The organism is Paraburkholderia sp. XV (assembly GCF_020177535.1).
GTDB lineage: Bacteria > Pseudomonadota > Gammaproteobacteria > Burkholderiales > Burkholderiaceae > Paraburkholderia > Paraburkholderia caribensis.
Genome location: NZ_JAGUUD010000011.1, coordinates 1 through 57,671, shown reverse-complemented (window position 1 = coordinate 57,671; position 57,671 = coordinate 1). Strand labels below are relative to the sequence as shown.

The window sequence follows — 57,671 nt, the reverse complement described above, 5'->3', positions numbered from 1 at the left end:
CGCTGCCGGACTTCGCCTACCGAACCTGCGTCGCCGATGCCGCGAGCGATCATCCGCTCAAAGGCTACGTGACGGCGCACGTCGATCCCGCGTGGCTCAATGGCGGCGACGTCGACGTCTATCTGTGCGGCCCCGTTGCGATGGTCGATGCAGTGCGCGGCTGGCTTCGCGAAATCGGCGTCACGCCCGCGAGCTTCCACTACGAAAAATTCTCTGCCACCAACGCGGCCTGACCATCATGAATCAACGTTTCGAAGGAAAAGTGGTCGTCGTGACGGGCGCGGCGCAAGGCATCGGACGCGGCGTCGCGATTGCGGCCGCGCGGCAAGGCGCGACGGTCGTGCTATGCGACCGGTCGGATTTCGTCCATGAGGTCGCAGCCGAAGTCTCCGCACCGGGCGCACGCTGCATCGCCGTGACCGCCGATCTGGAGACCTATGCAGGCGCATGCAAGCTGGCCGATGCCGCGCTCGGCGCGTTTGGCCGTATCGATGTGCTGATCAACAATGTCGGCGGGACCATCTGGGCCAAGCCCTATCAGGAATACGAGGAAGCGCAGATCGAAGCCGAAGTGCGCCGCTCATTGTTTCCGACGCTATGGTGCTGCCGCGCCGTGCTGCCTTCGATGATCGAGCGTCGGCATGGCGTCATCGTCAACGTGTCGTCGATTGCGACGCGCAGCATCTATCGCGTGCCGTATGCGGCTTCGAAGGGCGGCGTCAATGCGTTGACGGCGAGCCTCGCATTCGAGCATGCCGCCGACGGCATCCGCGTCAATGCCGTCGCAACGGGCGGCACGGAAGCGCCGGCGCGGCGCGTCCCGCGCAACACGGAACAGCAAACGGAACAGGAAGCGCGCTGGTATCAAAGCATTGTCGATCAGACGAAGGCAACGAGCCTGATGCATCGCTATGGAACGATCGATGAACAGGTTGGCGCGATTCTCTTTCTCGCTTCCGACGAAGCCTCGTACATCACGGGCACCGTGCTGCCCGTAGGCGGCGGCGATCAGGGCTGACGTGGTCAATGCAAATCGACACGCGAAAAAAAACGCGGCACGAGGCCGCGTTCAAGCGTGTTGTCCGCTGCGTGCAGACAGGATGAAACGCTGCAAAGTCTAACGCATTGCGCGAAACGATAAAGCCCGCAATAGACAATTATTTATCATTGTTTCTGCAATATTGCCGCACGCACCGTATTGCCGCGAAATATTTGCGGCAATACGCGGTAATTTTCGTTTGGTAAAAACAATCTGCTCGGGCATGCCTGAAGAAAGGCGATCGCGGCAATACTGTTTGTATGAAGCTGCAATAATTGCGCTATTGCGTGTTGTGAATTTCACTAACGCCGCTTTTTGGCTTTTTTACATTTTTTGTGTGCGCCTTTAGTCTCTCGCTCATTCAACGCTTTACCACACGCAGGAGAAGAGAAGAATGAAGCGCACCGCCCTCTCGATGATCTCACTGGCCGCACTGGCCACGGCCACCAGCGCCGCTCACGCACAGACCAGCGTCACGCTGTACGGCACGATCGACACGGGGATCACTTACGTTCACAACGCATCGGGCAATAACAGCCTGTGGTCGCTCGGCAATACCAGCGCAGGCAATCTGTCAGGCACGCGTTGGGGCCTCAAAGGCAGTGAAGATCTGGGCGCAGGCCTGAAGGCGATCTTCCAGCTCGAAAGCGGCTTCGACCCGAGCACGGGCAAGATGGGCCAGGGCAGCCGCCTGTTCGGCCGTCAGGCATTCGTCGGCCTTTCGCAAGATCAATACGGTTCCATTACGCTCGGCCGTCAATACGATCCGCTGATCGACCTCGTGCAAGGCATCACCGCCGACAACTACTTCGGCAGCGCATTCGCCACGGCAGGCGATGTCGACAACTACGACAACAGCTTCCGCGTGAACAATGCAGTGAAGTACACGTCACCCGTTTTCGCGGGACTGCAATTCGAAGCGATGTACTCGCTAGGCGGCGTGGCGGGCAGCACGGGCTCGGAGCAGTCGTATTCGGGCGCAGTCGCCTATAACAACGGCCCGATCGGCCTTGCGGCGGGTTACTACTACACGTCCAACAGCCCGGCATCGGAAGGCATTCGCACCACCTGGAACAGCACCTCCGACGGCACGTTCGACGGTCCCGTCAATCTCGGCTATCAGACGGCGCATTCGATCGGCATTGCACGCGTAGCGGGCCAATATACGGCCGGTTCGTTCACCTTCGGCCTCGGCTACAGCAATGCGCAGTATCGCCGCGACGACAGCTCGGTGTTCGGCACGAACGAACGCTATAACACGGGCCAGGGCTTCGTGAACTATCAGGCCACGCCTGCGATGCTGCTGGGCGTCGGCTACAGCTACACGCATTCGAACGGCGACACGTCGGCGACATATCATCAGGTGTCGCTGGGCGCGGACTACAACCTCTCCAAGCGTACCGACCTCTACATGACGGCCGCGTATCAGCACGCGAGCGGCCAAACCCGTGACGCGAACACCAATACGATCACCGACGCGCAGGCATCGATCGGCTCGTATGGCTATGCGGGCACGAGCCATCAGGAGATGGTGAATCTCGGCATTCGTCACAAGTTCTAAAACGCTTCGCTAATCGTCACCGACGGCGGTTTGGTTCCGGCACGCGGATGTTGCCGGAACGGAGCCGCCGTTTTTCTATTTCCATCGCCTGCCGATAATGGCCTAATCGTTCTTTCGATAATGGATCTTTGTGTGGTCCATTATCCGCCTTACTCTGCGTACAGGGGCGCAAGGGCCCGGAATACACGGAGATCATCGGATGGAAACGAAAGTCTTTCTGGCAGGCGCAGCGGGCGCGATCGGCAGCGCACTGGTGCCGCTGCTGGTCGATGCGGGATACACCGTGTACGGCAGCACGCGGCGCGCCGGGCGCGCATCCCAGATCGAACACGCGGGCGCAACGCCCGTCATCGTCGACGTGTTCGACGCACGCGCGTTGACGCAAGCGCTGCAGCGCATCGAACCCGCCTGCGTGATCCATCAGCTGACCGACCTGCCGCCCGCGCTCGATCCCGCGAGAATGCAACAAGCCGTTGCAGCGAACGCGCGCATCCGCGACGAAGGCACGCGCAACCTGATCGCCGCGGCGCGCGCGGCAGGCAGCAAGCGCTTCGTTGCGCAAAGCATCGCGTGGGCGTATCGCGAAGGCGCGCAACCCTACGACGAGACACAGCCGCTCGATACGGAAGCCCAAGGTAATCGCCTCGTCACCGTGCGCGGCGTCGTATCGCTCGAAACGCAGGTCCTGCGGGCGCCGCTGATCGGCACGGTGTTGCGTTATGGACAACTGTACGGCCCCGGCACGGGCAGCGATGTTGCCAAAGGGGCAAGCCCGGTTCATGTCGAAGCGGCTGCGCACGCCGCCGTGCTCGCGCTGCGGCAGGCGCGAGCGGGCGCGTTCAACATCGCCGAGGACAATCCCGTCGTGTCGACGGAAAAGGCAAAGCGCCAGCTCGGCTGGTCGCCCGACTGGCGGCGCAGCATGGCGAGCGCACTGCGCGAGGCGCAATGAGCCCCGCCCGCCTGTTCACGAGCGCGAGCGAACGCGACGGACATCAGGTCTTGTAGAGCATCTTCTGCAGAACCCGCGCGAGCGTCCGGGCGCCTGCGTCGATCTCGTCCACGCCGACGCCCGCAAAGCCCAGCACCAGGCCGGCGGGCGCCGCGCGCTCGACCGCGTACGACGACAACGGCCGCGTTTCGATGCCCGCTTCGGCGGCCAGACGCGCGGCCAGCGCATCGTCGGCACCCGCGGGCAAGAACGCGGGTGCATCCAGTCCGGCGACAATCGGCGGCAACGCGAGCAGCCCTGTCCAATGGCGGTGCGCCGCGTCGCGCAGCGCTTCGGCGCGCTCGCCGTACAGCTCGCGCATGCGCCGCACGTGACGGCCCGCATGCCCTTGCGCGATGAACGCGTGCAGCGTCGACTGCTGATCGAGCGGCACGTGCCGGCCCGTCAGCGACCATGCGGCGACGAACGGGTCGACGAGGCGCTCCGGCAACACCGCATACGCAATGCGCAGCGCGGGAAACAGCAGCTTGCTGAACGTGCCGCAATAGATCACATGGCCCGCACTGTCGAGACTCTTCAGCGCGGCAAGCGGTCTTCCTTCGAAGCGGTACTCGCTGTCATAGTCGTCCTCGATCACCAGCGCGCCGCGCGCGTGCGCCCAGTCGAGTAACGCGAGCCGCCGTTCAAGCGACAGCGCGGGACCGAGCGGCGCCTGCCGCCCGGCCGTCACGTACGCGAGCCGCGCATCGGGCGCGAGCGCGCGGCCCGCCGCCACGTCGATGCCGCTGGTATCGACGGGCACGGCGGCAATGCGCGCGCCTGCCGCTTCGAGCACGAGGCGCGCGCCCTGATAGCCGGGGTCCTCCATCCACGCGGCGTCGCCGGGGTCGAGCCACAGACGCGCGGCCAGATCGATCACCTGCTGCGCGCTGCCGACGATCGCCACGTGATCCGCCGTGCACGCGATGCCGCGCGCCATGCGCACATGCTCCGCGATCGCTTCGCGCAACGGACGGTAGCCTTGCGCTTCGCCGTCGGCGAGCATCGAGCGGTTCGACAGACGCGAGCGGCGCGCCGCGACGCGCGCCCACAATGCGAACGGAAAGCACTGCAAATCGGGCTGGCTCGGACGAAATGCGCGGGTCGGAAACGAGCGGCCTTCCAGGGCGAACGCGCTGCGCGCCAGCAGGCGGCCACGCGCGGACAAAGCGATGCCTGCGTTGCCGCCCGTGTCCGCCTTCTTGCGTGCACGCCGTGCCGTATCGGATACGGGTGCGGACTCGAAGCGCGCGTCCGGCAATTCGCTTGCAACAAAACTGCCGCGCCCGACCGCGCCCGCCAGATAGCCTTCCGCCGCGAGTTGCGCGAACACGCCCAGCACTGTGCCGCGCGATACGCCGTGACGCGCGGCTAAATCGCGCGTGGCGGGCAGGCGCGCGCCCGGGCCGAGCCGCCCTTGAAGAATCGCCGCGCGCAGTTCGCCGTAGAGCCAGCGCTGTAGCGGCATCCCGTCGGGCCGTGCATTCAATGCCAGGTCGATTTCCGTTGCGCGCCGCATGCCGTTTCCCTGTAATTGGATCAATGCCCGAAGCGATAAGCAAAACCACGACCAGGCCAATTTGAAGATTATGCCCGCCGCGCCGCCTCGCCGCCTTCATGCAAATGCGCGCGATGCAGTTGATACACTGAACTGAACCCGGCTGGAGGTGGCCAGAACTGACATGGGCCGCTCGTCCTGCGCCCGGGTCTGCGTCTTGCTTACAATAGCTGCCCTCGTATCGATCCCACGGTCAACCGGCACACGCCATGAAAGTTCCGCTCACCCCGCACCGCCCATCGACCAACCGCGTGTATCCGCCGGGATCGCCGGGGCTGCACGGCCTCGCGTCGGTGATTACCTTCGTCGTCGTGGTCAGCGGCTTGTACTTTGCGCGCGAGGTGCTGATTCCGATCACGCTCGCCGTGCTGCTGAGTTTCCTGCTCGCGCCGCTCGTCAGCCTGTTGCGGCGTCTTCATTTCGGCCAGCTGCCGTCGATCTTCGTCGCGGTGCTCCTTGCCGTCATCACCCTGCTCGCCGTCAGCACGCTGATCGGCGCGCAGATCGCGCAGCTTGCGGGCTCGCTGCCGCAATATCAGGCGGCCATCGAGCGCAAGGTCGAGACCGTGCAGGAGAAAACGGTGGGACGCGCCGATGCGCTGCTGTCGCGCGCCGCGACTGCGCTGGCGCGCGTCGCGCCCGATCGCGCCGCAGTGCCCCACGAAGCGGGCCGCTCGCAGAAGCCGACCGTCGCGGCACCGCTGCCCGTCGAAGTGCACGAACCCATCCCCTCGCCACTGCAACTCGCGCAGCGGGTGTTCTCGCCCGTTGTCGGGCCGCTCGAAACGATGTTCATCGTGCTGGTCGTGACGATCTTCATCCTGCTGCAGCGCGAAGACCTGCGCGACAGGCTGATACGCCTGTTCGGCGCGCGCGACCTGCACCGCACGACCACCGCGATCAACGACGCGGCGAGCCGCCTGTCGCGCTACTTCGTCGCGCAGCTCGGCGTGAACCTCGGCGCGGGCGCGACGATCGCGATCGGCCTCGCGATCATCGGCGTGCCGGGGGCGCTGCTGTTCGGCGTGCTGACGGCACTGCTGCGCTTCGTGCCGTATATCGGCACGTGGATCGCGGCACTGCTGGCCGTGATACTCGCGGCCGCGATCCAGCCGCAATGGACGATGGCCGTGTGGACGATCGTGCTGTTCGTGAGCATCGACGTCGTCGCGGGCCAGGTGGTCGAGCCGCTGCTGTATGGACATAGCTCTGGCCTGTCGCCGCTCGCCGTGGTCGTCGCGGCGATTTTCTGGAGCTGGCTGTGGGGGCCGATCGGCCTCGTGCTGTCGACGCCGCTCACGCTGTGCCTCGTCACGCTGGGCCGTTACGCGGAGCGCCTGAAGTTCCTGACCGTGCTGCTCGGCGATCAGCCCGCGCTCACGCCTGCGCAGAACTTCTATCAACGGCTGCTCGCCGACGATCCACACGAAGCCATCGTGCAGGCCGACCGGTTCCTCAAGGAAATGTCGCTTACCCGGTATTACGACGACGTCGCGCGCGAAGGCTTGCGGCTCGCGCGCAACGACACGCTGCGCGGCGTATTCGCGCCCGAGCAACTGGCGCGCATGAACGAAACCTTGCTCGATATCATCGAGAACCTCGAGCAATTCGACGGCATGCCCGAAGAGAAGCCCGATCCGAATGCGCCCGATGCGCCGCCTGCCGTGCTGCCGGAAGACGCCGCGCAGTTGCGCCTCGTGTGCGTCGCGGGCCGCGGCGCCTTCGACGAAGTGACGACGGCGATCGCCGTGCAATTGCTGGCGCGCCGCGGCTTCGCGCCCGTCACGGCGAACTACGCGCAGTTCCGCCGTGGTCATACGGATACGCACGGTATCGACGGCGCGGCCATCGTCTGCGTGGTCACGCTCGACGCCCCCGAAGCACCGCCCTATCTGCGCAATCTGCTGCGGCGCATCCGCGAGCGCGCGCCCGGCGCGCAACTGATCGTCGGGATCGGCGGGCAATCGGAACGGGTGGACGAAGTCGGCGCATTGAGCGACACGCAAAACGCCAACGGCTTCAGCGATCTCGTCAATCAGTGCGTGCAGGCAGCAGCGAACGCGGTGTCCACGCCACTCGTCGAAAAGGCGCCGCGTAGCGTCGGCGCCTGAAATGCGCGCGAATGCCCGCTGTTGGGTTGCACGCGAGTACACCATGCACTTCATACGTTCGACGGACCTGCGCAACTGACGCGTCGTTTGTCCGCACCTTCGTGCGGCAAAGCACTCACGCGGTGATAAGCTGAATGAAAGCGCGCGTCATGCGGCCCGCAAGCTGACGCGCGCTTCTTTCATCGCCGCCGGGAGGCTCATGTCCGCGACCGCCCCGAAGTGCAGGCAGCAAATCCGGCTGTGCACGGCGCACGACGGCGCCCGCATCGCCTACGCGACCTGCGGCAGCGGGCCGCCCATCGTCAAGGCAGCAAACTGGCTGAGCCATCTGGAGTTCGATCTCGCGAGCCCGGTATGGAGTCACATGATCGCCGAGATGTGCCGCGACCATACGCTGATCCGCTACGATCAGCGCGGCTGCGGCCTGTCCGATCACGACGTCGCCGATATTTCATTCGACGCCTGGAAGCAGGATCTGATCGCCGTCATCGATGCGAGCGGTGTCGACCGCTTTGCGCTGCTCGGCATTTCGCAGGGGGCGTCGATTGCCGTCAGCTATGCCGTCGCATTTCCGGAGCGCGTCTCGCATCTGATCCTGCACGGCGGCTACGCGCGCGGCCGGCTGGTCCGCTCGCGCACCGAGCAGGCGCGCGATGAAGCCGAAACGCTCGCGAAGCTCGCCGAGATCGGCTGGGGCCAGCACAACCCCGCCTTCCGCCAGTTCTTCACGACGCAGTTCATTCCGGGCGGCACGCCCGACCAGCACCGCTGGTTCAACGAGCTGGAACGCATTTCGACCACGCCTCGGAACGCAGCGCGCATCATGCGTGTCTTCAACTGCATCGACGTGGTCGATCTGCTGCCGCATGTGCAATGTCCGACGCTCGTGCTGCACGCCGTGCGCGACGCACGCGTGCCGTTCGAGGAAAGCCGCCTGCTGGCGAGCCTGATTCCCAATGCGCGCTTCGTGCCGCTCGAAAGCGAGAATCATCTGACGCTCGAATGCGAGGACGCATGGCAGCGCTGGCGCGACGAAGTACGCGCCTTCCTGCCGCCCGCGAGCCACGCCAACCCCGTGTTCTCTTCGCTCACGCGGCGCGAGCGCGAGATCGTCGAACTGATCGCGGGCGGCCGCGACAACGCGCAGATCGCCGCGCGGCTCGGTCTATCGGAGAAGACCGTGCGCAATCACATCACGAGCATCTTCGCGAAGCTCGAAGTGGAAAGCCGCGCGCAGGCCATCGTGATGGCGCGCAAGGCGGGCTTCGACGCGCCCGCCGCCTGATTGTCTGCTCGACGCGTTGCATCACGGGGCGCCTGTCCCGGCTTGTCCCGGATTTTCCGGCTTTGTTGCAGTGCTCACCGCGAGCACCGGGACTCGCGTCTCATTTCTGATCCGATGCCGATCCGCACAATGCGTATCAGCGTTTCGCTACGGCATGCAACACACCACGGCGCAGCGCTTTGAGTCGGCGCCGTCTCTCTTCGTTCTTCTTTCGGCGCCACCCCACTGCAATCCCGCCGAACTGGAGTTCTCAGATGCAAGCTGTAGAGTATCAACTGCCTTCCCATCGCTACGCCAAATGCGTCGAAGTGTCCAAGCGAATCCGCTGGGATATCGACAACGACGTGATCCGCGGGCGTACGTTCGATATCAATCAGAAGTTTCTGCCCGATGGGCTGTCACAGGTGTATCGCCTGCCGTTTCTGAACGACGCAGAACGCCGCTTCTATTCGCAGGTTCAAGGCCGCACGTACGCGAACATGTTCAAGCTCGTCGAACGCTTCATCGGCGCGAAGATGCTCGAACTCGGACGCGACCATGCACTCGGCGACCAGATCGCACTCGAAGCCGTCGTGCGTCTGACCGACGAAGAACTGAAGCACCAGGAGCTGTTCCGCCGCATCGAGTTGCTCGCGGGCGCGGACATGCCGGCAGGCTATCGCTTCCTGCCCGACGCCGACGACATCGCCATGTTCGTGCTGGGCAAATCGACGTGGGGGATTCTCGCGCTGACGTGTTTCATCGAGATCTTCTCGCAGGTGCATTATCGTCAGAGCATCGAAGCGGACGACACGCTCTCGCCGCTATTTAAAGACGTGTTTATGTACCACTGGAAGGAAGAATCGCAGCACGCGATCATCGACGAACTCGAATGGATGCGCGAGGACGCGAAGCTCGACAAGCCCGCGCGCGATGCTGCCGTCGACGATCTGATCGCGCTGGTGGCGGGCGTGGACGGCGTGGTGCAGATGCAGGCGAAGGAAGATGCCGCGTACTTCTGCCAGCATATGGAGCGTACGCTGCAGCACGCCGAGGTCGCGGAGGTGCAGGCGGCGATGCTCGACGCGTATCGCTGGCAGTACATTGTTTCCGGTGTCGAAGAGCCGCGCTTTCGCTCGCTGCTCACGAGCGTGATCGACGAGGAGCAAGGCCAACGCATTTTCGCGGCGCTGGCGCCGATCATGAAACCGACGCTTGATCGACCGACGTTGCCGCTTGTCTGAGCGGGCATCGGTTGCAATACGCGTGACACGCAAACGGCGGGCGCCTCAGGGTGCCCGCCGTTTTTCATGTGTTGTCGCCGCGAGCGCCAGACGGATTTTCCCACCCTCGCCGATATGCGACACTACGCACGCAAACCTAGGGCACCGCTAGCGCAGAGGACGTATGAAGGTTCCATACCGATACCTGTCCGCAATGGTCGTCAATCTCGCGCTGCCGTGGCTCGCGTACCGGCTGGCGCTGCCGCATTGGGGCACGACGGGTGCGCTCGCCGCATCGGCTGCGCCGTTGATTGCGTGGATCGCATGGGACCTGTACCACTCGCGGCATTTCGATGCATTGAGCGCCATCGTGCTAGCCGGCATCCTGCCGCTGCTGGCATGGGCGCTGATCGACCGCGGCGAGCACCGGCGCGCGCTCGAAGACCCGATGGTCGCGGCCGTCATCGGCGTCACGTTTCTGCTGTCGCTGCTGCTGCGCAAGCCGTTGGTTTACTATCTCGCGCGTTCGACGGCGTCGCGTGAGTCGCGCGAAGGTGTCGAAGCGTTCGAGCGCCACTATCGCGAGCGTCCCGCGCTCGTCGCACAGATCCGCCGGATGACGCTGGTATGGGGCATCGGTCTGACGGCCGAGAACGCCGCGCGTTACTGGGTCGTGACGAACCTGAGCGACGCCCAGCTGGCGTTGCAAATTTCAACGGCGCTGCGCTGGAGCGTCTATGGCTCGCTCACGCTATGGACCCTCTGGACGCGACGCCGCCTCAAACGCATTGACGCTGAGAGAAAAATGGAGTCTGCATGAAAGAGCCGCTGTTGATCGTCGATGCACGCTTGCCCGATGGCACGCGCGTCGACGTGTCGATCGCCGATGGCCGCATCGAGGCGATCGGCCCTGATTTAAAGGTCGAAAACGATGTCGCGCGCGAACATGGCCATGGCGCGCTGTTGTTGCCCGGCTTCGTCGAAGGCCACACGCATCTCGACAAGACGATGTGGGGCATGCGCTGGTATCGCAACGAAGTGGGTCCGAAGCTCACCGATCGCATCGAAAACGAGCGCCGCTTTCGCGCGCAAAGCGGACACGACGCGGCCGCTGCATCGCTCGCATTGGCCCGTGCCTTCCTGCAGGCGGGCACGACCCGCCTGCGCACCCACGTCGATATCGATACCGACGCCGGCCTGAAGCACCTCGAAGGCGTGCTGAAGACGCGCGACGCACTGCGCGACGTGCTCGACATGCAGACGGTTGCATTTCCGCAATCGGGCATGCTCAAACGTCAGGGCACCGTCACATTGCTCGACAAGGCGCTGCGCGGCGGCGCCGACGTGCTCGGCGCGCTGGACCCGGCCCTGATCGACGGCGACCCCGTCGCGTCGCTGAACGCGACTTTCGATCTCGCCACACGTCATCAGAAGCCCATCGACATCCATCTGCACGAACCCGCCGAAATCGGCGCCTTCACGCTAAAGCTGCTGCTTGATCGCGTCGAGGCGCTCGGCATGCAGGGCCGCGTCGTGATCAGCCACGCGTTCTGCCTCGGCGCACTCGCGCCGCGCGAGCGCGATCCGCTGCTCGAGCGGCTCGCCTTGCTGGACGTCGCGCTGCTCACGACGGCGCCCGCTTCCGTGCCCGTGCCGCCGCTCGCCGCCTGCATCGAGAAAGGCGTCACGCTCTTCGGCGGCAACGACGGCATCCGCGACACGTGGAACCCGTTCGGCTCGCCCGACATGCTGGAGCGCGCGATGCTGATCGGCATGCGCTACGACTTGCGCCGCGACGATGCGCTCGCCATCGCGTTCGATTGCGTGAGCCACACTGCTGCGCGCGGCTGCGGGTTCGCCGACTACGGGCTGCACGCGGGCGCGCGCGCGGACCTCGTGCTCGTCGATGCAGAAACGCTCGCGCATGCCGTTGCGGCACGTCCCGTGCGCAAGCTGGTCGTGGCGAATGGGCGGATCGTTTCGCGCGACGGCGTGCTGGCCGAAGGCGTGTGAACGCCCTTCCTGATAAACAGACAAACAAAAAGCCCCGGCATCTGAATCATGCCGGGGCCAGGTTTGCGCTGTTCTATACGTTACCGCTCACGCCGCTTACGACGCCACCATGACGGGCACGACAGCCGCCGGATCGCTGATGCTCGTCTTGCCCGTTTCGACGTGACCCGCAAGGCGGCGCTGGAACGACGCGTCATCGTTGTCGCTCACCGTCAGGTCGTACCAGTGATGGCTCGCCGACAGCACCCAGACCTCTTCGATCGACCCGTTCGGCGGCACGATCACCGGACGCGGATGCGCGCCATACGCGTTATCGACCACCGACAACCGCGCGATGCTGTCGCCGTGATTCGTGAACTTCAGATACACGTTGCCGTTGCCCACATCGTAATGCGTCTTCACTTCCGGCAACGCTGGCTTGCGCTTATGGCCGAATCCGCCCTGCGCACTGGCCTGGTTCGACTGCGGCTGCGCGTTGCCCGCAAAGCGGCGCACGAACCCGTTCGGACCGTACACGGTGAACGCATACACGCCGTTCGTCGACGACAGGTTGAACACGTCCTTCAGCGTCTTGCCCGCTTCCACCGTATAGCGCCACGGACTATCCGTGCGGTTGGTCGAATACACATAGAAGTGCGCACCCTGGTCGCCCGTATTGCCGATTTCGATGGTCAGCGAGTTGGCCTTCTCGTCGACCTTGCCGTTCACGTGCAACTCGTACGGCAAGGCACGCGCGAAGCGAATGCCCGGTTCCTGCGGATCGATTGCACCCGGCACGGCAGGCACGGTCGGCGCGGGCTGCGTCGCGCACTGGTTGTCGGCCATGCTCTTGTAGTTGCTCGTGTCCGGCAGCGGCGGCATTTTCGCGTCCGGCGTGCGGAAATCGAATGCCGTCGTGAGGTCGCCGCACACCGCGCGGCGCCATGCCGTGATGTTCGGCTCATGCACGCCGAAGCGCGTTTCGATGAAGCGGATCACCGACGTGTGATCGAACACCTGCGAGCACACGAAGCCGCCCTTCGTCCACGGCGAGACAATCGTCATCGGCACGCGCGGCCCAAGACCGTACGGCAGGTTGTCGGCCGTATAGCTGCCGCCGCGGCCCGGATTGACAACGTCGTGAATCTCGCCGTCCGCCGTCACCGTCGAAAGCCCTTGCGCGCGCGACGTCGCCACTTGCGGCGGCACGACGTGATCGAAGAAGCCGTCGTTCTCGTCATACATGATGAAGAGCACGGTCTTGCTCCACACCTCCGGGTTCGACGTCAGCGCGTCGAGAATCTGCGACGTGTACTCCGCGCCGTACGCGGGCGTGTACTTCGGGTGCTCGGAATACGCGGCGGGCGGGCACAGCCACGACACTTGCGGCAGGCGGTTGGCCTGCACGTCGGCCTTCAGGTCGTCGATCGTGCGTACCGTCTGCGCGCGCTGGAACAGCGACGAGCCCGGCTGCGCGTTGATGAAGTTCTCGAAGTTCTGCAGGATGTTCGTGCCGTAGTTGCCGTTCAGCGGGTCCGAGCCGTCCGTGCCCTGCTGATAGATCTGCCACGAGATGCCGGCCGCTTCCAGACGCTCCGGATAGGTCGTCCACGACAGCAGTTGATACTTCGGCGGCACGTCGCCATCCACGAAATCGTTGTTGTCGAGCAGCGGGCCGCCCTTCGTGCCCGTCGGGTCGACTGTGCCCGTCATCAGGTACGAGCGGTTCGGGTGCGTCGGTCCCGGCAGCGAACAGAAGTACGCGTCGCAGATCGTGAACGCATCGGCCAGCGCATAGTGGAACGGAATGTCCGAGCGCAGGTGATAGCCCATCGTCATGTCCGTCTTGTTGGCGGGCCACTGGTCGTAGCGGCCGCCGTCGATCGCGCCGTGCGTCTTGTACCACGAGTGATCCAGATCGCCGACACATTGCGCGCTGGTGGTCTGCGTGTTCAGGTGGAACGGCAGCACGGGCCGGGTCGGATCTGCCTTCGACGGCTGATACCAGACGGGTTTGCCGTTGGGCAGCGGAATCGGGAAGCGGTCGTTGTAGCCGCGCACACCACGCATGTGCCCGAAATAATGATCGAACGAACGGTTCTCCTGCATGAACACGACAATGTGCTCGACGTCACGGATCGAGCCGGTGCGCGAATTGGCCGGGACGGCAAGCGCGTTGCGGATCGATTCCGGCAGCATCGTCACGGCGGCAGCGGCGCCCGCGGACGTTGCGGCGGTCTTTAGAAAACGGCGACGGCTATTGGATGTCATGATGTTATTGCCTTCTTCTCGGGGGATGGGAATTAACAAGGGAATAACCACGCGTATTCACGCGCGTTTCTTTTTCTCTTTGATTCTGTATTGCGTGAACGTCGATTCAATGGCTCTCTTCGCCCGGCGCGTAGCGAAGAACAGGCGTGACCTGCTGGTTGTCGGCGGCGAGGCTTGCCTGCGCGCTGAGAATGGCGGCGCTGTCCTGCGCGTCGCTTCGCGTGTTGCCGCTGGCGTTCATGCCGCTCGCTTGCGGCGTATTGAACGCGTTGGCGGGATTGCCCGTCGTGGAAGACGGCGGCGTTAATGCAGGCAGCGACGCGGAAGGCGCAGCGGGACTGGCTTGCGATGCCGTGGGCGTCGCGTTGCTGACCGTGGCGGCGTCGTCTGCCCCGCACGCCGCGAGCGCGAACGATGCAAGCGCAACGATTGCGCTCACGCGCAAGGAAGAGAGATGAAGTCCGTTCATTCGAGCGTCCAGGTTCCAGCGAAATCGACGGATGACGGCTTGCATGGGAGGGCGGGCCGTCGCTGGAAACGCAGTCTGAAGTCGAATGAAGAAGTTATTGTGAAACGTTTGACAAGGGAACGAAATACCTTGAAATATTATTTATCGGAAAGCTATCAGAAAGCGAAAAGAAACACGAAAGTCATCGTGTCAATTCCTTTAAATCAGTTCGGCATTAAATGCCGCATTGCTTTCGTTCCGATTCGCATGAACGGCATATTCGACCGGCGACGCTTCATGTCTTGCGCTTGCCGGCGTGGCGAGCGGTGTACCTCGCGCAAACTCGACACAGCATCTCGCGAGCACGTCCGTCGGATCGACGAGATGCGCGCTGCGGCCTTTGCGCGTCACCGTCGCCGCTTGCGGAAAAAGCAGCGGCAACTCGGTGCAGGCAAGCAGAATGACTTCGACCTGTTGCGACAACAGACTGTCGACGGCCGCGACGATGTCGTCGGCGCATTCGCCCGCCGTGAAGCCTGCCTTCACGCCCCGCGTGCCGTAGATCGCGTTCATCACGCGCGCCTGCATGGCCAGCGGCGGCAGCACCTGGGTCATGCCGCGCGCTTCGAGCGCCGTGCGATAGACGCCGCTTGCGATCGTGCCGTCCGTGGCGAGCAGGCCGATACGATCGACGGCGGGAAACGTCGCGCGCAGATAGTCGGCCGTCACGTTCATCATGTTGATGATGGGCACGCGCAAGCGGGCTTCGATCGGCTCGATGAACGCATGCGCGGTGTTGCACGGAATCGCAATCAGATCGGCGCCGCCGTCTTCGAGCTTCTTGCATGTCGCGTAGAGCGCGAGCGTCGGGTCCGCGCCGTCGCCCGTCAGATGATCGGTGCGGTCGGGAATCTGCGGGTTCTGCTCGACCATCACCTTGATGTGGTCGTGATCGCGCGCGGCGGGTGTATTGCGCACCACCTTGTGCATGAAGTCGACCGTCGCGGCGGGCCCTACGCCGCCCACCACGCCAAGCCTGATCTGGCGCGCCGGCCTGCGCTGTTCCGCGAACAGCAGATGTTGCGCGTACACCGAATAGCTGTCGACGACCGGCACGCCGAGAGCGCCGAGCCGCTGCAGCGACAACGCGCTATCGGTGCTGCCCGGCAGCAGCACATCGACGCCCTGCCCGATCAGCGTTTCGCATGCTTCGCGCAACCCGTCCGCGCCCTTCAAGGGAACGCTCACAACCTCGACACGGGCGCGCGCGCCATACCGTTCGAACAGACGTCGCTCGCACAGCACCGGCGAGCTCAGCACGCCGACGCGGCGCGCAAGCGGATAGCGTTGGCGAATATGCGCAAACAGCGCTGCGATCATATCGACGATTGCGAGCGTGGTGTTCTGCTGCAATTCGTCGATAAACACATGGCTTTCGAAGCACGGCAGCGCAACCGCGGGCAAGCCGCGCTGTTCGAAATCTCGTATCGCGTCGAATACGCCCAACTTGTGTTGCGCTGAACCCGCGACATAAGAAATTGACGCGCGGCGCTCGATATCCGATATGCGTTCGACAGCAATATCGAGTGGCTGAAACGTACGCGCATTGGCATTGGCGTCATGCATTTTGCGCAACACCTCCACGGTTGCCAGACGCGCCGCGCCGCCGACCATGCCGAGCGCACGCCGTCCCATCCCAGACGATGTATTCATAGTCCCTCGCTTCGCTGTCTTATTGAAAGCGCGCATTGCGGCGCCCGCCGTGTTCAGGCCACTGGCGCCTTACATCGAATCCCGTATCGCGGCGCCGATCAGAATATAAATCCGAATCGGCATTTATGTCGCATGAATAAGACGGGAAGTCTCCGTATAAACAACAGGCTTGGCTAATTCGCCTTTTTAACCGTCGCCAATTGCGTCTGGTTAACCCCTACATGCGCCGAAATTGTCAATTAACGGCAATTCATTCCATTCCGGATGGCAACCCTGTGCTCGCTTTCCCGGCTCGTTTCGGGTCCACCCCTTGCTGAATTCGCAGACTCAGGGACGCTAAAAGACAACGCAGCGAGACGACACAGCGGCGAACGGAGATCCGCGTATATGGAAACGAACAATCCGCACGACACCGACGACGAGTTGCAATGGCGCGCGATCGGCGCGCACATGGCCGACAACCGGCGCGTGCTGGTCGTCGACGATTACGCCGATGCCGCCGACGCCCTGCAACTGCTGCTGTACGCCAACGGCTTCGAATGCCGTGCGATGCACGGTGCCGAGGACGTCTGCGAACTCGCGTCCCAGTGGCAGCCATTTGCCGTCGTGCTCGACATTGCGATGCCCGGCGTCGACGGGCTGGAGCTTGCGCGCCGCCTACGCGCTTCGGAATCGACTTCGCATATGTTGCTGATTGCCTGTACGGGCTACGCGTCGCAACTTGATCGCGAGCGGGCGCGAGACGCCGGCTTCGACGCGCATTGCGCCAAGCCGCTGACGCCGCAACGTCTGCTCGAACTGTTGAAGCGGGCCACCTCTGACGACGCGTGACGTGTGTGTAATTCATACAGGCATGTCTGCGCCGCGACGCCGTATCCATACCGCCAGGGACTAGTCACGCGCCTTCACGCATCATGGGCGGTGACATGAAAGGGGCAGGCACGCGAACTGCTGTCGCATTGTCAGCCCTCGCCGCACAGTGGTTTAGCGCGCCCGGGCGGCTGCGGCGAAGCACCGAGGGAGGCGCTAGCCGGGATATCGCGTTGACAGACAGGAGAACAACGATGCATAGAAGAAATTTCATACTGAGCACCGGCGCCGCACTCGCTGCAGGCGGTCTTGCCCTCTCAGGCTGCACGATGACGGGATCGCATTCGACGAGCAGCACCAGCAATTCGGACAAACGCCGTGCAATCGATTCGAGCGTCGATGAAACGCTCTCACGGCTTTACACGACGGCGCACGGCTCGCGCGAACTGGTCGCGAAAGCGCGTGGCGTACTGGTGTTCCCTTCCGTCGTTCAGGCGGGCTTCTGGATCGGCGGACAATATGGCCAAGGGTCGCTGCGCGTCGGCGGGCAAACGGTGGGTTACTACAGCACGGCTGCGGGCTCGTTCGGCCTGCAGATCGGCGCGCAGTCGAAGGGCGTGATCTTCCTGTTCATGACGCAGGACGCACTCGACAGCTTCCGCAACAGCCAGGGCTGGTCGGTCGGCGGCGATGCGACCGTGGCGCTCGTGAAGGTCGGCGCAAACGGCAACATCGACACGACCACCGCCACCAAGCCCGTCGAGGCATTCGTGCTGACCAACGCCGGCTTGATGGCGGGCGTGTCGCTTGAAGGCGCGAAGATTTCGCGGCTCGATATCTGAGCGCCAGATAGAGCGCGGATGTAGTACGGGGGACGGGGCGCGCAATGGGCCCCGTATCGGGTCGCTCCGGTGCACTTGTGTAAAACCCTCACGGTGTCCGATGGCTTTTACATCCGGACAGTAACGCACCGTCCATCACGCGCACGTTCACCAAGTTGACGCATTTCATCCTCTACAGTGCTTCATGCACCGCAGTCCCGCGCCCCGTAAAGATCTGAAGAAAACGCTCGGCCGCGCCGCAGCGGCTTCACGACCTGCGCGTACAGATGGCACACCGCTTGCTGCGTTCCGATGCCGCCGTCCTCGCCTAACGCCGACCCGCTCCGCTCCACGGATCGCGCCAGCCATTTACGGCGGCATTCCATTCCAAGCGTCCCGCTCAATTCACTCTTTTCACCAGGAGTCACTACCTTGACGCTGAACGTCCTTCTCGTCGCCGCGGAGGCGATGCCGCTGGCGAAGTCCGGCGGTTTGGGCGATATGGTGAGTGCCTACGCCGCCGCGTTGCGCGACGCGGGCGTCGCTTCGACCATTCTGTTGCCTGCGTACCCTGCCGCGCTCGAACGCGCGGCGGGCGTAACGCCGATCTGCCGCATCAGCGGCCTGCCGGGCGGGGACGCGCGGCTGTTACGCGCGCACATGCCCGATACGGGCGTGCCCGTCCTGCTCCTGCAGATGGATCATCTGTTCAAGCGCGATAACCTCTATCAGGACGAGCAGGGCCGCGACTATCTCGACAACGCGATCCGCTTTGCGTCGCTCGCCGCAGCCGCGACGCGCATCGCGCGCGGCGTGCGCGGCGTGCAGACGCCCGACATCGTGCATGCGCACGACTGGCACGCAGGCCTCACGCCGCTGTTGATGAAGCTCGCGGGCGTCGCGGCAAAAAGCGTGTTCACCGTGCACAACCTTGCTTTCCAGGGCAACTATCCGCTCGCGCTGGGTAGCTGGATGGGCGTGCCGCCCGAACTGCTCGCGCCCGCCTTGACGGACCCGCGCAGCATCGAGTTCTACGGTGCGCTCAGCATGATGAAAGCGGGCATCGTGCACGCGGACAAGGTAGTCACCGTCAGCGAGAACTACGCGCGCGAAATTCTCACGCCGCATTTCGGACATCTGATGGAAGGCGTGCTGCAGGCGTGCTCGCACAAGCTGTCGGGTATCACGAACGGGATCGACAGTGTCACTTGGAATCCCGCTGCCGACCCGCTGATCGCACGCGCTTATTCCGCCGACGATGTGCGCGGCAAGCAGGCCTGCAAGCGCGATCTGCAGCAGACCTTCGGCCTGACGGTCGATCCATTCGCGCCGCTGGTTGCGATCGGCAGCCGTCTCACGTCGCAAAAGCTTGCGGACGTCGTGGTCGAAGCGCTGCCGTTGCTGCTCGCGCGTCATCCGCGGCTACAGGTGGCGATTCTCGGCAAAGGCGAAGCGTACCTCGAAGCCGCCGTGCGCGATCTCGCCGCCGCGTGGCCGCAGCGCGTCGGCGCGTACGTCGGCTATGACGAGCGGCGCGCGCACATGCTGCACGCGGGTGCCGACGTGTTGCTGCATGGCAGCCGCTTCGAGCCGTGCGGGCTCACTCAGCTCTACGCGCTGCGCTACGGGACGATTCCCGTCGCGTCGCGAGTCGGCGGGCTGCGCGACACGATCGTCGATTACACGCCCGAGCGTTCGCCCGAACTCGGTTTGCCCGAAGAAGGCGCAACGGGCTTCCTGTTCGACGGCGAAACACCCGAGGACGTCGCGGCGGCGGTGCAGCGCGCGCTCGACGCGTTCATGCGGCCTTCGTCGTGGCATGCGCTGCAGCGCAATGCGATGCGGTGCGATTCCAGCTGGCGCAAGCCGGTGCAGGCGTATCTGAAACTCTATGGCACGCTGACGGACGCACGCCCGGCACAACCGCGTGTCGATGTCGACCGCGTCGCAGCGGCCTCGACGCAACGTCGCGCGAACGCAAACGGCGCAGCGAGCGCGCAGACGGTGTGGAGCAATGGCGCCACGGCGCAGGACACGGTGGCGCGAAGCGCTTGAGGATGACGCAGCGGGCCACGCGCGGAGCGCGCAGATAGCAACGGACCTCTTCTCGCGAAGAGGTCCGTTTTTTTACCGCTGTCACTTTCTCTCAGGTCCGCCACTACGCCTATAGATCCGCGCCGGCAAGGTCACACCTTCGAGCCGCTCACTCCGTCAAACGCTCTTCGAGCCGCTGGAAGATCCGCTTCGTCTCGCCCTTCGCATGCAACGAGAACAGCAACAGCGAACGGCCCGTCACCTGATACACGTCACCCGATTCGAAATCGGGCAACTCGTCGCGCTCCGGCGCGTTGGTGTCGATCATGCAGCTCCACCGATCGCTGCCCGGGATCTCCGGCAACGTGAAGTCGACGACGTCGTGATACGCGTTGATGACAAGCAACAGCGTCGCGTCGGAAGCTGGACGCCGGATGCCGCTCGCCTGCGCGCGCCCGTCGATCACGAGGCCAAAGCAGCGCATCGCCGAATCGTCCCACTGCTCGCCCGTTAGTTCGACGCCCGCCGGGCTCAGCCATTTCACGTCCTTCACGCCCATGTCTTCGCGCATCTCGCCCGTCAGAAAGCGATTGCGCCTCAGCACGGGCAACGCGTGACGCAGCGTGGTCAGCTTGCGCACGAACTCGGTGAGCGCGCGGCCGTTGTCGTCGATACCCGTCCAGTCGACCCAGCTGACCTCGTTGTCCTGGCAATACGCGTTGTTATTGCCCTTCTGCGTGCGGCCGAATTCGTCGCCGGCAAGCACCATTGGCGTGCCTTGCGAAAACAGCAGCGTCGCGAGCAGATTGCGTTTCTGCCGCTCGCGCAGTGCGATCACTTCGGGATCGTCGGATGGCCCTTCCTCCCCGCAATTCCACGAGCGGTTGTCGCTATGGCCGTCGTTGTTGTCTTCACCGTTCGCTTCGTTGTGGCGCTCGTTGTACGACACGAGATCGTTCAGCGTGAAGCCGTCATGCGCGGTGATGAAGTTCACGCTCGCCCACGGGCGCCTGCCGCGCCGGTTGAAGAAGTCGCCTGAAGCGGTGAGGCGCTTCGCGAGATCGGCGGCGGACGCTTCGTCGCCCTTCCAGAACGAGCGCACTGTGTCGCGATAGCGATCGTTCCATTCGGCCCAGCCAGGCGGAAAGCCGCCCACCTGATAGCCGCCCGGCCCGCAGTCCCACGGCTCCGCGATCAGCTTTACGCTGGAGATGATCGGGTCCTGCCGGCAACTGTCCAGAAAGCCGCCGCCTTCGTCGAAACCGTACGGCTCGCGCCCGAGGATGGTCGCGAGATCGAAGCGAAAGCCGTCGACGTTCATCTCCGTCACCCAGTAGCGCAGACTGTCCGTGACCATCTGCAGCACGCGCGGATGCGACAGGTTAAGCGTGTTGCCCGTGCCCGTGTCGTTGATGTAATAGCGGCGCTCCTCAGGCATCAGCCGGTAGTACGACGCGTTGTCGATGCCGCGAAACGACAGCGTCGGCCCGCGCTCGTTGCCTTCTGCCGTGTGGTTGTACACGACATCGAGTATCAGTTCGAGACCGGCGTCGTGCAGCCGGTCGATCATCTCCTTGAACTCCTCGATCACGCCGGGGCCGCGCGCGAAGTAACGCGGATCGGCCGCGAAAAAGCCGATCGTGTTGTAACCCCAGTAGTTCGTCAGCCCTTTGTCGAGCAGGTACGAATCGTTGACGAACGAATGAATGGGCAACAGTTCGATCGTCGTCACGCCGACGCGCCTGATATGGTCGATCACGGCTTTCTGCGCCAGGCCGTCGAACGTGCCGCGCATCTTTTCCGGCACGCCGGGATGCATCTTCGTATAGCCGCGCACGTGGGTCTCGTAGACGATGGTGCGATCCCACGGCACGCGCACGCGCGTCGGATGGGTCCAGTTGAACGTCTGGTCGACCACCTGGCACTTCGGCATGAAAGACGCGCTGTCGCGCTCGTCGAACGTGAGGTCGTCTTCCGTTTCGAGCGTATAGCCGAACAGCGACGGGTCCCAGCGCAACGACCCGACATGCGCCTTCGCATACGGATCGAGCAGCAGCTTGTTCGGATTGAAGCGATGGCCGGCCTCGGGCTCGTACGGACCATGCACGCGATAGCCATACACGGTGCCGGGCTTCAGGCCGGCCATATGCACATGCCACACTTCGTCCGTGTATTCGGGCAGTTCGATGCGTTCGAGTTCCTTCTTGCCTTCGTCGTCGAACAGGCACAACTCGACCTTCGTCGCGTGCGCGGAAAAGAGCGCGAAGTTGACCCCTCTGCCGTCCCAGGTCGCGCCGAGCGGAAACGGCAGGCCCTCGAAAATGCGGGAATCGGTGGGCATGGTTGTGTTCCTCAGGCGAATGGAATGGGCGGGGCGTATGACGATGTCTGCATGGACACAGCAGCGTGAACCTTTAGCAATGTGTGTGCCTGGCAAGTCGATGAAATCCACGATGGCACGCCAGCGTCAGGGCCTCTTGCCGCGCTCCGCGCGCGGCACCCGTACCGCTGCAGGCGCTGGCGGCGCCGCGCGCAGGCATCCTGATTGGCCGAACAAGACCCGCAGCGTGGCCGAACTTACAACGATGCAGAAATTTTTTGCTAAACCCTCTTACTTGCAAAACAGCCGCGTCGCGCGAGCCGTTCACGCCGCCAAGGCGCGCAACGTCTGGCTCGAAAGCCCGTTGCGCATGACATCAGGCTATGTGCGGCGGCGCGGTGATCCCGCCACGCACGGCGTCAAACGGGTCGCCGGGAGGTCGCCGACGGGATTGGCACGCGTCATGCATACGTGCAAACCAATTCACGATGACGTTTCGCTCGCACCCGAACCCGGCTGCGAGATCAGAAGTTTGCCTGTACATATGGATTCGAACGCACTGTCGGATAGTCACCTTCCTACCATCCTGCTCATCGATGACGAGCCGGACCTGCTAATCGCGTGGGCGCTCCTGCTCGAACTGGAGGGTTTTCACGTACTCACGGCTTTCGAGCCGCACGAAGGGGTCGAGCTTGCGCAGCGGGTGCACCCCGCGCTTGTCATCACGGATCTGATGATGCCCGGCATGGATGGCGCGGAGGTATGCCGTACGCTCAAGAGCGATCCCGGTCTCGACGGGATGCCCGTGATCCTGTGGAGTGCCTCGACCGACATTCCCACCGACCTGGATTGCGAATGCACGCTGCACAAGCCCGTTGCGCGCGAGACCTTGCTGGATCAGGTCGATCTGCTGCTGGGCCGCCTGCACGACGGCGCCAGGCCGGTGCGCGGCGGGGACGATGTGTCGTTGAACTAGCCGTCGTTGAACTAGCGTCACGCACCCCGCGCACCCCGCACACACCGCGCAAATCCGGCATGACGCCACCATAAGAATGGGCCGCGTTACCACGCGGCCCAGCGGGCTTCGCCCGTCTACTTGTTCGCTCCCTGCGATCGAACGGCCGGGCGGCCAGAAGCGCCGCCCGGCACGCCGTGATCAGTGATGCTTGCGGTCTTCGCGGGCGATGTCCTTTGCGTCTTCCTTCGCATCGCCATACGACTTCTGCACTTCGCCGGCGCCTTGCTGCAGGTCGCCCTTCAGTTCCTGGCTACGGTTGCCCGTGGCCTTGCCGACAGTCTCGTTGACCTTGCCCTTCACCTTTTCGACCGTACCCTTCACTTGATCCTTGTTCATGGCTGACTCCGTCTGGTTACGCCGACGCAACGGTTGCGCCAGTCATGGCCGATAGAGCATCCGCTGTGCCTGAGTGTGACGCGCACGCGGCGTCAGCCCACGGCGGGCGCGCGCGCTTCGAGCGCCCGCAACAATTCGTCGAGCTTGTGGGCGCGCGTGCGTTGCGACGGCACCAGCCGCGCCGCAAGCACGGCGTTGAGCCGCGTGCGCCAGTACGACAGTGGGAAACGATGCTCGGCTGCCATACGGGCGAGCACCCGTTCGAGATGTTGAAGCTCGCTTTCCAGTTGATAGTTGTCCATTGTCGGTCCCCGGATGTTCTCAGTCTGAGGGGCATGTGCGTGGCGCCTGTCACGTTGAGGGCGCCGAAAACGAGCCACGCATGCGCTACCCTCAGGACAGCACCCGCCATACCCGGATGCACTGCGCATCACAGGCGCGCTAGACGTAGGGGCGCTCACGCATCCATTTCGTCATGATCCACTTGTCGCCGCTCGTGACGGGCGCGCCGCCGTGCAGCGTCAGCGGATCGAGCTGGCGTTGCCCGTTCATGTAGCGGAAGTAGATCGCGCCGCCTTGCCGCGCCATCACGGCGAGCCCTGCGTCCGGAAACACCGTTTCGCCGCCCCCTTCGACGTCGCTCAGGTACACGATCAGCGTTGCGACACGCTGGCCGCCGCGCGCCGTGTGCAGCACGCTGCCGTTCTGGCCGGGCGGGAAATAGTCGAAGTGCGGACGGTACTCGCCGCCTTGCCGGTAGTGCAAAATCTGCAGGCCTTCACCGTGCTCGAGCGGCCAGTTCATCAACGCGGAAATGCGCCGGTCCAGGCGTTCGATGAACGCATCCTCGCAGCGCTGGAACCAGAAGCCTTCGCTGGTGCGCAGCTGGATCACGTCTTCGCTGCCATTCTCGGGATTGACTGTGGTGGAGCGCTTCAGCCGGTGCCGTGCGCGTTCGATCAGCTCGGCGCATTCCTCGCCCGACAGCACGTCGTCGAACGCGATCACCTGCGGGCGTTCGAAGCGTATGCGCACCGTCACGTCACGGTCGTGCGCGTGCACCGTGTTGCCCGCCGCGACGGGACAGGCATCGTAGTGATAGGCGCGCGCTTCCTCTTCCGGCGACGCCGCAACCGTCGCCGCCGCGCCTGTCTCCGATGCGGCGCGGCGCACGATCTCCCGCGCCGCGTCGATCTCGAAGCCGCCCTGCACCATCGCTTCGATCATCGATTCCTGCGTGCATCCGCGGCTCACGTTGGTCGCGAGCCATTCCCGCCATGCTGCATCCATCTCGCGCATCACATCCCCCGCAACTTCGTTTGTCGCGCTCGCCGGAGCCCGGTCAGGACCGGCTCAGCGCGCGCTCATGCTCCGTTCATGCCGCTTTCGCGCGGAACGCGGCCAGCCCGCGCCTCGCCTGCGCGCGGATCGCGTTCTGCACGAACGGCGTCCAGCCGAGCAGCGCCCCCTTCGCGCCCAACGCCTGACTCGCCCAGCGCCACAAGTCGAAACGGTCGTGATGTTCGACGATCAGTCCGTCGCGAAACACGAAGCGCGCGTCGATCGGGTTGACCACCGTTCTGCCTGTCTGGCTGAACACATAACTCGCGACCCAATGTGCGCTGCCGCTGTCGCCGTCGGCGGCGACATGGCTGAAGGCGAGCGTGAACTCCTGTGCGCGCGACACCAGCATGCGCCACATGTCGATCACTTCGCCGCCGTGCAGACCGACGAACACCGGGTCGCTGAACGTGACATCGGGCGCGTAGCACGCTGCCATCGCATCGACATCGCGCCGCTGGAATGCTTCGTAGAAACGCTCGATCAATGCCGCATTGGGATGGGTCATCTCGGTCTTGTGCTCGCCGTTTTCGTTTTTGCCAGGCCATATCAGCCGATATCAGCCCGTGTTTTCCTGAGCCTGCCGCTTCGACAGCGCCGCATTGCGGCGCGTCGTTCCGGGCGTCAGTGCCATTCACCCAAGGTACAACACGCTCACGCGATTGCGCAATCGTTCAGATGTGTCGCCGTCTTACGCCGCCTCCGGGTCCGAACGATGTATCGCGATGCCTTCCAGCGGGTCCGGCTCCTCGCGCCACGGCGCGCGCTCGATCATCCGTTGCGCGTCGGCATGGCCCGCTTCCCAGCGCCGCCGGATGCCGTCCTTCGAAAAGTCGATGTCCTTGTGCATATCGTCGCGCCCGAAGTTCGGCGCATCGAGCTCGATCACCTGCATGGTGGTGCCGCAACCCCAGTCCAGCAGTTCCTTAACGGCAGCCGCGTCGCGCTGGTCGTCGGGCAGATGCTTGCCGAGTTCGCGGATCACATGCCGCAGCCGGTGAATCTGCCGCTGCCGTTCGAGATGGCTTTCGGCGCGGCTCGAATACTGGATGTCGCGCTGGCGGTTCATCGCCTGCTGGATCGACGCAGGCTCGTCGCCATGCGCGGGCCACAGTTGCACGGTGAAGATCACGGAGCTGTGCCGCGGCCGGTCGTCGAGCACGGCTTCGAGCGGCGTGTTCGAATAGATGCCGCCGTCCCAGTACGCCTCGCCGTCGATGCGCACGGAAGGAAAGCCCGGCGGAAACGCCGCCGACGCCATTACATGCCCGACGTCGAGCGGTGCGTCGCGATTGGTGAAATAGCGCATATGGCCGCTGCCCACGCTGACCGTGCCGACCGTCAGCCGCGTCTCCTTGCGGTTCAGGTAGTCGAAATCGATCAGCGACGCGAGCGTCTCGCGCAACGGCTCCGTGTGGTAGAACGCCGCCCGCTCGATGCCGACGGGCGCATCCAGCGCGAGCCATGCGTCGGTGCGCGGCGTGAAGAAGGCGGGCAAGCCTTGCGACATGATCGACAGGTTGCGCAGCCACTGCTCGTAGCCGGGAATCCATGCGGCCCAGGCGGTGGCGAGATACGCGGGCAGACCGAGCGCCGCGCAGGCGGGCGCGCAGGCCGAAAGCCAGCTGGGCGCCTGAGGCCCCGTCCACGTGACGCGCTCCCAGAACGTGCGCAGACGGCTCATCCGGTCTTCGGGGCGGTTGCCCGCGATGATCGCGCCGTTGATCGCGCCGATGGACGTGCCGATCACCCAGTCGGGCTCGATCCCGGCATCGTGCAGCGCTTCGAACACGCCCGCCTGATAGGCGCCCAGCGCGCCGCCGCCTTGCAGCACGAGCACGACCTGGGCGTCGATGCCGTGATGCGCCGACGTGCCGCGCGTTGCCTCGCTGTTGCGCACCCGTGCGGCGGCGCGCGATGCCTGCGCAGAGGGCTGCGCGGCCGCGTGCGCCGCGGTTTTCTTGACCATCGTGCTTCTCCGTCGGGAAACGAAGCGTTCATCGGGAGACCTGCGGCCGCGCCGCAGGCAGTCACACGATAGCGCACCTTTATTTCGCGCGCACTTCAAGGCGCGCCTGTCACGGCAACGCCACATGTCCCGCTCCCGCCGCTACTTCGCGATGCGCAGGATGGCCGAAGCCAGTTGCGCGTAGCACGGCTTGATGTCGTCGGTGGTCGCCGCGTAGCAGTACACGCCGACGGGCTGCTTCGCGTCGTAGCAACGGCTCGGGCCATCCGCCACGTTGGCGATGCACTTGAGAATGTCCTGGCCGAGCTCGCCGCTGCCCGCACCCGTCCTCGTCAACAGCGACGGGCCGTAGCCGAGCGCGAACACAAAGATGCCTTCTGCGCGCGCTTTCGCCGCCATCATTTCCATCAGGTTGCGCGCCGCGTTGTTCACGTTGGTGAACTTCGTCGTCATGGCGCTGACCTGCGCGGGGCTCGGCTTGCCATTGTTCACCGTGCCGACCGTGGGCATCTGGCCGTTGACGGGCCGCGTCAGCGCGCCTGCGACGGGCGACGCCGGCGTAATGGGCAGAGTGGCCGAAGCGTCGGATGCAGCGTGCACGTCGTAGGTGGCGGGCAGGCTCTTCACGTTGTCCGCATACTTGTCGTAGCAGCTGCTTTGCTGGTTTTGCGCCGTCATGCTGTCGAATGCGCCGGGGTTGCCGTTCCAGTTGTTCGTATCCTTGCCCGTCGTGGACGGCGGGGTGTCGCCCGTCATGATCGTGTATTTGCCCGCTGCGCACGTCGTGTTTGCCGCCGCGAACGAAGCTGCGAAGCTGTTCGGCGCGCCGTCCGAGAAGAACACGATCACGCGCAGGCTGGACGGCTGCGTGATGACGTGATCGAGCTGGTACTTCGCGTTCCAGATCGCATCCACGGACGCCGTGTTACCGCCGAAGCTGTAGTTCGAGATCTTGTTCGTCATCGTCGCGCGGTCGAAGCCCCGGCTCTGATCGCTCTTGAAAGGCACGTCGACGACCGTGCCCGCCGCGAAGTGCATCAGCGAAACGCGGTCGGTCGAGGTATTGAAGTTGTTGAGAAACGCGGTCGACCCCGAGCGCACGGCCGCCTGCGTCTTCGTATCGCTCATCGAGCCCGTCACGTCGACTACGAACGACATATCCAGATCGCGCCGGATCGCCTGGCCTGTGGTCGCCACATTGAGCAGCTTGAAACCCTGAATCTGCATCAGCGTGAGCGGCACGCTCGCCTGCGCGGCGAGGTCGATGGTCACCGTGCCCTTGTTGATCGTCACCGACGGCGCGCTGAGCGTGGCCGTCGAGCCGAGAAAGCCCTGCGGATAGTTCGCGGCAAAGAACGCATTCGCGGCCGTGGTCGCGTTGGTGATCTGCTCGTCCTGGGTCGAGCCGCGCGTGACGGCCTGACCCGCCGCGACCAGCGCGCCGTCCACCGCCGAATCCAGCCGCGCCTTGACCATGTAGCCGAGGCCCGAGTCGATCGCGAGTCCCGCGATGCCCAGCAGCGCGATCAGCGACACCGCGACGAGTATGCTCACCGAGCCTTGCTGGCGCCCGAGCGAGCGCGTGTTTCTTTTGAATGTTTTCATTGCTTCCCCCGGTGCTTCGAACTGCCCGACCTTCAGAACACGCTCATCGAATACAGGTTCGGCGACAGCGCGGGCGTCGTGATGCCGCCGCCCAGGTTGATCGCGCCGATCAGCGGCTGCTGCACATAGAAGCTTTCGACGGCATACGCGATCTGTCCGTCGGAGAGCTTGCCCTTGAGCAGATCGACCGCCTGCGCGGGCGTCTTGCCGCCGAGGCCGTTGCACGCGCCGCTGCCGTCCGTGGCCCACGACGTGCCCGCTGTCGAGCAGTTCCAGATCTTGCTGGCGGCGCCGGCGTCGCTGCCGCCCGTCCATTTCCATTGCGCGACGACCGTTCCCGTGCAGCCGTTGCCCTTTGCGTCGCAGCCTTGCGAGCCCATGATCTGCGTGATGTAGATCATGCCGTTCGCGCTCATGTTGAGCGGCGGCGTCGTCGCCGCGAGCGACGCCATGATGGTCTGCATCGGATACGTGGCCGCCGCGCGCGACGACAGGTTCGCGCCTTCTCGGCTCACGTTGATCAGGATCATCTGAGCCTGAACGTTGCGCGCGATGTCGTAGAGCGGCAGCGCGATGCCGAGCAGCAGCGGCAGCAGCAATGCGAACTCGACGCTGACGATGCCTCTGGCGTTGCCTCGCGCGTAACGGCGCGCCTCGAGCCGTGGTCTCGTCTTCATGTCAGAAGCCCTCGTTGCGCATGGTCGCGGCGACGCTGAAATTGAAGAAGCCGCCGGGAAAGAACGAGCGGATCATCGGCGTGATCATCGGCCACGCGCAGTTGATTTGCAGCACGACGATGTCGCCGGGATTGCCGAACATGCTCGACGTGTAGCTCGCATCGCTCGCATAGCTCTGCGCCTTGCCGCTGTTGATCGTGATCGCGTAGCTCGGATTGACGAGGGGATACAGCCCCATCGACTGGTCCTTGATCTCCTGAATCACGGCGAGATACCGCTGCGGGCTCTTCTGGTTCGGGTCGAGCCCTGTCTGCCCCGTCACCGCGTAACGTGCGCCTTCGCGCACCGCGTATTGCATGGTCAGGTTCACCCACAGCGCGACGCCGAGATCCATCACCATGCAAAGCAGAAAGAACAGCACGGGCGCGATAAACGCGAATTCGAGCGTGGCGACGCCGCGTTGCCTGCGGCGGCGTGGCTGGGAACGGCTCGCGCGTGGCGCGCGCAGATGAGGACGCGTGGTTGTCATCGTGTCTCTCCCGCCATGGGCTCAGTGCATGCCGCCCATCGTCGGCAGCAGTTGCCGCGCGACCTGCATCGCAGCGGGCCCGATCAGCACCATGATCAGCGTCGGGAAGATGCAGAACATCAGCGGAAAGAGCAGCTTGAGCGCGATCTTCGCCGCCTGTTCTTCGGCGCGCAGCCGGCGTTTGGTGCGCAGCGTGTCGACGAACACGCGCAGCGAATCGCCGACGCTCGTGCCGAAGCGGTCCGCCTGAATCAGCATCGACGTGAGGGTGTCGATATCCTCGACGCCCGTGCGCAGCGCGAGGTTGCGCAGCGCCTTGTCGCGTCCCGCACCCGCGCGCAGTTCCAGCAGCACCAGTTCCAGTTCTTCCTTCAGCGCGTGGCTCTTCACGCCGATTTCCTCGGCGACGCGCTGCATCGCCGCGTCCAGCCCGAGGCCCGCTTCGACGCAGACGGTCATCAGATCGAGCGCATCGGGCAGGTCTTCGAAGAGGCTGCGCTGGCGCATCTCGACGAGACGGCTCAGCACCACGTTCGGCAGATAGAAGCCGAGCGCCGCCATCGAGAGCGTGGCCAGCAGCAGGAACTGCCGCGCGTCGGGCCCGGCGAACAGCGTGATGCCGAGCAGCGCGAGCGCGGGCAGCACGAGCGCGAGCAGCGTCTTCGCGGCGAAGTAGATCGCGGGCGCGGCTTCGCCGCGCATGCCGGCAGTGGCGAAGCGCCGCCGCAATGCGGACTTGTCCCAGTCGTCCTTCGGCAGCGACAGCTTCGCGACGTGTTGCGAGACCTTCGTGACCGTCTCCATCCATGCCGGGCTGTCGGCGCCTTCCATGTCCGGCGTGGCCGCCGCGGCCCCCATCGTGCCTGCCGCCGACGACGCCGCAATCCCGTCGATACGGCGTTTCAGCGGATCGGGACGCAGCAGCGACATGGCCTTCCACGCCGCGCCGAACACGATCGCGAACATCGCGGCCAGCAGGGCAAGCTGTTCGGTTTCCATGATTTCCCCGTGTTATTGCGTTGCTTATCTGTTCGAGTCGCTGCCCGGCTGCTACACGCGGATGCGCACCGTCTTGCGCAGCCACAGAATGCCGAAGAACATCATCCCCAGCCCGAGGCCCGCGATCTTTTGGCCCGTCGGGTCTTCCCAGAACACCTTGCAGTAGTCGGGGTTCAACACCGACAGCGCGGCGATCACGACGAACGGCAGCAGCCCCAGAATCCACGCCGACAGCCGCCCTTCCGCCGACAGCACGCGTACCTTGCCGAGCAGCTTGAGCCGTTCGCGGATGATGCCAGCGATGTTGCCGAGAATCTCGGCGAGATTGCCGCCCGCCTCGCGCTGGATCAACACGGCGATCACGAAGTAGCGCACGTCTTCGACGGGCACGCGGCTGACCAGATTCATCAGCGCATCGTTCATCGACACGCCGTAGTTGATTTCATCGAAGGCGATGCGAAACTCGCCGCCCAGCGGATTGGGCAACTCGTCGCCCACCATGCCGAGCGCGGCGGGAAACGAATGGCCGGCGCGCAGCGCGCGGGCGATCAGATCGGCGGCATCGGGCAACTGCCGTTCGAGTTGCACGATGCGCTTCGCGCGCTTGCCGCGCAGATACACGAACGGCAGCAGCGCGGCCGCGCCCGCCACCACCAGCGAAACCGCAAGCGGCAGATGCATCGCGCCCACGCCGAACACGAGCGCCGCGAACCCGAACGCGGCCGTGTAGCCGACGAAGCGCCCCACCGACCACGTCAACCCCGACTGTTGCAGATACAGATCGAGCCGATGCACGCGCGGCACGCGCATCAGCATGCGCGTGAGGGCCGGCGATTCGCTCAGCAGGCGCTGCTTGAGAATCGACATCTGTTCGCCGCCGATGTGACCGCCCGCCGACATCGCACGAATGCGCGCGTCGGTGCGCTTGACGACCGGGCCGTGGCGGCTGTTCCAGTACAGGTACGCGCTCTCGATCAGCAGCACGATCGCGACGAAGCCGAGAACGGCAAAAGCGAGCAGTGTCGTATCCATCTCCGCCTCCCGGGCGTCAGACTTCGAAACGCCGCGTCGGATCGAACATCTGATCCGGCAACGCAAGACCGAACGCAGCGAGGCGGTCGGCGAACTTGGGCCGCACGCCCGTCGCGCAGAAGTAGCCCTTGACCGTGCCGTCTTCTGCCACGCCCGTGCGTTTGAAGGTGAAGATTTCCTGCATGTTGATGATTTCGCCTTCCATCCCGGTGATCTCCGAGATGCTCATCAGCTTGCGGCGCCCATCCGTCAGGCGCGATGCCTGCACGACCACCGTGATCGCCGATGCGATCTGCTGACGCATCGCCTTGATCGGCATCGTCAGGCCCGCCATGCCGACCATGTTTTCGAGGCGCGTGAGCGCGTCGCGCGGCGTGTTCGCGTGCAGCGTCGCCATCGATCCTTCGTGGCCCGTGTTCATCGCGTGCAGCATGTCGAGCGCTTCGGCGCCGCGCACTTCGCCTAGCACAATGCGGTCGGGACGCATCCGCAGCGCGTTGCGCACCAGCGAACGCTGCGAGATCTCGCCCTTGCCTTCGATATTGGGCGGGCGCGTTTCCAGCCGCAGCACGTGCTCCTGGCGCAGTTGCAGTTCGGCGGCGTCCTCGATCGTGACGATGCGCTCGTCGTTCGGAATGAAGCCCGACAGCAGGTTCAGCATGGTCGTCTTGCCGCTGCCCGTGCCGCCCGAAATCAGCACGTTGAGCTTGGCCTTGATGAGCGCTTCGAGCAGTTGCGCCATGGCGGGCGTGAAGCTCTGGTTCTTCACCATGTCGTCCACTTTCAGCGGATTCACAGCGAAGCGCCGGATCGACACGAGCGGCCCGTCGATCGCGGAGGGCGGAATGATCGCGTTGACGCGCGAGCCGTCGGGCAGGCGCGCGTCGACCATCGGCGTCGATTCGTCGATACGCCGGCCGACGCGCGACACGATGCGCTCGATGATCTTCATCAGGTGGGCATCGTCGAAGAACGTGATGTCGGTGTGTTCGAGCTTGCCGTGCCGCTCCACGTACACGTGGCGCGGCGTGTTGACGAGGATGTCCGACACGCTCGGGTCGGCGAGCAGCGGTTCGAGCGGGCCGAGGCCGAACATTTCGTCGTGCACGTCCAGGGCGAGCCGGCGACGCTCGAGTTCGTTCATCGGAATCTTGTCTTCGTCGACGATCCGCTCGACCAGTTGCGCGAGCTCGCGTTTGATCTGCTCGGGCGTGAGGCGTTGCAGCTTGTCGAGTTCGACACGGTCGATGATCTTCTCGTGCACGTTCATCTTCAGTTGCTGATACGCGCGGCGCGCGGCGATGCTTTCGGCGCTGTTGCCGGCCGTGGCGGCAGCCGCCGCGTCGAACGGCATCGATCCGCTCTGCAGTTTCAGTTGATCGCGCAATGACATGGTGTCGCTCCCCGGTCCTGGTGTGTGCCGCTTCTCGTCAATTACCCGGCGTCAATGATTCGTCTTCAGTTGCGGCACGTCGCGCGGCTTCGGCGCGAAGAGGCGCGCGAGGCCGCCCTTCTTCTCTTTCTGCGGCGCGGGCCACAAGGTGTGCGCGAACGCGACGATGTCCTGCGCGAGCGCGCTGCCCTTCGCGATGCTCATGATGGGCAGCCCCTGATCGAGCGCCGCGCCTGCATGTTTGTCGTCGCGCGCGAAGCGATGCGCGACGCCCACGCCGAAGCTCTGCTCGAACGCCTGCAGGTTGACGGGCGCGTGCTTGTCGTACTGGTTCACCAGCACGCTGACCTTGCCTGTCGCGTAGCCGAGCTCGTGAAAGATATCGAGCATGCGGCGGCCCGTGCGCAGATACAGCACGCTCTGGCGCACCAGCATGCAGATGCGGTCGCTCTGGTCGAGCACGTGGATCGCGAGCGGATTGATGCCGAGACCGAGATCGACGATCACCGCGTCGTACTGCGCGCGCGCGAGCGTCAGCACGCGTTCGAGCTGCGCGGGGCGCAGCTCGCCGGCGCGGATCGGGTCGCCCGCGCCCGCCAGCACGTCGAGGTTGTCGTTCACGTGCATCACGCAGGCGTCGAAAAATGCGTTGTCGAGCCGGTCGATCTGCGCGCACAGATCGGCGAGCGTCGCGGCGGGCGTCAGGTCCGACATCAGCAGGCTCGCGTCGGCGAACTGCTGGTTCGCATCGACGAGCAGCACGCGCTTGCCACGCTGCGTCGCGAGCGCATGCGCGAGGTTCATTGCGATGAAGCTCGTGCCCGTGCCGCCCTTGCACGACGTCAGCGCCACGACGCGCCCTTCGCGGCGCGCGCCCGCCGTCTTCTTGCCCCACACGTGCGAAAGCTCGGCGGCGAACGCCTGCGCGTCGAGCGGCCACGGCAGCACGTGACGCACGCCTGCGCGCATCGCGGCCATCAGCAGCGCGGTCGATGGCGCGGGCGTGACCAGCATGCAGCTCAGTTGCGGCACGTGCGAGACGGCTTCTTCGATCGACGCCATGTCTTGCGGTTCAAGACCGACATCGTCGACGATCAGCAGATCCGCCGACTTGATGGACGCCGCGTGCGCGCGCAGATGCCGCACCGAGCCGTGCACGGCCCGCACGCGATGCGCGACGCCGCATCCTTCCAGCAGTTGCTCGATCTGGCGCGAGCGGTCTGGGCCCGATGAGATGAGGAGGATGTCGATCATGTTCAGTCTCCGCGTGCGGGGCGTGGGTGTCGTGCGTCGTTTCTGTTGCGGTTGCGAATTGCGAATTGCGAATTGCGAATTGCGAATTGCGATCACGGTGGCGCTCGCGCCGCGCGTGCGGCGCACCCGGTCAGTTCGAGCCGGGCAAGCCGACCGCGAACACGTTGATGGGCGGCGGCGGCGTCGTGAACGACTTCGCGTAATTCTTCTGGATTGCATGGGCTGTCGGGCCGTCGACGCCCGCCACGGGGTCGGTGTTCATGCCCGCGTTCGGATTCAGCGTCTGCATTTCCTTCAGCTGCGAGACGGAACTGCCGAACGTCTCGTCCCAGTGCGGCGTCGAGGTCAGGCAGCCGGCGAGCGTCAAGCTGGCCGCTGCGCACAGCGACGCGCGGATCAATGTCTGGATGGTTTTCATGTCGGTCTCCCGGTGTTCGTCAGAGGCAAGTCGCGCTCACTGCGTGCGGCGCTCGTCGTTGCTTTCGCGTGCTTGCTGGGTGCCGGACGGCGCGGGTTGCGTCGCGGGTTGCGTCGACAGAGGCTGCACGCTCACGCTCGCCGTCTGCACGGCGGCCGCATGCACGGTGCCGTCCGCCGGTTCGGTGCGCGTGACGGGCCCCGATCCGTCGCCCGCGCTGCCGCTGCCCGTCGAGCGCGGCGTGGCAGGCGCGCGGATCGCGTCCGACGCGGGCTGGGTGCGCTCGGGCGCCGGCACGGGCGACGGCGCCGTCGTGCCTTGCGAGGTGATGATGGGCGTCAGGACCACGGGTGCCGCCGTGCCGCCAGCCGCCGCAATCGCGCCACCCTTGACGGGGATGGGCGACGGGATCGCGGCACCCGTCGACGGCGTCGCCGGCTCGGCGGCAGGCTGCGGCTTCTTGCCTTCCATGTTGCCCGTGAAGAACACGCCCGCTTCCGTGACCTTGCCGAAGTGATCGGTGGGCAGCGGATAGTTCTGCGGCAGCGGTTTCGCAAGACGCGGCGTCACGACGAACACGAGTTCCGTCTTGTCCTCCTGGAAGTTCGTGCTGCGGAACAGCGCGCCGAGCACGGGCACTTCGCCGAGGCCGGGCAGGCCCTTGAGCGTGCCCGTCACATTGCTCTTCATCAGGCCGCCGATCGCGAAGCTCTGGCCGTCGTACACCTGCAGCGTGGTCGACGCGCGGCGGGTGGTGATGAGGGGCAGCACGGCCGTCGTGCTGACGGTGCCCGCCGTCACGGCGACGCCCGTCGGCGACAGTTCCGACACTTCCGGCGAGACCTTCAGATTGATGCGGCCGTTATCGAGCACGGTCGGCGTGAAGGTCAAACCGACGCCGAACGTTTCTTCCTGCAGGATGATCGTCGAGCCCGCCGCGCCGTTGCTTTGCGGCACCGGGATGAACACCTTGCCGCCCGCGAGAAAGCTCGCTTCCTGGCCGCTGATCGCCATCAGGTTTGGCTCGGCGAGCACCTTGACGAGCTGGTCGGTTTTCTGTGCGTCGAACGCGAAGTTCAGCGGCTTGTTGTTCGCCTTCGAGCCGATCAGCGCGGCCATGCCGCCCGACAGGAAATCGGCCAGCAGGCCGAAGCTCCAGCTGCCCGTGCCGCCCTGGATGTTGGCGGCCATGCCGAGCTGGTCGATCAGCGTCTTCGACACTTCGGCGACCTTCACTTCGAGCATGACCTGCTGCGGCGCGGCCACGTGCATCATGTTGACGATGCGTTCGTTGTTGCCGTTGCCCGAGGCGCCCGCCGTCTTCATCACGGCGGGAATCATCGCGCCGCCCTGGGCGCCTGCCGCGTTGGCGGGCGCGGCGACGGGCACGGGCGAAGTCTGGCGCGACACGTAGGCGCGCGCCAGGTCGACGATGCGCTCGGCCTTCACCGAATCGGAGACGGTGCCTGTCAGCACGAGCGTGTCGGCGGCGGCCTTGACCTGCACGCCCGTCTCTTCGGGCATCAACACGGCGAGCGTCTGCTGCAGGCCGCCCGGATCGGCGCCGACGGCGACGTCGATGATCGTGCAGGTGCCGCTTCTGCCCTGCACGATCATGTTGGTGGTGCCAACGTCGGTGCCGAGCAGATAGAGCGTTTGCGGCGACACGAGCATGGCCTGCACGATCGACGGATTGCCGACCGTGCGCGTTTTCACCGACTCGCGGATGTTGACCATCAACGACTTGCCGACGGGAATCGTCACGCTCTGGTGATCGGCGATCGTGCCCGTGCAGTTCGGGCCCCGCGCGCCTTGCGTCATGCCAGCTGCACCGGCTGGCGCGGCGCCGCTCATGCCGATCGTCAGATGCACGGCGCCGCCGTTCGACGCCATGCTCATCGGCAACGGTGCCTGGCCCGGCAGGCCGGCCTCCTGGCTCGCGGCCTGCGCGGCAGGCAGCGCCCACAACGCGGCGCCGATCAGGCCGCAGGCGCTGGCCTGCGCGAGGCGTGAGCGGCGCGCGGACGTAGCGGCTTGCGTCGTGTCGCGCTCACGCCTTGCATGCGCGCGCTGGTTCTCTGTGGCATTCATGTCCTTCCCCCGTATTGGCGCCGTGGTCCGGTCTCGTCACGGCTTGCGGTTCGCGCCTGGGTCTATGCCCGCGCGGTTCTCGATTACGTGCCGCTCAAAAGCATTCCTGTCTGGCCTGCGATCCGTCGATCACGCTCACGCAGTTCGACGGCGCCCGCGCAACGATCTTGCGCACCACCGGCTTCGGCGCGGGCGCGGCGGGCGCGGGCGGCACGGCGACGGGAATCTTCAGCAGCGAAGCCTTGGTCGCGCCCGCCGTGGTCGCGTCCTGCGGATCGACCTGGTTGCGCAGCACCAGCGACAGCGAGCCGATGCTGCGCGCGAGGTCGATCTTCTCGGCCTGCTCGGGCGTGACTTCGAGCGTCACGGCATCGACCACTTTGGGTTTGGTTTCGTCGCGGCCCGCTTCCTGCGCGACGGCCAGCACGAGGATCTTTTCGAGCACGATCTTCGAGATGTTCTGGTCGCGTCCCGTCGCCGTGCCGTCCTTGTTGTCCTTCTCGGTGTTGACGAGAATGTCGACGTAATTGCCCGGCAGCGCGAAGCCCGCGACGCCGATCACGTCGTTCACCCGCACGGTGATCGCGCGCTTGCCCTCGTTGATGACGGCCGACAGCCCGCCGACCGTGCCGACGGGCGAGAGCTTCGCCTCGAGCACGGGCTCGCCGCGCGCGAGGCTCGTCTTCAGCACGCGGCCTTCGAGCTTTTTGACGTCGTTGAAGGTGCCTGCCGGCACGCTGCCGGCTGGCCAGTCGGATACCTTCAGCATGTCGGGGGACACGCGCTGGCCGAGACTCATGTCGGCCGATGCGATCACCACCTTGGTTGTGGTCGTCGACGATTGCTGGATCATCCAGCGCGACGCGAACACCACGGCCGCAAGACCGGCCGCCGTCGCGACGACCAACATCACCAACGCGCGAGCGTTCTTCATGTCGTTCTCCTGACTCTCGCCGTCGGCGACGGCGCTCTAGGGATCGTGTTGCAGGGATTGCGCAGCGAGTCTGTCCGTCAGTCCATCAGATCGCGGTCGCGGTCCGGCGGGCTGTGCGCGTCGTCTTCGTCCGTGCTTGCGGCGCGCTGGTATGCGGGCAGCTGCAAGGCGGCCTGCAACGGCGCGGCTTGCTGCGCGCGGCGTTGCGCTTCGCGCTTCGCCAGCCACTGCGCGACGACGAGTTCCTCGAGCAGCGCTTGCAGCGCGTATTCGCGCTCCAGCCGGCCCGCTGGCGTGAGCAGCGCGCGCTGACGCAGATAGATGGCGGGATCGGTCGTGTAGAGCAGTTCCGGCGCCGCGTCCACGTAGTACATTGCGTACGCCGTGGACGCTGCCTCCGTGCGGTCTGGCCGGTTCATGGTGCCGGTCTCGATGCCGCAGCCTTTGTCCGCCGATGCGGGACGGCTCCCCCGTGTTGCCGATGTATTGGCATTGGCCGTCTTGCGGCCTGAATCGTTCGTCTTCATCACTTCCCCCGTATCTGGCCGGCCTTCCTGCGAAGGCTCTTTCCAGGTGGACGACCCCGCGTCCACACCCCGTTCCTGGATTTGCTTCAAGCCTTTCTGCGAAGGCTCTGTGCCGCTGTTTCTCTTGCCACTGCTGCTGCGTTTTATGCTGCGCTCCGGTGGGCTTCGACTGTTGTTCGCCGTTCGCCGCTTGTTCCCGGTTGGTCACGCTGTTTGTCGTTATGCACTGCCGCCCTGCCCTGATTTGCCTGCTGGCCCCGTCACTGCTTCCCCGTAGTCATCCTGTTGTTCTTGCCCCGTGCTGCGTGATTCCTTGTTCTTTCTTGTTGCTTGCCGCTGCGTCATACGTTCATGAACAGCGACAGCATCGTGCCGATTGCAATGGCCACGCCGTACGGCAGCGTGCCCGTCGTCGGCCGTCTCGTTCTCGTGTTGCCCGTGTTGCCCGTGTTGCCCGTGTTGCCCGTGCCCTGCCCGCTGTCGCGCGGCGCGCCGTCCGCAGGCATCGACACGTCGATCAGCACGGCAGCCATGTTGTGCAACCCGGCGCGCATCTGCCGATGCCGCAACATCTCCGCCAGCGCCCAAACGCCACCGACCATGCACACCATCAGCGCGGCTTCGAAAGCGCCGCTCGCGCCGCAAAAACATCCGACTGCCGCCATCAGCTTCACGTCGCCCGCCCCCATCATCCGCAGCAGATAACCCGGCAGGAGCACGGCGCCGCCCGTCAGCGTGCCGCCCGCCCACAACAGCATCCCGTCGATCGCGCCATGCAGCGCGCACTGAACGACGAGCCCCGCGCCCAGACCGATGACGATCAGCCAGTTCGGAATGCGCCGCGCGTGGAGGTCGTAGATCGCTGCAATCACGACCAGCGCCAACACGCACGGACCCACTGGAAAAGGCACACCGTTCATCGAAAGCTCCGCTGGTTGAATCGACTTTTCTGTTTGCCGCTGCCGGCCTCGATCGACCATGTTTCGTGGCCCGGCAGCGGCCGGGTGACGCGAACGCGAAACAGCCTGGATCAGGACGGTTGGGTGATGCTTACCAGCTTGTCCTTGACGTAGCCGAATACGCGGTCGAGATTGGTGCCGATCAGCCCGACCGTCGCGACGATCGCCACCGCGATCAATCCGGCCAGCAATCCGTATTCGATTGCCGAAACGCCGTCTTCTTCGCGCAGAAAGTTCTGAACTGCATTTTTCATGGTCTTCCCCGTTGAGATGTGGACTGATGCGAACTGGACCCGGCCACGCTCAGGTCGGTTGCGTGATGCCGACCAGCTTGTCCTTGATGTAGCCAAAGACGCGGTTCAGGTTGGTGCCGATCAGGCCCACCGTCGAGACGATCGCCACGGCGATAAGCCCGGCCAGCAGCCCGTATTCGATTGCCGACACGCCGTCTTCTTCACGCAGAAACTGGTTGATTGCGTTCTTCATGGTTTCCCCCGTAGGAAATGAGATGTCACATGGCCGCCGCGCCCCATGCGCATTGAGCCGCAAAACCGCCCTTTCGGACGGATACAACCGGCAGGTGCCGCGAAGGTGTCGTCATGGTCGCGAATGGCCGTACGTCGTACGAACCATTCGCGCCACTTTCTGCCGACGTCCGCCCCCCATTGGCTCCGCCGCCCCCACAGCCGCATCTGGCAAACCCCGGCCGCGACTGCGAAGTTCTGTGCTGTTGCCGGAGACTTCCTTTGGCCTTGCTTTCCGGCAGCAGCGCTTTCGTCGTGACTGCCATATCGCAACGGGTATGCCATGTGCCCGCAAACCCTTGTCGGGCCGTGATCGGGCTTGAGCGTCAGGTGGTTTTCGGGAGGCCTGCCGTTCGCAATGTTGCGAAACCGTAACGTGAATTCGCGGCGCGGCGCGGGCGTTCGCCAGGTCACATTGCCGTCGGCGCGCGCTCAAAGATGCGATCAATCGGGCCGCCAGGCCCGATGCCATTGGGCTCCCGGTCAGAAATACCGGTCACAGGGCCCTGCCACGAGGTCTGGAGAACCGGTCGTCGAATGTGTCGCAGAGTTGAGACGGCGGGAAAAGCACGGCTGCCGACGAGCGACAGCCTTGTGCAGCAAGGCTGTCGCGTGTGAGGACCGCTGGCGCGCAGCGGCGGGCGAGACAGGTCGCAAACGATTTAAGCGCCGGTAGAAATTGCAGGACGGCGGCATCTGCATCCAGATTTACGCTTATACAAAGCCCCTACCCATTCATTTATCTTTGTTTTCACCGTGCATTTCATGCGACGATAACTTCGCGTTGCGAAGCATGTATGCAGCGCAAGCGCATGGAGACATTGCGGCACTCATGACCCGCATATACAAGAAGGTGAAAAATGATGGGGTTCACTCAGGCGAACCCTCAAAACACCGCATCGTTTTGCCGTAGTACAAGGATCACTGACCTTGCTGCGCGACGCGCAAGGGCGACGTCCACACCCGGGGGTAACATGAATTCCACTTCCACAACGGGCGCTTCTGACCGCACTGTGCTTTGTATGGCCCCGACGCCCGACGAAGCACTCGCAGCCTTTCTCGGCGCGGCCGGATGGCAGGTCGTGCACGCCAGAACCACGGCCGCTGCGGAGAAACTGCTCGATCGCGGCGACATCAAGGTCGGCCTCGTGACGCTGCCCGACGATGTCACGCAGCAGCAGCTGTCGGCGCTCGAAGCCTGCATGCGTCACGGCGAGGCGAACTGGATCGCGCAAATCGCGCCCGGCCATGCCACCGACGACCTCACCAGCCGCTTCATCCTCGATTACTGCTTCGACTTCGTCACCGCGCCGTGCATGAACGACCGGCTGATCTTCGCGCTCGGCCACGCACACGGCCTGTCGAATCTGCGCCGCGCGAGCTTCCGGCCGCAGCCGTCGCTCGGCGCGCACGGCATGGTCGGCCATTGCGAGCCGATGCAAAAGCTGTATCGCCGCATCGACAAGTGCGCGCAGACAGACGCGCCGGTGTTCATCGCGGGCGAATCGGGCACGGGCAAGGAACTGACGGCGCGCGCGGTGCACGACGGCTCGGCGCGCGCGCAACAGGCCTTCGTCGCGATCAATTGCGCGGCGATTCCGCCTACCCTGTTGCAGGCCGAGTTGTTCGGCCATGAGCGCGGCGCCTTCACGGGTGCGCTGCAACGCAAGATCGGCCGGATCGAGCATGCGCATGGCGGCACGCTGTTCCTCGACGAAATCGGCGACATGCCGCACGAATGCCAGGCCGTGCTGCTGCGCTTCCTGCAGGAAGGCACGATCGAGCGCCTGGGCGGCAATACCTCCGTCAAGGTCGACGTGCGCGTGATCTCGGCGACGCACGTGAATCTGGAAGCCGCCGTGAAGGACGGGCGCTTCCGCGCCGACCTGTATCACCGGCTGTGCGTGCTGCGGCTCGACGAGCCGCCGCTGCGCGAACGCGGCAGCGACATCCGCCTGCTCGCCGACTATGCGCTCAGCATGTACAAGCAGGACGGCACGCACAAGATTCGCGGCTTTTCCAGCGGCGCGGTCGTCTCGATGTCGAATTACGACTGGCCCGGCAACGTGCGCGAACTGATCAACTGCGTGCGGCGCGCAGTCGTGATGACGGAAGGACGCTTCATCACGGAAACCGATCTCGGCTTGCCGGAAGTGTCGGGCGCGCGCGCGAAGACGCTCGCCGAAATCCGCACCCAGGCGGAAATCGAGGCGATCGAAGAAGCGCTGCGGCGGCACGGGCACAACCTGTCGGGCGCGGCGGCCGACCTCGGCGTGTCGCGCGCGACGCTCTACCGGCTGATGAACGCAAACCGTATGAACCCGGACGCGAACGCCATGCGCTCGATGCGCCGCAGCGGCGAAGGCCGCACCGATGGCGCCACGGACGGCTCATCCGATCCAGGCGGCGCGGACGACAGCGACGACAGTGATGCGGGCTCGCACAGGCCGCGCGCCGTCGCAGCGATGCCGGTGGGCTGAGTTCGCTGTTGTTCCGCTTCGGTTGTTCTCCCGACTTTCTTCCGTTGGTTTTCTTCCGCTGCGTCGCGCGGCGGCCGTCGCGTCATCCAGTTATTGCTGAACGGCGTGGCGCCTGACGTGTCCATTGCATTGTCGATCGCACCGCAATGGAGTGGACACCCGTCATGTCCGACCACGCTTCTCTGAATCATGCGCGCGACAAGCCGCACGCCTTCCCTGCCCAGGCCAGTCCCTGCGACGATCTCGCGATCCGCGCGCAACCCGCCGCCGGGATGCCGTGCCGCCGCAAGCGCCTTGCGCTCGGCGCGACGATACTCGGCTCCAGCATGGCGTTCATCGACGGCTCGGTCGTCAACGTCGCGCTGCCCGCCATTCAGAGCGAGCTCGGCGCCAGCGTCGCGGCGATGCAATGGGTCGTCAACGCGTATCTGCTGCTGCTCGGGTCGCTCGTGCTGGTCGGCGGCGCGCTGGGCGACAAGCTCGGGCGGCGCACCGTGTTCGTCGCGGGCATCGTGCTGTTCACGGTGGCGTCAGCGGCCTGCGGCCTCGCACCGGGGCCCGCCGCGCTGATCGCGGCGCGCGCCGTGCAAGGCGCAGGCGCGGCGCTGCTGGTTCCGGGAAGCCTCGCGATTATCGGCACCGTGTTCGACGAACGCGAGCGCGGCCGCGCGATCGGCACATGGGCCGGCTTCGGCGCGATCACGTCGGCGCTCGGTCCTGTCGCGGGCGGCTGGCTGGTCGACGCGTTCTCGTGGCGCGCCATCTTCTATCTGAACGTGCCGATTGCGGCCGTCACGGTTGCGCTCGCGCTGTTGTCGATACCGGCCAGCCGCGGCGAAGGCGCTGCACAGCGACTCGACTTGCCGGGCGCGCTGACGGCGGCACTGGGGCTCGGCCTGTTGACCTACGGACTCACGCTCGCTTCGTCGCATGGTTTTGGCGATGCGATCGTGAACGGCCTGATAGCAGGCGGGCTGGCGCTGTGCGTCGCGTTCGTCGCCATCGAGGCGCGCAGCCGTGACCCGATGATGCCGCTCGATGTGTTTCATTCGCGAGATTTCAGCGGCGCGAACCTCGTGACGCTGCTGCTGTATTTCGGCCTGGGCGGCGCGCTGTTCTTTCTGCCGTTCACGCTGATTCGCGCGCACGGCTATACGGCGACGCAGGCGGGCGCGGCGCTGCTGCCCGTGCCCGTCGTGATCGGCGTGCTGTCGCGCTTCACTGGCGGGCTGGCGGCGCGTTATGGCGCGCGCCGGCTGCTGACGGCAGGGCCTGTGATCGCGGCAGCCGGCTTTGCGCTGCTCGCGCTGCCCGGCTGGCTCGATATCGACCGCGCGCGCTACTGGACGAGCTATTTCCCCGCCCTCGCCGTGCTCGGCCTCGGCATGACCGTCACGGTCGCGCCGCTCACCACAACCGTGATGACGTCCGTTGCCGCCGCGCGCACGGGGGTCGCGTCCGGCATCAACAATGCCGTCGCGCGGATCGCGAGCCTGCTGGCGATCGCGGTGCTCGGCATCGTGTTCGTCTGGTCGCACGACGCGGCGCTGTCGATGCGGCTCGAACAGCTGCACATTCCCGCCGATCTGCATCGCGAGGGTCAGCTCGAACCGGACGCGATGGCGGGCGCGCATGCTGTGCCTGCCGAGATCGTCGCCGCACAGTCCGATGCGATCGACGCGGGGTTGCGCGCCGTCGCGCTGGTGTCGGCCCTATGCGCGCTGCTGGGCGCGGCCTGCGCAGCGGCCACGATTCGCGGCCAGCCGAAGCCGCGAGGCGAGCCGTAGCGCAAGGCACATCGACACTTCCACCCAGCCTGAAACATCGCGCGCCACGCGTCACGGATACTGACCGTCAGCCATCCCACGGCAACCACGACGGGAGTCTCCATGACAATCACCTGTTTCATCCGCTATCAGATCGATCCGTTCCAGCGCGAAGCGTTCAGGCAATACGCCGAGAACTGGGGAGATATCATTCCGCGCTGCGGCGGCCATCTGCTCGGCTATTTCCTGCCGTACGAAGGGACGAACGACATCGCGTGGGGCCTGATTGCGTTCGACAGCCTCGCCGCTTACGAAGCGTATCGCGCGAGGCTGCGCACCGATCCCGCAGCGGTCGAAAACTTCGCCATGGCGCAGGCCAGGCGCTTCATCCTGCGCGAAGAACGGACCTTCACGGAAGTTGTCGGCGGGACGCTCGGCAAGCCCGCTCACGCGTAACGCGCACCAAGCGCCAGCGACGCCGCCGCACTCCCCATCAGCACAAAAAAACACGAAAAAGCGTGCATCGCACGCATTCATGCGCATTGGATGATCGGATTCGCTGCTTTGCGGAACTTATCGTGCGCCGCGAGGGTCGCTTTATTTTCCAGTCGAATCGTGGTGGCTCCCGGCGCCGCATCGCGTCCAGCCGTACGCGCATCGCCGCCGCCCACCGGCCCTACATGCGCAAATTTCTCCTGCTCTGCCTGCTCGCGCTGTTCTGCGCGCCCGCCTTCTCCGCCGTGACGGCGACGACCAGCGCGTCCGGCGCGTCCGCCACCACCGTCACGCTCACGCCCGACCAGGCCCGCCAGGCGCTGCAGGTGCTGAACGACCCCAAAAAGCGCGCGCAGATCGAAGACACGCTGACGGCCATCGCCGCGGCAGGCGCGCTCGCGACGCCCGCCGCACCCGTGTCGGGTGCATCGGCGGCGGACGCGGCGTCGGGCGCGAGCGTGCCCGCCGCGTTCAAATCGAACGGGCTCGCGTCGCAGCTGGTGCGCCAGGGCGCGCACTGGATCACGGAAGGCGGCATGAACCTCAAACGCTCGGTCGCCGTGCTGCTCGACACATCGTCGGCCCGCTACTGGTGGAACGTGCAGCTTTCCGATCCGCACGAGCGCGCCAAGGTGTTCAGCGTGCTGCTCGCGCTGATCGGCACGCTGCTGCCCGCAATCGCGCTCGAATGGCTGGCGCGCAGGCTGTTGCGCCGGGCGCGCGCCGCGATCATCTTGCGGCGCGAGGCACGTGAGGCTCGCGAAGCGCGCGAGCACGCACGCGAAGCCGCAGCCTCGGATCATGCCGCGAACGCCGAAACCGCTGAAACCGCCGAAGCCGCGGAAACCGCCGCAGCGCAGGCGGCAGCCGGCGTCGCGGCGAGCCCGGCCGCGCCGTCGATGTCGACGCCGCCCCGGGCGTCGGCCGAATCGTCGCAGCCCAGGCCCGACAACCCCGGCAACCAGCAAAAAGAAGCCCGCAGCAAGCGCCAGGCGGAACATCACTGGACCACGCTGCAGCGTTTGCCAAGCGCGGCGCTGCAACTGCTGTTGCGGGTGCTGCCGCTCGTCGTGTTCGTCGCGGCCGCGAGCGCGCTGATGTCGATCTTCACCGAGGACGGCACGGTTCAGGACGCGGCGCTCAACGGACTGATCGACCTGTACATGATTTGCCGCGCGATCGTGATCGCCGCAGGCTTTTTCCTGCAGCCGGACGCGCCGGGGCTGCGCCTGCTGCGCGTGCCCGATAGCTGGGCGCTGTTCATGCAGCGCTGGGTGATACGCGTGGTCAGCGTGATCGGCGCGGGAGGCGCGATGATCCAGATCGCCACCGCGCTCGGCCTGAGCGACGCCGCGCATCTGCCCCTCGTCAAGCTGCTGGCGCTGGTCGGGCATGTGATGGTGTCGATCATGATCCTGCAATGCCGCGCGCCGATTTCCGCCTTGTTGCGCGAGCGCACCGGCGAGACGGACGCCGACAGCCAGCGCACCGTGACGATGCTCGCGCACGGCCTGATCGACATGTGGGCGTGGGTCGCCGTGTTCATCGTGATGGCGCTGTGGTTCGTGTGGGCGCTCGACGTGCACAACGGCTACCGCACGCTGCTGCATCTGGGCGGCCTGTCGCTCGCCGTGCTGGTGGGTGCGCGCGTGGTGGCGATCGTGCTGTTCGGCGCGCTCGGGCGGCTCTTTCATGTCGAAGAAGGCGAGCAGCGTTCGCTGGTGCATCAGCACGCGTACCGCTACTACCCATTGATCCGGCGCGTCATCTCCGCGCTCGTGGTGGTTGTCACCGCGCTCGTGTTGCTGCAGCTGTGGGGACTCGACGTGTGGCAGTTCTTCCGGCCCGGTGCGATCGGCCACCGCTTGACGTCGGCCATCGTGACGATCTGCGTGTCGGCCGTGATTGCGCTGGTGGTATGGGAGATCGCGAACGTCTCCGTCGAAAAACGCCTCGCGCAGTGGACCAAAAGCGGCGACCTGATGCGCGCCGCGCGGCTGCGCACGCTGGTGCCGATGCTGCGCTCGGCGCTGTTCGTCGTGATTGCGCTGGTCGTCGTGATGACGGGTTTGAGCGAGCTTGGCGTGAACACGGCGCCGCTGCTGGCGAGCGCGAGTATCTTCGGCGTCGCGCTCGGCTTCGGTTCGCAAAAGCTCGTGCAGGATTTCATCACGGGCATTTTCCTGCTGATGGAAAACGCGATGCAGGTCGGCGACTGGGTGACGCTCGCGGGCGTCTCCGGCACGGTCGAATATCTGTCTATCCGCACGGTGCGCCTGCGCGGCGGCGACGGCTCGCTGTACACGGTGCCGTTCAGTTCGGTGTCGACGGTGAACAATACGAATCGCGGACTCGGCAACGCCGCCGTTCGCGTCAGCATCGCGTACGGCGAGGACGTCGACCTCGCCATCGCGACGCTCAAGGAAATCGGCGCCGCGCTGCGCGACGACGAGCAGTTCAAGGACGGCATTCTGTCGGACTTCAGCTTCTGGGGCGTCGATGCCGTCGACGGCGCGTCCGTCACGCTCGCCGGCCAGATTCAATGCCGCGACTCGTCGCGCTGGCCCGTGCAGCGCGAATTCAACCGGCGCATCGTCGAGACGTTCCGCGCGAAGGGCATCGAGATCGCGAATCCGCAGCGCAGTTTGCTGATCACGGCCAGTCCCGCGCAAGGCGGTTCCGATTCCGCTAACGACGACCTCGAAGGGCCGCCGCGCCCGTCGAATGTGCCGGATGGACCGCAACAGGCGCAAAAGCCGTCGTCGAAGGTGGCGCGGCACTGAGCTTCCGTGACGCGGCCCCCGCCTGCCCGCCTCACGACGAATGTTCGACGCCGAGCAGCCGCGCGTCGAGCAGATCGGCCAGCGCTTCGCCGCCCCGCTGCATCACGTAGTCGTGATTCCATTTGAAGAACGGGCGCGCGATCGGCGCAAGCAGGTTCATCCAGCCGCGCTTCGTGCGTACGCGCCATTCGTAGCGCACCACCGTCGCTTCGCCGTGCGTCGAGAACTGCCAGCGCCCCGTTCCTTCGACGTCGCCGCACGCTTCGCCTTCGAGGGCGGCGAACGGCTCGACGCGGGTCACGCGCATGTCGAACGCGACGCGATACGGCAAGCGCCCTTTCCACGTGTAGCGATGCAAGGCGCCGACGCCGTCGCTCGCGCCCGGCTCCACTTCGATCACGCGCTCGACGCAGGTCCACCATTGCGGCCAGCGCGCGGGGTCGTGGATGGCATCCCAGACGGCCGGTAGCGGCGCGTCGACGCGCCAGATCGTCGTGAAGCGGTATTCGCCTGGGCGCACGGCGTGTCTCCCGTTCTTGTTGCTATGTCGCTATCTTCCACCAGCGCGGCAACAGGCGCTTCACATCCGCGCGCCGATACCGGTCGTCGATCAGATGCACGACGCCCGCATCGTGCTCAGTGCGGATCACGCGCCCCGCCGCCTGCACGACCTTCTGCATGCCCGGATATAGATACGCATAGTCGTAGCCGTTGCCGAACTGCGCATCGAAGGTGCGGCGCATCTGTTCGTTGACGTCGTTCATCTGCGGCAAGCCGAGCGTCGCGATGAACGCGCCGATGAGCCGTTCGCCGACCAGATCGATGCCCTCCGAAAACGCGCCGCCCAGCACCGCGAAGCCCACGCCCGCGCCGCCCGTCGCGAAGCGCGCGAGGAACGCGTCGCGCGCGCGCTCGTCCATGCGCGGCTCCTGCGTCCAGATGGGCACCTGCGGATGCCGTTCGCGCATCGATCCCGCGACGCGCTGCAAGTAATCGAAGCTGCTCAGAAAGCCGAGGTAGTTGCCCGGACGCGCGGCGTACTGCTGCGCGATCAGATCGACGATCGGTTCGAGCGAACGCTCGCGATCGCGCCAGCGCGTCGACACGTGATGCGCCACATGCACATTCAGCTGCTCCGCCCTGAACGGTCCTTCGACGTCGAGCCAGCCGGTGTCGGCGGGCAGGCCGAGCATGTCGCGATAAAAATGCTGCGGGCTGAGCGTGCCGGAGAATACGATCGTCGCGCGGGCGGCGGCGTAGCGCGGCTTGAGGAACGGCGCGGGAATCACGTTACGCACGCAAATCTGCGTGGCGGGCTTCGCGCGGGCTGCGCCGTGCGGTGTGTCGAGCGTCACGTCGACGATCGAATGATCGCCGAACTGCTCGACGAGCGACATGAAATGCAGTGCGTCGAAATAAAAACGCAGCGCGTTTTCATCGACGGATTGCGGGGTTTCCGCAAGCTGATCGCCAATCGATGCGATCAGGTTTTGCAACGCCGACTGCAGTTTTGGCGGCACGTCGGGCAGCACCTCGTACGCGGCACGGCGCTCGCGGTTCAACGCATTCCATTCGCGATTCAGGCGATCGAACGGCTTTTTGAGCGCTGCGGGCGCGGCATGGCGCGCGCCGCGAAACGCATGCTGATCGAGCGTCGCGCTGTACATGCGGCGCGCGCGGTCGGGCAGATTGTGCGCTTCGTCGGCAAGCACCGCGACACGCCAGCCGTTCAGCTGCGTGAGCGCGTATAGCATGGCGCTGCTGTCGAAGTAGTAGTTGTAGTCGCCGATCACGACGTCGCACCAGCGCGCCATTTCCTGAGCGAGATAGTACGGACAGATGCCATGCGCCAGCGCCGCTTCGCGCACGGCTGCGCGGTCGAGCGTGCGCGCCTGCAACGCGGTGTCGCGCGCGGCAGGCAGACGGTCGTAGAAGCCGCGTGCGAGCGGACAGGAGTCGCCGTCGCAGGATTTGTCGGGATGCTCGCAGGCCTTGTCGCGCGCGACGAGTTCGAGCGTGCGCAACGGCAGCGCGGCTTCGCCGCGATGCAGGGATTCGATGGCTTCGAGTGCGAGCGCGCGGCCCGGCGTTTTTGCCGTGAGAAAGAACACGCGGTCGAGATGATCTGCACCGCACGCCTTTAGCAGCGGAAAGATCGTGCCGAGCGTCTTGCCGATGCCCGTCGGCGCCTGCGCCATCAGACAGTGCCCGTCGCGCGCCGCGCGGAACACGGCTACGGACAGTTCGCGCTGACCGCTGCGGAACTCGCCGTAGGGAAAACGCAACGCGTTCAACGCAGTGTTGCGCGCATTGCGATGCGCTGCTTCGCGCGCCGCCCACGCGACGAAGCGCTCGCACTGATCCTCGAAGAATGCGCGCAGCGACGCGGCCGTATGCTGTTCGGTCAGCACGGTTTCCTTCTGGCTGGCGATATCGAAATACACGAGCGCGACCGTCAGTGCATCGAGCGCGCGCGCCTCGCACAGCAAATGCCCATACACCAGCGCCTGCGCCCAATGCAGCGCCCGATGATTCGCAGGCATCCGTTCAAGATCGCCGCGATGCGTCTTGATCTCTTCGAGCCGGTTCAACGCCCGGTCGTAGCCGTCGGCGCGGCCGCGCACCGTGAGGCCGCCGTGCGTACCCGTCAGCGTGATCTCCGCTTCGTAGCCGGATGCGCGACGCGCCGTCACGGCCTGATGTCCGGCGATGCCTTCGAGCGCCGACGGCGCGGGCGTGAAGCGCAGATCGAGATCGCCGCGCCGCGCGGTGAACTCGCAGAGCGTGCGCACGGCGACGACGTAGGTCATGCCGCCTCCGCGTCCGTTGTACCGGCGAGCGCATCGCTGGCGCTGCCGGTCCAGCGGATATCGAGGACGCGCACGGGCATGTCGTGCTGCACGCAGTACGCGAGCCAGCGTATCTGGTTGTCCTGCAGACGATCGCCCGGTCCTTTCACTTCGATCAGTTCATAGCGCCGCTCGCGCGGCCAGAAACGGATCAGATCGGGCAGGCCCGAACGGTTCGCGCGGATATCCAGCAACAGCCGGTCGAACCATAGCCTCAGATGGGCGGCGGGCAGGCAATCGAGCGCGAGCGTCAGCAGCTCGGGCGTGAGCATGCCCCAGAACACGAAGGGCGATTGCAAGCCGGCTTTGGTTTCGAAGTGACGCAGGATCGTCTCGCGATACGCGCTGCTGTCCAGTTTCGCGAAGCAGGCGTCGAATTGCGTGGCGCGGCGCGCGCGGAAGTCGGGCGCGTGCAGATCGGCGGGGCCACGCTGGAACGGGTGAAAGAACGCGCCAGGCACGGCCTCGAAAACGGGCTCCCAGCACAGCAGACCGAACAGCGAATTGATCAGCGCGTTTTCGACGTAGTGCACGGGCGCGTCGGGCGTGGACAGATGATCGCGCACCGCGTATTCGACGGCGACGGGTTCCAGTGGACGCGGCATTTCGAGCATGCCGCGCTGCGCCGCGCGCACGCCCGCAGGTTTTGGCGCGGCGACGCCGAGCCGCCGTTGCAGGCGCGGCAGCATGCGCGCGACGCGCTGCTGCTCCTCTTCGCTCTCGGGAAGCGCGGCAGCTTGCAGCGCCAGCGCGAGCGCCGCTTCGTCGCGTCCGCCGCGCTCCAGCACGCGCATGCGCCTGTGCCGCGCGCCCGGCCAGGCGCAGCGTTCGTAGATGCGCAGCGCCGCCTCCCAGTCGCGCCGGCGTTCGGCCTGATAGCCGATCGCGTACAGCAGCTTCGCGCGGCGCAACGCGAGCCAGGGGTTGTGCTGTGTATCGATTGCATCGACGGCTTCGAGCAGCGGGTCGAACGCGGCGTCGCCCGTCAGTTCCAGTGCTTCGCGGCACGCCTGCAAGGCCAGATAACCGTCGACATCGCCGCGCTGCCGGAACGCCCGCGACGACGGCGCGAACGCCACGCGCTCGTACTGGTACACGCCGAGATCGGCGAGCACGAACTCGGACCAGTCCTGATGCAGATTGCCGAAGAACATCAGCCGGAAGCGCTCGCACAGCGGCGCGACGAGCACGCGCAGCGCGGCTTCGTCAGCGGCTGGGTCCCATTCGCGATAACGCCGCTGCAACGCGTGCGCGGAGTCCGCGACGCGCAGCGCTTCGAGCCACTCGACCTTGCGCAGGCCCTTGAGCGCGGGCGAAACAGCGAACATGCGTTGCAGTTCGGGGCGCGTCGCGCACGCGAACAGTTCGTCGAGCGACAGGGCCGCGTCCGCATCGACCCAACCAAGCGCGGCGAGCGGCGCAGCCGCCTGCACGGGACAACCGATTTCCGCATACGCGAGCCGCCCAGTGCGAAACAGCGTGCCTTTGCGCATCAGCATGCGCACGAGTAGCGCGCGCGATGCTTTCGGCAGGCGCGCGTCGTCGCGCAGGAATGCGCCTAGAAAGGCGCGCTCGCTGTCGTCGAGCAGATCGTCGTAACGGCCGGCGATCCACGCGAGCGCGCGCTCGAAATTCGACAGGTAATAGAACGGATCGGGAGCGTCGGTCGGCACGGCTATCGGAGACGGAAGGCTGTATATTTATACAGCCATGATAGCAAAACCCGTGGCCCGCGAACCCGGAAACCGTGGATGCCGCTCATGCACCTCGCACTTCCGTCTCGGCATAGGTCACCTGCACGGCGGGCACGAACCACGCGAGGCATAGCCCGATCAACGCGGCGAGCGCGGCCACCGACAAGCCGATGTGAATCGACGCGATGAGCGCTTCGCGCGCCATGTGCATCATCGGATCGCCGGATTGCCCTGCCGCCACCAGGTGCTCGATCAGCGCGGACTGCTCGTTGCGATCGACCAGCAGATCGGGACTCGCGAACGACTTGAGCCATTGCGTCGCCTGGTACGAATCCAGCGAGCGGTTCACGCCCTGCGTGTACATATGCCCGAGCAGCGCGCCCGTGATCGCGGTGCCGAGCATGCCGCCAAAAATCCGCAGCGATTGCAGCAGCGCCGTCACCGCGCCGAGGTGATCGCGCGCGACGATCTGCTGCGAGCAGATCGTCAGGTTGGTCGCAACGAGGCCAAGCCCCAGTCCGCTCACGCCCATGCACGCCATCCACACGATATGCGGCTCGTGCCCCTTGAACGAAACGAGCGCGACGCAGCCGGCCACGAACAACGCGAAGCCGGCGTACATCAGCCCGTTCGCGCGCCGGATCCGCGTGACGATGCGGTTGTTCAGCACGCTGCCGACCGTCGTACCGAGCAGCAGCGGCGTGATCAGCATGCCGGAGTCGTGTGGCGACATCGCGTAGCCGCCCTGGAACAGCAGCGGCACGTAGAACACCATCGAAAACAGCGCAAAGCCGCCGAGCACCGACATCGCAAAGAGCGGCGCGAGCTTGCGGTCGAGCAGTACGTCGACGGGCACGACGGGATAGCCCATGCGCTTTTCCCAGAAGTACAGCGTCAGGCCGCACACGGTCGTGATGGCGAACAGCAGCCCCGTCGTACCGCTGATGCCCTCGCGCGGCAGCAATTCGATCAGCAGTTGCAGCGCGCCGAACGTCACCGCGACGACGAATGCGCCGAGCCAGTCGAGCTGGATCGGCCCGCTCGCCTTCAGATGGCGCAGCCTGGGCAGAAACATCTGGACAAAGATCAGCGACACGATGCCGACGGGCACGTTGACGAAGAATACGAGCCGCCAGCTCTGCATTTGCGTGAGCATGCCGCCGAGCGTCGGCCCGACGATGTTCGCAATGCCGAACGACGACGTGACGAACACCAGCCAGCGCAGCCTGAGTTTGGGATCGGGGAACAGATCGGCGACGGTGGCGAACACGGTGCCGATCAGAATGCCGCCGCCGATGCCCTGCAGGCCGCGCGCGGCGACCAGCAACAGCATGCTGTTCGCGAGCCCGCACAGCACCGACGCCAGCGTAAACAGCAGGATCGCGGCGATCAGGAACGGCTTGCGGCCATACAGGTCGCCGAGCCGCCCGAAGATCGGAATGGTGATGACGGACGCAAGCATGTACGAGGTCGCGACCCACGCGTAGAAGTCGAAACCCTTCAGATCGGCGACGATGCGCGGCAGCGCGGTGCCGACGATGGTCTGGTCGAGCGCCACCAGCATCGTGACGAAGGCGATGCCGAGCATCGCGAGCAGGGACTCGCGAAACGGCAGCAATTGCCGGCTGGGATCGTGAACGGAAATGGCGGATCTCATGGCGTGCTCCACCGTAAAGGCGTCGGCGTATGTGGCGGACAGGCTGCCGGGCCTTTGCACCGGCATGCGGCTCTATCGAGAGTGATACTCGCGTCTGAAAATAGCAAGCGCATTTCCCCGGCGGCCGCCTGTCTTGGTGCCTGGCTCCGGGCGACATTCGCCGCCGCCCGGCCGCCCGAATTCCTGCCTATACTTACCTGGCCGTTTCGGACAAAGGCAAGCGGCCAACCGCCGCGCGACAGGTGATTCTCTCATCCGTTTGCTAACACGAAGGAGACCTTTGGTGAACGACGCCGATCTGGTCGCCGCGGCCCACGCCGCCTTCAATCCCTACGTTCTCGAGCAGTTGAGCAGCCGCATCGGTTTGCCGCCCGACACGATCCGCCTGGTGGTGGAACGCGCGGCACCCGGCATCGTCCTGACGATGATGGCTAGAGCGGGCAGCGCGGAAAGCGCGCAACGCCTGTTCATCGTGCTCATGTCCACCGAGTCCAATCCGCGCATCGCGGCGCAACTCGCCGGCCTGACCGCGAGTTCGCACGGGCTGAAGGCCGTCGAGCGCTCCGGTCATGCGCTCGCGACGCGCATCGCCGACAGCCGCGAAATCGCCATGATCAGCGACCACATCGCCGCGCTGACGGCCGTGCCGCCGCAAGCCACGCATGCGTTGACGGACGTCGCATCGGCTGTGGTGTTCGGCGCCGCCAAGCACCACATGCTGCTCGAACAGGGCAGCGCGGGCGACCTGCCCGGACTGCTCGCGTATCAGTGGCCGATCGCTGCGCCGTGGCTCGCCGAAGGCTATGCGAAGGCACTCGGATTCGAGAGTTCCGCTGCGTTCGCGGATAGCGTCCCGCAACGGCTCGTCGAACTGGCGGCCGTCATGCCACGCGAAAGCGTCGCAGCCGGGAACGGAGCGCCGCCAACCGTGGATGCCGCGCGGTCCGGCGGCTATGCTGGCAGCGATCCCTACGGACTGGCGGGCGGCGCGCCTGGCGCTTCTGCCTATGGCGCTGCCTCCGCTTCTGCTTCCTCTGCCGCGCGAACGGCGCCTGGCGCGCCCGCGCAGTTGCTGACGACAGTCGAACCTTCCGCGCCCCGCCCACGCCGCGTTCCCGTCTGGGCCTGGGGCATACTCGCCGTCATCGTGTTGCTGATCGGCATCATCGTGTACGGCTACCGGCAGCGAACGGGCGCGGACGAAGGGACTGCGCAGCTCGCCGGCAGCACGGCATCGGGCGCGTTGTCGACGGCCGTGCCCGTGTCCGGCGCATCCGCGCCGCCTGCGGCGCAGACGGCAGCGGATTCGGGCAGGTCGGGAACGGCGGCGGCGTCGGAGGCAGTGGCGTCGTCCGAAGCCGCGTCGGCGACAGGGGCCGCCGCCGCGGGAGGCGCTCCTGCCAGCAATGCGAACCCGGCCTCTGCGGCAAGCCAGTGAAGCGGGCATTGCGCCATTGCGGCGCCGGGCCGCGTCTCGCCGTGTCCGTACCCGGCGGGACGTCGCTTTCCCGCATGCGAACTCTTGCGCCTTTGTGACGACGCGTGCCATGGACCCGTCTACTGATCCCGCCGATCGCGAACCTTCCGCCGACACCGCGCACAGCGGACTACCCGCGAGGCATCCGATTGCCGCGTTCGGCGGCTGGCTGGCGCGCGTCGATCCCGGCACGCATCGACGCATCAAGGGCTTGCGCCTCGTGACGGCATATGGACTCGCCGCGGCGCTCGGCACATTGCAGGACGTCACGCATGGATTGCCACGCGGTACGTCGGTCGGTCTGCTCGCGGCCAACTTCGCGCTGTGGGCGAGCGTGTCCGAGGCGCGCACGACGCGGCCCGAATCGAGCCGCGATCTCGCGCTGCTCTGTGCGGCGGCCGCGCTCGGTGCGGCCATGTATGTATGCGTTGCGCAGCCACTGCTCGGCTTCGGGCACGCTGGTCCCGAGCTCGTACTGGTGACGGGGGCGTTCCTCGTTGGCTACCTGAAGCGATTCGGCGTGACGGGCGGGGGACTTGGCTCGCAGATCTACATCGGGCAACTGCTCGCCTACGGCGCGAACCTCGCGCCCGCCGATCTGCCCGCGATTGCCATTGCGGGGTTGATCGCGATGCTGGCGTCGATCGTGCCCCGGCTGCTGAGCGGGCCCGCCGAACGGCCAGCCGTCGTCGCCGCGCTGTCGCCCGGACCCGAGCCCGTGCCGGGACGGCCTTCACCCGAGTTCGTGATGGGACTGCAGGCCGCAAGCGGCGCGCTCGTGGTCGTCGCGTTGAACGCGTGGCTGAACCTCGCGGAATCGGTGTGGGCGATCACGGCGTGCACGTACGTGGTCGCCGGGTCCGCGACAGGCACCGTGCAGCGCGTGCGGCGGCGGATCATCGGCACGCTCGTTGGGGTGCCGCTCGGGCTCATCTGTTTGCCGATTGCGGAGCATGCGCCGCTGCTGATCTGGCTCGCCGCGGCGCTCGCGATGGTCGTTTATTCGATGGCGTTGCCCGAGCGGTATGACATTGCGTGCGGCGCGTTCGCGTTCACGCTGATCGTCACGCTGGCGGTGAATGGTATGCACTCGATTCCATTTCTCACGGCGCGGGCGTGGGAGACGTTGATTGGCGGGGCGCTGGGGTTGCTGGCGGCGACGGTTATTTTTCCGTTGAGGGTGAGGGAGGGGTGAGGCTGGCTCGAGGAGTCAGGAATAGTGTCGAGCCCGTTGCGGGCTGAAACTCATCGGCGGTGCGTAGCTGATGATCGAACTCACGCGCCGCGGGCGGGCGCGCATAGCGCCGCGCTTTCTTCAGGCGACCCGCCGCATCTTACTCATACAGCCATGTCGGTCCGCCCGGCTCCCGGCGCCGCGTCAGATTGGCGTGCGCGTCATACTCGCACGTCACCCCGAGATACTCGCCCATCACGTTATCGAGCCACTTCGGCAGCGATCGACGCCACGCCTCCACCTTCTCCCGATCCTGCACGCCGCGCGTGTCGTGGCGCGAGAATGGCTCACCGAACGTTTCGTGCCCATCCAGCAGTCCCCGACACTTCCAGCGCAACTGGAAGCGACCATTGCACCTGCGAAGCGCGCCGCCGCTTTATCCGTGGATGAAGCTCGCTGGGCGTTGGATCGAGAACGCCGGATTTGCAGCAGGACAGCGCGTCAAGATCGCTGTTGAACATGGGCGGCTCACCATCACCGTCGAACAGAAGAACAAAGGGCCGCGTCAGCGGCCCTTGACTTACTCACCTAGAGAGTTATCAGGCTCCCGTATAAATCAAGCTGACGATTTTCGGCAACATAAACATAAACGTCACGACCAGTTACATAGCAGTCACCAAACTTCCGAACATCTTCAATTGACTTCGGATCTTCGACCTCTCCATACACACCGTCAACATCCAAGCACCATAAGTCATCGAATTTCACCAGATGCACCCCCGCGCAAATCGAGTTTGGCTGATTCCCTTTCCATTGGGCATTGAATTCCGCAACATCTTTCACAACGATCTTGACGGTATCCCATCTATCCCCCGGAACCGAATGATTTTTCGCATAAAAGATAGCTTGAGCCGCTGCAGGCTCTCCCATCGGATAGAAGAAACCAAACGACACAACAAGACCATCATCAAAGTTGTGATAGTCGTTTAGCAATTGTTTCAATTCTTCTTCAGACATCTCCGCCCCTACTGTCCAATAGGTGTTGCTGGTTTCATGCCCGGAGGAATCGCCTTCCATTCAGCCGGAACATCCGATGGCGGAATATGAGGTGCGTTGGGACCATGCGCCGCAGCCACACTCGCCGCACTACCCGGGGGTTGAATTGGGTGTGCATGACCAGAGCATGCACATCCACCGTGATTCTTGAAATCGACTTGCCCGATTAGATCACCATTGCCATGGTAGACCGCATTCTGCACGGCAACCGTTCCCGTCGAATCGCTTTTCGTATAAATCGAATTCGGCGTCGCACCCGTAAGCGGTGGTCGTACAGTACCTGACGTTTGGCCACCACTACCCGCAGTCAATCCCAGGGGATCGACCCAGCCCGTGGGATTTTTGCAGTAGTTGTACTCATTCAACCCACCGGCCAAGCCAATGGGGTCTTTGCTAATGTAGCGCCCCGCGTGCGGATCGTAATACCTGTGCCGGTTATAGTGCAGCCCCAATTCCTCATCATGATACTGCCCCTGCG

General features: G+C 65.2%; 50 protein-coding genes and 1 pseudogene (1 of these 51 running past the window's edge). 20 read left to right on the top strand and 31 right to left on the bottom strand.

Annotated elements, in window-relative coordinates; all coding sequences use genetic code 11:
- From benC to KFO72_RS08785, 4 genes are all read left to right on the top strand, one after another.
- On the top strand, positions 1–233 hold the 3' end of the coding sequence (gene benC, locus KFO72_RS08800) for a benzoate 1,2-dioxygenase electron transfer component BenC (RefSeq protein WP_224101089.1). The gene continues 790 nt to the left of window position 1, outside the view; 233 of the gene's 1,023 nt are visible here — the last part of the coding sequence; its start codon lies beyond the left edge, outside the window; its stop codon occupies positions 231–233.
- Positions 234–238: 5 nt separating this feature from the next.
- Complete coding sequence (locus KFO72_RS08795) at positions 239–1,018, top strand: 1,6-dihydroxycyclohexa-2,4-diene-1-carboxylate dehydrogenase (protein WP_054934902.1); 780 nt, start codon at positions 239–241, stop codon at positions 1,016–1,018.
- Positions 1,019–1,433: 415 nt separating this feature from the next.
- Positions 1,434–2,600: a porin gene (locus KFO72_RS08790; RefSeq protein ID WP_054934903.1), complete on the top strand. Its 1,167-nt coding sequence runs from the start codon at positions 1,434–1,436 to the stop codon at positions 2,598–2,600.
- A 199-nt stretch (positions 2,601–2,799) separates the two neighbouring features.
- Entirely contained in the window at positions 2,800–3,552 is a 753-nt protein-coding gene (locus KFO72_RS08785) for an NAD-dependent epimerase/dehydratase family protein (protein WP_225031899.1), read from the top strand.
- A 43-nt stretch (positions 3,553–3,595) separates the two neighbouring features.
- On the opposite strand, the gene KFO72_RS08780 is transcribed toward KFO72_RS08785, so the two are convergent.
- On the bottom strand, positions 3,596–5,110 hold the full coding sequence (locus KFO72_RS08780; protein ID WP_225031898.1) for a PLP-dependent aminotransferase family protein: 1,515 nt from the start codon (positions 5,108–5,110) through the stop codon (positions 3,596–3,598).
- A 248-nt stretch (positions 5,111–5,358) separates the two neighbouring features.
- Here KFO72_RS08780 and KFO72_RS08775 point away from each other — a divergent pair, with 248 nt between their 5' ends.
- The 5 genes from KFO72_RS08775 to KFO72_RS08755 all read left to right on the top strand — a co-directional run bounded on the left by KFO72_RS08775 (position 5,359) and on the right by KFO72_RS08755 (position 11,760).
- Complete coding sequence (locus KFO72_RS08775) at positions 5,359–7,260, top strand: AI-2E family transporter (RefSeq protein ID WP_060606537.1); 1,902 nt, start codon at positions 5,359–5,361, stop codon at positions 7,258–7,260.
- A gap of 199 nt (positions 7,261–7,459) precedes the next feature.
- The gene (locus KFO72_RS08770; protein WP_062916609.1) at positions 7,460–8,545 is read left to right on the top strand and encodes an alpha/beta fold hydrolase; all 1,086 of its coding nucleotides are present in this window, start codon (positions 7,460–7,462) and stop codon (positions 8,543–8,545) included.
- Positions 8,546–8,799: 254 nt separating this feature from the next.
- The gene (locus KFO72_RS08765) at positions 8,800–9,768 is read left to right on the top strand and encodes a hypothetical protein (RefSeq protein ID WP_054934908.1); all 969 of its coding nucleotides are present in this window, start codon (positions 8,800–8,802) and stop codon (positions 9,766–9,768) included.
- A gap of 163 nt (positions 9,769–9,931) precedes the next feature.
- A complete protein-coding gene (locus tag KFO72_RS08760) occupies positions 9,932–10,567 on the top strand; it encodes a VC0807 family protein (protein WP_054934909.1) in 636 nt (211 codons plus the stop codon).
- Positions 10,564–11,760, top strand: coding sequence for an amidohydrolase family protein (locus tag KFO72_RS08755; protein WP_225031897.1), 1,197 nt, complete (start codon positions 10,564–10,566; stop codon positions 11,758–11,760). The genes KFO72_RS08760 and KFO72_RS08755 overlap by 4 nt, the downstream gene beginning before the upstream one ends.
- A gap of 96 nt (positions 11,761–11,856) precedes the next feature.
- Here KFO72_RS08755 and KFO72_RS08750 read toward each other — a convergent pair whose 3' ends face one another.
- The 3 genes from KFO72_RS08750 to KFO72_RS08740 form a co-directional block, all read right to left on the bottom strand.
- On the bottom strand, positions 11,857–14,010 hold the full coding sequence (locus KFO72_RS08750) for a phosphocholine-specific phospholipase C (RefSeq protein WP_225031896.1): 2,154 nt from the start codon (positions 14,008–14,010) through the stop codon (positions 11,857–11,859).
- A 106-nt stretch (positions 14,011–14,116) separates the two neighbouring features.
- Complete coding sequence (locus tag KFO72_RS08745) at positions 14,117–14,479, bottom strand: hypothetical protein (RefSeq protein ID WP_225031895.1); 363 nt, start codon at positions 14,477–14,479, stop codon at positions 14,117–14,119.
- Positions 14,480–14,677: 198 nt separating this feature from the next.
- Complete coding sequence (locus KFO72_RS08740) at positions 14,678–16,171, bottom strand: amino acid racemase (RefSeq protein ID WP_225031894.1); 1,494 nt, start codon at positions 16,169–16,171, stop codon at positions 14,678–14,680.
- A 387-nt stretch (positions 16,172–16,558) separates the two neighbouring features.
- Between KFO72_RS08740 and KFO72_RS08735 the strand changes: the two genes are divergently transcribed.
- The 3 genes from KFO72_RS08735 (at position 16,559) to glgA (ending at position 19,857) form a co-directional block, all read left to right on the top strand.
- The gene (locus tag KFO72_RS08735) at positions 16,559–17,002 is read left to right on the top strand and encodes a response regulator (RefSeq protein ID WP_054934917.1); all 444 of its coding nucleotides are present in this window, start codon (positions 16,559–16,561) and stop codon (positions 17,000–17,002) included.
- A 233-nt stretch (positions 17,003–17,235) separates the two neighbouring features.
- A complete protein-coding gene (locus KFO72_RS08730; protein WP_054934918.1) occupies positions 17,236–17,823 on the top strand; it encodes a YSC84-related protein in 588 nt (195 codons plus the stop codon).
- A 411-nt stretch (positions 17,824–18,234) separates the two neighbouring features.
- On the top strand, positions 18,235–19,857 hold the full coding sequence (gene glgA, locus KFO72_RS08725) for a glycogen synthase GlgA (RefSeq protein ID WP_054934920.1): 1,623 nt from the start codon (positions 18,235–18,237) through the stop codon (positions 19,855–19,857).
- A gap of 148 nt (positions 19,858–20,005) precedes the next feature.
- Here the strand turns inward: glgA and glgX are convergent, their stop codons facing one another.
- Positions 20,006–22,177, bottom strand: coding sequence for a glycogen debranching protein GlgX (gene glgX / locus KFO72_RS08720; protein WP_225031893.1), 2,172 nt, complete (start codon positions 22,175–22,177; stop codon positions 20,006–20,008).
- Between glgX and KFO72_RS08715 the strand changes: the two genes are divergently transcribed.
- Positions 22,176–23,132 (top strand): response regulator, encoded by a 957-nt coding sequence (locus KFO72_RS08715; protein ID WP_225031892.1) that lies wholly within the window; start codon positions 22,176–22,178, stop codon positions 23,130–23,132. The genes glgX and KFO72_RS08715 overlap by 2 nt on opposite strands.
- 180 nt (positions 23,133–23,312) lie before the next feature.
- On the opposite strand, the gene KFO72_RS08710 is transcribed toward KFO72_RS08715, so the two are convergent.
- The 19 genes from KFO72_RS08710 to KFO72_RS08620 all read right to left on the bottom strand — a co-directional run bounded on the left by KFO72_RS08710 (position 23,313) and on the right by KFO72_RS08620 (position 39,724).
- Positions 23,313–23,510, bottom strand: coding sequence for a CsbD family protein (locus KFO72_RS08710; protein WP_054934924.1), 198 nt, complete (start codon positions 23,508–23,510; stop codon positions 23,313–23,315).
- A gap of 92 nt (positions 23,511–23,602) precedes the next feature.
- A complete protein-coding gene (locus KFO72_RS08705; RefSeq protein WP_054934925.1) occupies positions 23,603–23,812 on the bottom strand; it encodes a hypothetical protein in 210 nt (69 codons plus the stop codon).
- Positions 23,813–23,951: 139 nt separating this feature from the next.
- Positions 23,952–24,809 carry a 2OG-Fe(II) oxygenase gene (locus KFO72_RS08700; protein ID WP_054934926.1) on the bottom strand — a complete coding sequence of 286 codons (858 nt, stop codon included), beginning with the start codon at positions 24,807–24,809 and terminating at the stop codon, positions 23,952–23,954.
- A 76-nt stretch (positions 24,810–24,885) separates the two neighbouring features.
- Entirely contained in the window at positions 24,886–25,359 is a 474-nt protein-coding gene (locus KFO72_RS08695) for a nuclear transport factor 2 family protein (protein ID WP_054934927.1), read from the bottom strand.
- A gap of 183 nt (positions 25,360–25,542) precedes the next feature.
- A complete protein-coding gene (locus KFO72_RS08690) occupies positions 25,543–26,820 on the bottom strand; it encodes a patatin-like phospholipase family protein (RefSeq protein ID WP_062916622.1) in 1,278 nt (425 codons plus the stop codon).
- Positions 26,821–26,961: 141 nt separating this feature from the next.
- Positions 26,962–28,425 (bottom strand): vWA domain-containing protein, encoded by a 1,464-nt coding sequence (locus KFO72_RS08685; protein WP_225031891.1) that lies wholly within the window; start codon positions 28,423–28,425, stop codon positions 26,962–26,964.
- A gap of 32 nt (positions 28,426–28,457) precedes the next feature.
- A complete protein-coding gene (locus KFO72_RS08680) occupies positions 28,458–29,102 on the bottom strand; it encodes a TadE/TadG family type IV pilus assembly protein (protein WP_225031890.1) in 645 nt (214 codons plus the stop codon).
- A 1-nt stretch (position 29,103) separates the two neighbouring features.
- Entirely contained in the window at positions 29,104–29,631 is a 528-nt protein-coding gene (locus KFO72_RS08675) for a TadE family protein (protein WP_054934931.1), read from the bottom strand.
- Between the two features lie 21 nt (positions 29,632–29,652).
- Positions 29,653–30,630: a type II secretion system F family protein gene (locus tag KFO72_RS08670; protein WP_054934932.1), complete on the bottom strand. Its 978-nt coding sequence runs from the start codon at positions 30,628–30,630 to the stop codon at positions 29,653–29,655.
- A gap of 51 nt (positions 30,631–30,681) precedes the next feature.
- A complete protein-coding gene (locus tag KFO72_RS08665; protein WP_054934933.1) occupies positions 30,682–31,662 on the bottom strand; it encodes a type II secretion system F family protein in 981 nt (326 codons plus the stop codon).
- Between the two features lie 16 nt (positions 31,663–31,678).
- Positions 31,679–33,055, bottom strand: a complete 1,377-nt coding sequence (locus KFO72_RS08660) for a CpaF family protein (RefSeq protein ID WP_054934934.1) — start codon at positions 33,053–33,055, stop codon at positions 31,679–31,681.
- Between the two features lie 51 nt (positions 33,056–33,106).
- A complete protein-coding gene (locus tag KFO72_RS08655) occupies positions 33,107–34,309 on the bottom strand; it encodes an AAA family ATPase (protein WP_060606495.1) in 1,203 nt (400 codons plus the stop codon).
- Positions 34,310–34,439: 130 nt separating this feature from the next.
- Positions 34,440–34,727, bottom strand: coding sequence for a hypothetical protein (locus tag KFO72_RS08650; RefSeq protein ID WP_054934936.1), 288 nt, complete (start codon positions 34,725–34,727; stop codon positions 34,440–34,442).
- Between the two features lie 36 nt (positions 34,728–34,763).
- Positions 34,764–36,818, bottom strand: coding sequence for a type II and III secretion system protein family protein (locus KFO72_RS08645; RefSeq protein ID WP_225031889.1), 2,055 nt, complete (start codon positions 36,816–36,818; stop codon positions 34,764–34,766).
- A gap of 94 nt (positions 36,819–36,912) precedes the next feature.
- A complete protein-coding gene (gene cpaB, locus KFO72_RS08640) occupies positions 36,913–37,752 on the bottom strand; it encodes a Flp pilus assembly protein CpaB (RefSeq protein ID WP_054934938.1) in 840 nt (279 codons plus the stop codon).
- A gap of 77 nt (positions 37,753–37,829) precedes the next feature.
- Positions 37,830–38,279 carry a hypothetical protein gene (locus tag KFO72_RS08635; protein ID WP_225031888.1) on the bottom strand — a complete coding sequence of 150 codons (450 nt, stop codon included), beginning with the start codon at positions 38,277–38,279 and terminating at the stop codon, positions 37,830–37,832.
- Between the two features lie 341 nt (positions 38,280–38,620).
- Positions 38,621–39,199 carry a prepilin peptidase gene (locus KFO72_RS08630; RefSeq protein WP_225031887.1) on the bottom strand — a complete coding sequence of 193 codons (579 nt, stop codon included), beginning with the start codon at positions 39,197–39,199 and terminating at the stop codon, positions 38,621–38,623.
- 110 nt (positions 39,200–39,309) lie between these two features.
- Positions 39,310–39,492: a Flp family type IVb pilin gene (locus KFO72_RS08625; protein ID WP_054934941.1), complete on the bottom strand. Its 183-nt coding sequence runs from the start codon at positions 39,490–39,492 to the stop codon at positions 39,310–39,312.
- A 49-nt stretch (positions 39,493–39,541) separates the two neighbouring features.
- Positions 39,542–39,724, bottom strand: coding sequence for a Flp family type IVb pilin (locus tag KFO72_RS08620; RefSeq protein WP_054934942.1), 183 nt, complete (start codon positions 39,722–39,724; stop codon positions 39,542–39,544).
- 1,012 nt (positions 39,725–40,736) lie between these two features.
- Between KFO72_RS08620 and KFO72_RS08615 the strand changes: the two genes are divergently transcribed.
- The 4 genes from KFO72_RS08615 (at position 40,737) to KFO72_RS08600 (ending at position 47,286) form a co-directional block, all read left to right on the top strand.
- Positions 40,737–42,242 carry a sigma-54 dependent transcriptional regulator gene (locus KFO72_RS08615; protein WP_054934943.1) on the top strand — a complete coding sequence of 502 codons (1,506 nt, stop codon included), beginning with the start codon at positions 40,737–40,739 and terminating at the stop codon, positions 42,240–42,242.
- A gap of 164 nt (positions 42,243–42,406) precedes the next feature.
- The gene (locus tag KFO72_RS08610; protein ID WP_225031886.1) at positions 42,407–44,029 is read left to right on the top strand and encodes an MFS transporter; all 1,623 of its coding nucleotides are present in this window, start codon (positions 42,407–42,409) and stop codon (positions 44,027–44,029) included.
- A 102-nt stretch (positions 44,030–44,131) separates the two neighbouring features.
- Entirely contained in the window at positions 44,132–44,464 is a 333-nt protein-coding gene (locus KFO72_RS08605; protein ID WP_062916635.1) for an NIPSNAP family protein, read from the top strand.
- A gap of 224 nt (positions 44,465–44,688) precedes the next feature.
- A complete protein-coding gene (locus KFO72_RS08600; RefSeq protein WP_225031885.1) occupies positions 44,689–47,286 on the top strand; it encodes a mechanosensitive ion channel domain-containing protein in 2,598 nt (865 codons plus the stop codon).
- 31 nt (positions 47,287–47,317) lie between these two features.
- Here KFO72_RS08600 and KFO72_RS08595 read toward each other — a convergent pair whose 3' ends face one another.
- The 4 genes from KFO72_RS08595 to KFO72_RS08580 all read right to left on the bottom strand — a co-directional run bounded on the left by KFO72_RS08595 (position 47,318) and on the right by KFO72_RS08580 (position 53,486).
- On the bottom strand, positions 47,318–47,806 hold the full coding sequence (locus KFO72_RS08595) for an SRPBCC family protein (protein WP_060606478.1): 489 nt from the start codon (positions 47,804–47,806) through the stop codon (positions 47,318–47,320).
- A 22-nt stretch (positions 47,807–47,828) separates the two neighbouring features.
- A complete protein-coding gene (locus tag KFO72_RS08590; protein WP_225031884.1) occupies positions 47,829–50,096 on the bottom strand; it encodes an ATP-dependent DNA helicase in 2,268 nt (755 codons plus the stop codon).
- Entirely contained in the window at positions 50,093–51,808 is a 1,716-nt protein-coding gene (locus KFO72_RS08585) for a VRR-NUC domain-containing protein (protein WP_225031883.1), read from the bottom strand. The genes KFO72_RS08590 and KFO72_RS08585 overlap by 4 nt, the downstream gene beginning before the upstream one ends.
- Positions 51,809–51,893: 85 nt before the next feature.
- Positions 51,894–53,486, bottom strand: a complete 1,593-nt coding sequence (locus tag KFO72_RS08580; RefSeq protein WP_176052357.1) for an MFS transporter — start codon at positions 53,484–53,486, stop codon at positions 51,894–51,896.
- A gap of 283 nt (positions 53,487–53,769) precedes the next feature.
- On the opposite strand from KFO72_RS08580, the gene KFO72_RS08575 reads away from it, so the two are divergent.
- Together KFO72_RS08575 and KFO72_RS08570 are read left to right on the top strand one after the other, a co-directional pair.
- Positions 53,770–54,924 carry a hypothetical protein gene (locus KFO72_RS08575; RefSeq protein WP_225031882.1) on the top strand — a complete coding sequence of 385 codons (1,155 nt, stop codon included), beginning with the start codon at positions 53,770–53,772 and terminating at the stop codon, positions 54,922–54,924.
- A 109-nt stretch (positions 54,925–55,033) separates the two neighbouring features.
- Positions 55,034–56,158: an FUSC family protein gene (locus tag KFO72_RS08570; protein WP_225031881.1), complete on the top strand. Its 1,125-nt coding sequence runs from the start codon at positions 55,034–55,036 to the stop codon at positions 56,156–56,158.
- Between the two features lie 139 nt (positions 56,159–56,297).
- Here KFO72_RS08570 and KFO72_RS08565 read toward each other — a convergent pair whose 3' ends face one another.
- A complete protein-coding gene (locus KFO72_RS08565) occupies positions 56,298–56,534 on the bottom strand; it encodes a hypothetical protein (RefSeq protein ID WP_225031880.1) in 237 nt (78 codons plus the stop codon).
- A 49-nt stretch (positions 56,535–56,583) separates the two neighbouring features.
- Here KFO72_RS08565 and KFO72_RS42460 point away from each other — a divergent pair.
- Positions 56,584–56,631 (top strand): annotated as a pseudogene (locus KFO72_RS42460) (hypothetical protein); the annotation flags it as partial.
- 94 nt (positions 56,632–56,725) lie between these two features.
- Here KFO72_RS42460 and KFO72_RS08555 read toward each other — a convergent pair.
- On the bottom strand, positions 56,726–57,154 hold the full coding sequence (locus tag KFO72_RS08555; protein WP_225031931.1) for a hypothetical protein: 429 nt from the start codon (positions 57,152–57,154) through the stop codon (positions 56,726–56,728).
- An 8-nt stretch (positions 57,155–57,162) separates the two neighbouring features.
- A partial coding sequence (locus tag KFO72_RS42255) for an RHS repeat-associated core domain-containing protein (protein WP_318248433.1) occupies positions 57,163–57,671 on the bottom strand: 509 nt, incomplete at its 5' end.

What these genes read in the sequence shown, in the direction of transcription:
- KFO72_RS08795 (WP_054934902.1), top strand. Translation starts at nt 239, where the DNA reads ATGAATCAACGTTTCGAAGGAAAAGTGGTCGTCGTGACGGGCGCGGCG.
- KFO72_RS08790 (WP_054934903.1), top strand. Translation starts at nt 1,434, where the DNA reads ATGAAGCGCACCGCCCTCTCGATGATCTCACTGGCCGCACTGGCCACG.
- KFO72_RS08785 (WP_225031899.1), top strand. Translation starts at nt 2,800, where the DNA reads ATGGAAACGAAAGTCTTTCTGGCAGGCGCAGCGGGCGCGATCGGCAGC.
- KFO72_RS08780 (WP_225031898.1), bottom strand. Translation starts at nt 5,110, where the DNA reads ATGCGGCGCGCAACGGAAATCGACCTGGCATTGAATGCACGGCCCGAC.
- KFO72_RS08775 (WP_060606537.1), top strand. Translation starts at nt 5,359, where the DNA reads ATGAAAGTTCCGCTCACCCCGCACCGCCCATCGACCAACCGCGTGTAT.
- KFO72_RS08770 (WP_062916609.1), top strand. Translation starts at nt 7,460, where the DNA reads ATGTCCGCGACCGCCCCGAAGTGCAGGCAGCAAATCCGGCTGTGCACG.
- KFO72_RS08765 (WP_054934908.1), top strand. Translation starts at nt 8,800, where the DNA reads ATGCAAGCTGTAGAGTATCAACTGCCTTCCCATCGCTACGCCAAATGC.
- KFO72_RS08760 (WP_054934909.1), top strand. Translation starts at nt 9,932, where the DNA reads ATGAAGGTTCCATACCGATACCTGTCCGCAATGGTCGTCAATCTCGCG.
- KFO72_RS08755 (WP_225031897.1), top strand. Translation starts at nt 10,564, where the DNA reads ATGAAAGAGCCGCTGTTGATCGTCGATGCACGCTTGCCCGATGGCACG.
- KFO72_RS08750 (WP_225031896.1), bottom strand. Translation starts at nt 14,010, where the DNA reads ATGACATCCAATAGCCGTCGCCGTTTTCTAAAGACCGCCGCAACGTCC.
- KFO72_RS08745 (WP_225031895.1), bottom strand. Translation starts at nt 14,479, where the DNA reads ATGAACGGACTTCATCTCTCTTCCTTGCGCGTGAGCGCAATCGTTGCG.
- KFO72_RS08740 (WP_225031894.1), bottom strand. Translation starts at nt 16,171, where the DNA reads ATGAATACATCGTCTGGGATGGGACGGCGTGCGCTCGGCATGGTCGGC.
- KFO72_RS08735 (WP_054934917.1), top strand. Translation starts at nt 16,559, where the DNA reads ATGGAAACGAACAATCCGCACGACACCGACGACGAGTTGCAATGGCGC.
- KFO72_RS08730 (WP_054934918.1), top strand. Translation starts at nt 17,236, where the DNA reads ATGCATAGAAGAAATTTCATACTGAGCACCGGCGCCGCACTCGCTGCA.
- KFO72_RS08715 (WP_225031892.1), top strand. Translation starts at nt 22,176, where the DNA reads ATGGTTGTGTTCCTCAGGCGAATGGAATGGGCGGGGCGTATGACGATG.
- glgX (WP_225031893.1), bottom strand. Translation starts at nt 22,177, where the DNA reads ATGCCCACCGATTCCCGCATTTTCGAGGGCCTGCCGTTTCCGCTCGGC.
- KFO72_RS08710 (WP_054934924.1), bottom strand. Translation starts at nt 23,510, where the DNA reads ATGAACAAGGATCAAGTGAAGGGTACGGTCGAAAAGGTGAAGGGCAAG.
- KFO72_RS08705 (WP_054934925.1), bottom strand. Translation starts at nt 23,812, where the DNA reads ATGGACAACTATCAACTGGAAAGCGAGCTTCAACATCTCGAACGGGTG.
- KFO72_RS08700 (WP_054934926.1), bottom strand. Translation starts at nt 24,809, where the DNA reads ATGCGCGAGATGGATGCAGCATGGCGGGAATGGCTCGCGACCAACGTG.
- KFO72_RS08695 (WP_054934927.1), bottom strand. Translation starts at nt 25,359, where the DNA reads ATGACCCATCCCAATGCGGCATTGATCGAGCGTTTCTACGAAGCATTC.
- KFO72_RS08690 (WP_062916622.1), bottom strand. Translation starts at nt 26,820, where the DNA reads ATGGTCAAGAAAACCGCGGCGCACGCGGCCGCGCAGCCCTCTGCGCAG.
- KFO72_RS08685 (WP_225031891.1), bottom strand. Translation starts at nt 28,425, where the DNA reads ATGAAAACATTCAAAAGAAACACGCGCTCGCTCGGGCGCCAGCAAGGC.
- KFO72_RS08680 (WP_225031890.1), bottom strand. Translation starts at nt 29,102, where the DNA reads ATGAAGACGAGACCACGGCTCGAGGCGCGCCGTTACGCGCGAGGCAAC.
- KFO72_RS08675 (WP_054934931.1), bottom strand. Translation starts at nt 29,631, where the DNA reads ATGACAACCACGCGTCCTCATCTGCGCGCGCCACGCGCGAGCCGTTCC.
- KFO72_RS08670 (WP_054934932.1), bottom strand. Translation starts at nt 30,630, where the DNA reads ATGGAAACCGAACAGCTTGCCCTGCTGGCCGCGATGTTCGCGATCGTG.
- KFO72_RS08665 (WP_054934933.1), bottom strand. Translation starts at nt 31,662, where the DNA reads ATGGATACGACACTGCTCGCTTTTGCCGTTCTCGGCTTCGTCGCGATC.
- KFO72_RS08660 (WP_054934934.1), bottom strand. Translation starts at nt 33,055, where the DNA reads ATGTCATTGCGCGATCAACTGAAACTGCAGAGCGGATCGATGCCGTTC.
- KFO72_RS08655 (WP_060606495.1), bottom strand. Translation starts at nt 34,309, where the DNA reads ATGATCGACATCCTCCTCATCTCATCGGGCCCAGACCGCTCGCGCCAG.
- KFO72_RS08650 (WP_054934936.1), bottom strand. Translation starts at nt 34,727, where the DNA reads ATGAAAACCATCCAGACATTGATCCGCGCGTCGCTGTGCGCAGCGGCC.
- KFO72_RS08645 (WP_225031889.1), bottom strand. Translation starts at nt 36,818, where the DNA reads ATGAATGCCACAGAGAACCAGCGCGCGCATGCAAGGCGTGAGCGCGAC.
- cpaB (WP_054934938.1), bottom strand. Translation starts at nt 37,752, where the DNA reads ATGAAGAACGCTCGCGCGTTGGTGATGTTGGTCGTCGCGACGGCGGCC.
- KFO72_RS08635 (WP_225031888.1), bottom strand. Translation starts at nt 38,279, where the DNA reads ATGAAGACGAACGATTCAGGCCGCAAGACGGCCAATGCCAATACATCG.
- KFO72_RS08630 (WP_225031887.1), bottom strand. Translation starts at nt 39,199, where the DNA reads ATGAACGGTGTGCCTTTTCCAGTGGGTCCGTGCGTGTTGGCGCTGGTC.
- KFO72_RS08625 (WP_054934941.1), bottom strand. Translation starts at nt 39,492, where the DNA reads ATGAAAAATGCAGTTCAGAACTTTCTGCGCGAAGAAGACGGCGTTTCG.
- KFO72_RS08620 (WP_054934942.1), bottom strand. Translation starts at nt 39,724, where the DNA reads ATGAAGAACGCAATCAACCAGTTTCTGCGTGAAGAAGACGGCGTGTCG.
- KFO72_RS08615 (WP_054934943.1), top strand. Translation starts at nt 40,737, where the DNA reads ATGAATTCCACTTCCACAACGGGCGCTTCTGACCGCACTGTGCTTTGT.
- KFO72_RS08610 (WP_225031886.1), top strand. Translation starts at nt 42,407, where the DNA reads ATGTCCGACCACGCTTCTCTGAATCATGCGCGCGACAAGCCGCACGCC.
- KFO72_RS08605 (WP_062916635.1), top strand. Translation starts at nt 44,132, where the DNA reads ATGACAATCACCTGTTTCATCCGCTATCAGATCGATCCGTTCCAGCGC.
- KFO72_RS08600 (WP_225031885.1), top strand. Translation starts at nt 44,689, where the DNA reads ATGCGCAAATTTCTCCTGCTCTGCCTGCTCGCGCTGTTCTGCGCGCCC.
- KFO72_RS08590 (WP_225031884.1), bottom strand. Translation starts at nt 50,096, where the DNA reads ATGACCTACGTCGTCGCCGTGCGCACGCTCTGCGAGTTCACCGCGCGG.
- KFO72_RS08580 (WP_176052357.1), bottom strand. Translation starts at nt 53,486, where the DNA reads ATGAGATCCGCCATTTCCGTTCACGATCCCAGCCGGCAATTGCTGCCG.
- KFO72_RS08570 (WP_225031881.1), top strand. Translation starts at nt 55,034, where the DNA reads ATGGACCCGTCTACTGATCCCGCCGATCGCGAACCTTCCGCCGACACC.
- KFO72_RS08555 (WP_225031931.1), bottom strand. Translation starts at nt 57,154, where the DNA reads ATGTCTGAAGAAGAATTGAAACAATTGCTAAACGACTATCACAACTTT.